Annotated in this window: 56 protein-coding genes and 1 riboswitch (2 of these 57 running past the window's edge); of the genes, 24 read left to right on the top strand and 32 right to left on the bottom strand. The window is 70.4% G+C overall.

Annotation, left to right across the window (positions count from 1 at the left end; all coding sequences use genetic code 11):
• The 3 genes in view from ACZ7M2_RS10765 to ACZ7M2_RS10755 are tightly spaced (at most 30 nt apart) and all read right to left on the bottom strand, a layout consistent with a single transcriptional unit that may run on beyond the window.
• Positions 1-184, bottom strand: the beginning of a protein-coding gene (locus ACZ7M2_RS10765; RefSeq protein ID WP_471595225.1) for an AMP-binding protein. Its footprint begins 1,382 nt before the window's first position; 184 of the gene's 1,566 nt are visible here — the first part of the coding sequence; the start codon lies at positions 182-184; its stop codon lies beyond the left edge, outside the window.
• A 2-nt stretch (positions 185-186) separates the two neighbouring features.
• The gene (pabB, locus tag ACZ7M2_RS10760) at positions 187-2,385 is read right to left on the bottom strand and encodes an aminodeoxychorismate synthase component I (RefSeq protein ID WP_471594959.1); all 2,199 of its coding nucleotides are present in this window, start codon (positions 2,383-2,385) and stop codon (positions 187-189) included.
• Positions 2,386-2,415: 30 nt separating this feature from the next.
• Positions 2,416-3,003 (bottom strand): hypothetical protein, encoded by a 588-nt coding sequence (locus ACZ7M2_RS10755; protein WP_471595224.1) that lies wholly within the window; start codon positions 3,001-3,003, stop codon positions 2,416-2,418.
• Between the two features lie 233 nt (positions 3,004-3,236).
• On the opposite strand from ACZ7M2_RS10755, the gene ACZ7M2_RS10750 reads away from it, so the two are divergent.
• Positions 3,237-4,016, top strand: coding sequence for a DUF3050 domain-containing protein (locus ACZ7M2_RS10750; RefSeq protein ID WP_471594958.1), 780 nt, complete (start codon positions 3,237-3,239; stop codon positions 4,014-4,016).
• 84 nt (positions 4,017-4,100) lie between these two features.
• On the opposite strand, the gene ACZ7M2_RS10745 is transcribed toward ACZ7M2_RS10750, so the two are convergent.
• Complete coding sequence (locus ACZ7M2_RS10745; RefSeq protein ID WP_471594957.1) at positions 4,101-4,811, bottom strand: hypothetical protein; 711 nt, start codon at positions 4,809-4,811, stop codon at positions 4,101-4,103.
• Between the two features lie 11 nt (positions 4,812-4,822).
• A complete protein-coding gene (locus ACZ7M2_RS10740; protein ID WP_471594956.1) occupies positions 4,823-5,629 on the bottom strand; it encodes a hypothetical protein in 807 nt (268 codons plus the stop codon).
• A gap of 351 nt (positions 5,630-5,980) precedes the next feature.
• Between ACZ7M2_RS10740 and ACZ7M2_RS10735 the strand changes: the two genes are divergently transcribed.
• Positions 5,981-6,154: a hypothetical protein gene (locus ACZ7M2_RS10735; RefSeq protein ID WP_471594955.1), complete on the top strand. Its 174-nt coding sequence runs from the start codon at positions 5,981-5,983 to the stop codon at positions 6,152-6,154.
• 78 nt (positions 6,155-6,232) lie between these two features.
• Complete coding sequence (locus ACZ7M2_RS10730; RefSeq protein ID WP_471594954.1) at positions 6,233-7,378, top strand: winged helix DNA-binding domain-containing protein; 1,146 nt, start codon at positions 6,233-6,235, stop codon at positions 7,376-7,378.
• A gap of 92 nt (positions 7,379-7,470) precedes the next feature.
• Here ACZ7M2_RS10730 and ACZ7M2_RS10725 read toward each other — a convergent pair whose 3' ends face one another.
• Positions 7,471-7,671 carry a DUF397 domain-containing protein gene (locus ACZ7M2_RS10725; protein ID WP_471594953.1) on the bottom strand — a complete coding sequence of 67 codons (201 nt, stop codon included), beginning with the start codon at positions 7,669-7,671 and terminating at the stop codon, positions 7,471-7,473.
• 8 nt (positions 7,672-7,679) lie between these two features.
• Positions 7,680-8,525, bottom strand: a complete 846-nt coding sequence (locus ACZ7M2_RS10720; protein ID WP_471594952.1) for a helix-turn-helix domain-containing protein — start codon at positions 8,523-8,525, stop codon at positions 7,680-7,682.
• Positions 8,526-8,702: 177 nt separating this feature from the next.
• Here ACZ7M2_RS10720 and ACZ7M2_RS10715 point away from each other — a divergent pair, with 177 nt between their 5' ends.
• Complete coding sequence (locus ACZ7M2_RS10715; protein WP_471594951.1) at positions 8,703-9,128, top strand: ATP-binding protein; 426 nt, start codon at positions 8,703-8,705, stop codon at positions 9,126-9,128.
• Positions 9,129-9,184: 56 nt separating this feature from the next.
• On the opposite strand, the gene ACZ7M2_RS10710 is transcribed toward ACZ7M2_RS10715, so the two are convergent.
• Positions 9,185-10,015, bottom strand: a complete 831-nt coding sequence (locus tag ACZ7M2_RS10710) for a DMT family transporter (RefSeq protein ID WP_471595223.1) — start codon at positions 10,013-10,015, stop codon at positions 9,185-9,187.
• 135 nt (positions 10,016-10,150) lie between these two features.
• Between ACZ7M2_RS10710 and ACZ7M2_RS10705 the strand changes: the two genes are divergently transcribed.
• Positions 10,151-10,534, top strand: a complete 384-nt coding sequence (locus ACZ7M2_RS10705) for a hypothetical protein (protein ID WP_471594950.1) — start codon at positions 10,151-10,153, stop codon at positions 10,532-10,534.
• A 67-nt stretch (positions 10,535-10,601) separates the two neighbouring features.
• Positions 10,602-11,813: a glutathionylspermidine synthase family protein gene (locus ACZ7M2_RS10700; RefSeq protein ID WP_471594949.1), complete on the top strand. Its 1,212-nt coding sequence runs from the start codon at positions 10,602-10,604 to the stop codon at positions 11,811-11,813.
• A gap of 12 nt (positions 11,814-11,825) precedes the next feature.
• On the opposite strand, the gene rocD is transcribed toward ACZ7M2_RS10700, so the two are convergent.
• Positions 11,826-13,034: an ornithine--oxo-acid transaminase gene (gene rocD / locus ACZ7M2_RS10695; protein ID WP_471594948.1), complete on the bottom strand. Its 1,209-nt coding sequence runs from the start codon at positions 13,032-13,034 to the stop codon at positions 11,826-11,828.
• Between the two features lie 152 nt (positions 13,035-13,186).
• Positions 13,187-13,274: riboswitch (ZMP/ZTP riboswitch) on the top strand.
• Here rocD and ACZ7M2_RS10690 point away from each other — a divergent pair.
• Positions 13,256-14,752: a glycine hydroxymethyltransferase gene (locus ACZ7M2_RS10690; protein ID WP_471594947.1), complete on the top strand. Its 1,497-nt coding sequence runs from the start codon at positions 13,256-13,258 to the stop codon at positions 14,750-14,752. Its footprint overlaps the riboswitch before it by 19 nt.
• A gap of 13 nt (positions 14,753-14,765) precedes the next feature.
• Here ACZ7M2_RS10690 and ACZ7M2_RS10685 read toward each other — a convergent pair whose 3' ends face one another.
• Positions 14,766-15,455, bottom strand: a complete 690-nt coding sequence (locus ACZ7M2_RS10685) for a hypothetical protein (protein WP_471594946.1) — start codon at positions 15,453-15,455, stop codon at positions 14,766-14,768.
• A 119-nt stretch (positions 15,456-15,574) separates the two neighbouring features.
• Here ACZ7M2_RS10685 and trpS point away from each other — a divergent pair, with 119 nt between their 5' ends.
• Both trpS and ACZ7M2_RS10675 read left to right on the top strand, forming a co-directional pair.
• Complete coding sequence (gene trpS, locus ACZ7M2_RS10680) at positions 15,575-16,588, top strand: tryptophan--tRNA ligase (protein WP_471594945.1); 1,014 nt, start codon at positions 15,575-15,577, stop codon at positions 16,586-16,588.
• Between the two features lie 197 nt (positions 16,589-16,785).
• Positions 16,786-17,370 (top strand): 2'-5' RNA ligase family protein, encoded by a 585-nt coding sequence (locus ACZ7M2_RS10675; RefSeq protein ID WP_471594944.1) that lies wholly within the window; start codon positions 16,786-16,788, stop codon positions 17,368-17,370.
• Positions 17,371-17,495: 125 nt separating this feature from the next.
• Here ACZ7M2_RS10675 and ACZ7M2_RS10670 read toward each other — a convergent pair whose 3' ends face one another.
• Together ACZ7M2_RS10670 and ACZ7M2_RS10665 are read right to left on the bottom strand one after the other, a co-directional pair.
• Positions 17,496-18,251, bottom strand: a complete 756-nt coding sequence (locus tag ACZ7M2_RS10670; RefSeq protein ID WP_471594943.1) for a decaprenylphospho-beta-D-erythro-pentofuranosid-2-ulose 2-reductase — start codon at positions 18,249-18,251, stop codon at positions 17,496-17,498.
• A gap of 43 nt (positions 18,252-18,294) precedes the next feature.
• Positions 18,295-19,686: an FAD-binding protein gene (locus ACZ7M2_RS10665; RefSeq protein ID WP_471594942.1), complete on the bottom strand. Its 1,392-nt coding sequence runs from the start codon at positions 19,684-19,686 to the stop codon at positions 18,295-18,297.
• Between the two features lie 142 nt (positions 19,687-19,828).
• On the opposite strand from ACZ7M2_RS10665, the gene ACZ7M2_RS10660 reads away from it, so the two are divergent.
• Genes ACZ7M2_RS10660 through ACZ7M2_RS10645 form a run of 4 tightly spaced genes read left to right on the top strand, consistent with a single transcriptional unit; the run spans position 19,829 to position 22,686 of the window.
• Positions 19,829-20,359: a phosphatase PAP2 family protein gene (locus tag ACZ7M2_RS10660; protein WP_471594941.1), complete on the top strand. Its 531-nt coding sequence runs from the start codon at positions 19,829-19,831 to the stop codon at positions 20,357-20,359.
• Positions 20,352-21,296: a decaprenyl-phosphate phosphoribosyltransferase gene (locus ACZ7M2_RS10655; RefSeq protein WP_471594940.1), complete on the top strand. Its 945-nt coding sequence runs from the start codon at positions 20,352-20,354 to the stop codon at positions 21,294-21,296. Before ACZ7M2_RS10660 ends, ACZ7M2_RS10655 begins: the two co-directional genes overlap by 8 nt.
• Positions 21,293-21,739 (top strand): GtrA family protein, encoded by a 447-nt coding sequence (locus ACZ7M2_RS10650; RefSeq protein ID WP_352049081.1) that lies wholly within the window; start codon positions 21,293-21,295, stop codon positions 21,737-21,739. Before ACZ7M2_RS10655 ends, ACZ7M2_RS10650 begins: the two co-directional genes overlap by 4 nt.
• The gene (locus ACZ7M2_RS10645) at positions 21,727-22,686 is read left to right on the top strand and encodes a YihY/virulence factor BrkB family protein (RefSeq protein ID WP_471594939.1); all 960 of its coding nucleotides are present in this window, start codon (positions 21,727-21,729) and stop codon (positions 22,684-22,686) included. The genes ACZ7M2_RS10650 and ACZ7M2_RS10645 overlap by 13 nt, the downstream gene beginning before the upstream one ends.
• Here the strand turns inward: ACZ7M2_RS10645 and ACZ7M2_RS10640 are convergent.
• The gene (locus ACZ7M2_RS10640; protein ID WP_471594938.1) at positions 22,640-23,950 is read right to left on the bottom strand and encodes a D-alanyl-D-alanine carboxypeptidase family protein; all 1,311 of its coding nucleotides are present in this window, start codon (positions 23,948-23,950) and stop codon (positions 22,640-22,642) included. The two genes, ACZ7M2_RS10645 and ACZ7M2_RS10640, sit on opposite strands and share 47 nt — an antisense overlap.
• Positions 23,951-24,152: 202 nt before the next feature.
• On the opposite strand from ACZ7M2_RS10640, the gene ACZ7M2_RS10635 reads away from it, so the two are divergent.
• The 4 genes from ACZ7M2_RS10635 (at position 24,153) to ACZ7M2_RS10620 (ending at position 28,017) form a co-directional block, all read left to right on the top strand.
• On the top strand, positions 24,153-24,395 hold the full coding sequence (locus ACZ7M2_RS10635) for an SCO4848 family membrane protein (RefSeq protein WP_054233715.1): 243 nt from the start codon (positions 24,153-24,155) through the stop codon (positions 24,393-24,395).
• 61 nt (positions 24,396-24,456) lie between these two features.
• On the top strand, positions 24,457-25,776 hold the full coding sequence (locus ACZ7M2_RS10630) for a metallophosphoesterase (RefSeq protein ID WP_471594937.1): 1,320 nt from the start codon (positions 24,457-24,459) through the stop codon (positions 25,774-25,776).
• 147 nt (positions 25,777-25,923) lie between these two features.
• Complete coding sequence (locus ACZ7M2_RS10625; protein ID WP_471594936.1) at positions 25,924-27,480, top strand: ABC transporter substrate-binding protein; 1,557 nt, start codon at positions 25,924-25,926, stop codon at positions 27,478-27,480.
• 114 nt (positions 27,481-27,594) lie between these two features.
• On the top strand, positions 27,595-28,017 hold the full coding sequence (locus tag ACZ7M2_RS10620; RefSeq protein WP_471594935.1) for an ATP-binding protein: 423 nt from the start codon (positions 27,595-27,597) through the stop codon (positions 28,015-28,017).
• 1 nt (position 28,018) lies between these two features.
• Here ACZ7M2_RS10620 and ACZ7M2_RS10615 read toward each other — a convergent pair whose 3' ends face one another.
• The 3 genes from ACZ7M2_RS10615 to ACZ7M2_RS10605 form a co-directional block, all read right to left on the bottom strand.
• The gene (locus ACZ7M2_RS10615) at positions 28,019-30,070 is read right to left on the bottom strand and encodes a sulfatase-like hydrolase/transferase (RefSeq protein ID WP_471594934.1); all 2,052 of its coding nucleotides are present in this window, start codon (positions 30,068-30,070) and stop codon (positions 28,019-28,021) included.
• Between the two features lie 178 nt (positions 30,071-30,248).
• Positions 30,249-31,817: a sensor histidine kinase gene (locus tag ACZ7M2_RS10610; RefSeq protein WP_471594933.1), complete on the bottom strand. Its 1,569-nt coding sequence runs from the start codon at positions 31,815-31,817 to the stop codon at positions 30,249-30,251.
• Complete coding sequence (locus tag ACZ7M2_RS10605; protein ID WP_471594932.1) at positions 31,814-32,503, bottom strand: response regulator transcription factor; 690 nt, start codon at positions 32,501-32,503, stop codon at positions 31,814-31,816. Before ACZ7M2_RS10605 ends, ACZ7M2_RS10610 begins: the two co-directional genes overlap by 4 nt.
• A 187-nt stretch (positions 32,504-32,690) precedes the next feature.
• On the opposite strand from ACZ7M2_RS10605, the gene ACZ7M2_RS10600 reads away from it, so the two are divergent.
• Positions 32,691-35,099: an MMPL family transporter gene (locus ACZ7M2_RS10600; RefSeq protein WP_471595222.1), complete on the top strand. Its 2,409-nt coding sequence runs from the start codon at positions 32,691-32,693 to the stop codon at positions 35,097-35,099.
• Here ACZ7M2_RS10600 and ACZ7M2_RS10595 read toward each other — a convergent pair.
• The 16 genes from ACZ7M2_RS10595 to ACZ7M2_RS10520 all read right to left on the bottom strand — a co-directional run bounded on the left by ACZ7M2_RS10595 (position 35,092) and on the right by ACZ7M2_RS10520 (position 49,892).
• Positions 35,092-35,700, bottom strand: coding sequence for a Uma2 family endonuclease (locus tag ACZ7M2_RS10595; RefSeq protein ID WP_471594931.1), 609 nt, complete (start codon positions 35,698-35,700; stop codon positions 35,092-35,094). The two genes, ACZ7M2_RS10600 and ACZ7M2_RS10595, sit on opposite strands and share 8 nt — an antisense overlap.
• 76 nt (positions 35,701-35,776) lie before the next feature.
• Positions 35,777-36,547 (bottom strand): TetR/AcrR family transcriptional regulator, encoded by a 771-nt coding sequence (locus tag ACZ7M2_RS10590; protein WP_471594930.1) that lies wholly within the window; start codon positions 36,545-36,547, stop codon positions 35,777-35,779.
• A gap of 11 nt (positions 36,548-36,558) precedes the next feature.
• Entirely contained in the window at positions 36,559-37,065 is a 507-nt protein-coding gene (locus ACZ7M2_RS10585; RefSeq protein WP_352049175.1) for a thiol-disulfide oxidoreductase DCC family protein, read from the bottom strand.
• Between the two features lie 5 nt (positions 37,066-37,070).
• Positions 37,071-37,481 (bottom strand): hypothetical protein, encoded by a 411-nt coding sequence (locus ACZ7M2_RS10580; protein ID WP_352049091.1) that lies wholly within the window; start codon positions 37,479-37,481, stop codon positions 37,071-37,073.
• A gap of 109 nt (positions 37,482-37,590) precedes the next feature.
• A complete protein-coding gene (locus ACZ7M2_RS10575) occupies positions 37,591-38,004 on the bottom strand; it encodes a VOC family protein (RefSeq protein WP_471594929.1) in 414 nt (137 codons plus the stop codon).
• A gap of 4 nt (positions 38,005-38,008) precedes the next feature.
• A complete protein-coding gene (locus tag ACZ7M2_RS10570) occupies positions 38,009-39,472 on the bottom strand; it encodes a phytoene desaturase family protein (protein ID WP_471594928.1) in 1,464 nt (487 codons plus the stop codon).
• The gene (locus ACZ7M2_RS10565) at positions 39,469-41,550 is read right to left on the bottom strand and encodes a S53 family peptidase (RefSeq protein WP_471594927.1); all 2,082 of its coding nucleotides are present in this window, start codon (positions 41,548-41,550) and stop codon (positions 39,469-39,471) included. Before ACZ7M2_RS10565 ends, ACZ7M2_RS10570 begins: the two co-directional genes overlap by 4 nt.
• A 169-nt stretch (positions 41,551-41,719) precedes the next feature.
• Positions 41,720-42,898, bottom strand: coding sequence for a M23 family metallopeptidase (locus tag ACZ7M2_RS10560; RefSeq protein WP_471594926.1), 1,179 nt, complete (start codon positions 42,896-42,898; stop codon positions 41,720-41,722).
• Positions 42,891-43,931 carry a hypothetical protein gene (locus ACZ7M2_RS10555; RefSeq protein WP_471594925.1) on the bottom strand — a complete coding sequence of 347 codons (1,041 nt, stop codon included), beginning with the start codon at positions 43,929-43,931 and terminating at the stop codon, positions 42,891-42,893. Before ACZ7M2_RS10555 ends, ACZ7M2_RS10560 begins: the two co-directional genes overlap by 8 nt.
• Positions 43,931-44,671 (bottom strand): DUF5819 family protein, encoded by a 741-nt coding sequence (locus tag ACZ7M2_RS10550; protein ID WP_471594924.1) that lies wholly within the window; start codon positions 44,669-44,671, stop codon positions 43,931-43,933. Before ACZ7M2_RS10550 ends, ACZ7M2_RS10555 begins: the two co-directional genes overlap by 1 nt.
• Before the next feature lie 125 nt (positions 44,672-44,796).
• The gene (locus tag ACZ7M2_RS10545) at positions 44,797-45,162 is read right to left on the bottom strand and encodes a hypothetical protein (RefSeq protein ID WP_471594923.1); all 366 of its coding nucleotides are present in this window, start codon (positions 45,160-45,162) and stop codon (positions 44,797-44,799) included.
• Between the two features lie 635 nt (positions 45,163-45,797).
• Complete coding sequence (locus ACZ7M2_RS10540) at positions 45,798-46,577, bottom strand: succinate dehydrogenase iron-sulfur subunit (protein ID WP_075028383.1); 780 nt, start codon at positions 46,575-46,577, stop codon at positions 45,798-45,800.
• Positions 46,577-48,331, bottom strand: coding sequence for a succinate dehydrogenase flavoprotein subunit (sdhA, locus tag ACZ7M2_RS10535; RefSeq protein ID WP_352049098.1), 1,755 nt, complete (start codon positions 48,329-48,331; stop codon positions 46,577-46,579). The genes ACZ7M2_RS10540 and sdhA overlap by 1 nt, the downstream gene beginning before the upstream one ends.
• Before the next feature lie 24 nt (positions 48,332-48,355).
• Positions 48,356-48,847 (bottom strand): succinate dehydrogenase hydrophobic membrane anchor subunit, encoded by a 492-nt coding sequence (locus ACZ7M2_RS10530; protein WP_054233701.1) that lies wholly within the window; start codon positions 48,845-48,847, stop codon positions 48,356-48,358.
• 5 nt (positions 48,848-48,852) lie between these two features.
• The gene (gene sdhC / locus ACZ7M2_RS10525) at positions 48,853-49,233 is read right to left on the bottom strand and encodes a succinate dehydrogenase, cytochrome b556 subunit (protein ID WP_079064942.1); all 381 of its coding nucleotides are present in this window, start codon (positions 49,231-49,233) and stop codon (positions 48,853-48,855) included.
• Between the two features lie 146 nt (positions 49,234-49,379).
• A complete protein-coding gene (locus ACZ7M2_RS10520) occupies positions 49,380-49,892 on the bottom strand; it encodes a 2-oxo-4-hydroxy-4-carboxy-5-ureidoimidazoline decarboxylase (RefSeq protein WP_352049099.1) in 513 nt (170 codons plus the stop codon).
• 357 nt (positions 49,893-50,249) lie between these two features.
• On the opposite strand from ACZ7M2_RS10520, the gene ACZ7M2_RS10515 reads away from it, so the two are divergent.
• From ACZ7M2_RS10515 to ACZ7M2_RS10490, 6 genes are all read left to right on the top strand, one after another.
• Positions 50,250-51,902, top strand: coding sequence for a beta-N-acetylhexosaminidase (locus ACZ7M2_RS10515; protein WP_471594922.1), 1,653 nt, complete (start codon positions 50,250-50,252; stop codon positions 51,900-51,902).
• Positions 51,903-51,991: 89 nt separating this feature from the next.
• A complete protein-coding gene (locus ACZ7M2_RS10510; protein ID WP_471594921.1) occupies positions 51,992-52,798 on the top strand; it encodes a DUF4328 domain-containing protein in 807 nt (268 codons plus the stop codon).
• A 123-nt stretch (positions 52,799-52,921) separates the two neighbouring features.
• Complete coding sequence (locus ACZ7M2_RS10505) at positions 52,922-53,425, top strand: hypothetical protein (RefSeq protein WP_352049102.1); 504 nt, start codon at positions 52,922-52,924, stop codon at positions 53,423-53,425.
• 75 nt (positions 53,426-53,500) lie between these two features.
• A complete protein-coding gene (locus tag ACZ7M2_RS10500; protein ID WP_471594920.1) occupies positions 53,501-54,070 on the top strand; it encodes a hypothetical protein in 570 nt (189 codons plus the stop codon).
• A 135-nt stretch (positions 54,071-54,205) separates the two neighbouring features.
• Positions 54,206-54,601: a hypothetical protein gene (locus ACZ7M2_RS10495; protein WP_471594919.1), complete on the top strand. Its 396-nt coding sequence runs from the start codon at positions 54,206-54,208 to the stop codon at positions 54,599-54,601.
• Positions 54,602-54,713: 112 nt separating this feature from the next.
• Positions 54,714-55,608 carry the 5' portion of a DHA2 family efflux MFS transporter permease subunit gene (locus tag ACZ7M2_RS10490; RefSeq protein ID WP_471594918.1) on the top strand. Its footprint extends 578 nt past the window's final position, so only the first 895 of its 1,473 coding nucleotides appear in the window; its start codon is at positions 54,714-54,716; its stop codon lies off the right edge, out of view.

The following is a 55,608-nucleotide window of genomic DNA, read 5'->3' as shown; positions in this document are numbered from 1 at the left end:
CGCGGCCCGCGAGCTCGTGCACCTCGCCGTGCGTCCAGGCCCGGTGGCCCTGGTGGAAGGCGATCCGCTCGCCCCAGCCGCGCCGCTCGGCGAGCGCGGCGAGATGGGTGGCGAGGTTGCCGGGGGCGTCGGCGTCGGCGTGGGTGCCGGTCGGCGACTGCGGAGTCGGCGTGGACGTGGGGATCGTCACCGGGCGGGCTCCTCTACGGCGGCTCGGCGGGGGGTGTCCGCCCGACGGGCGCTCACCCCTGCCGGGGTGGTTTCCTGGTGCTCCCGCAGGGCCCGCATCTGTGCCGCCGTCTTCAGCAGCATCTCGTCGTACTCCGCGGCCGGATCGGAGTCGAGGACGATCGCGCCGCCCGCGCCCAGGTGCGTCAGCCCGTCCGCGAGTACGGCGGTGCGGATGACGATGCTGAGGTCGGCGCCGCCGCTGCACCCCAGGTAGCCGAGGGCACCGGAGTACACCCCGCGCGCCTCGGTCTCCAGCGTGTCGATGATCTCCATGGTGCGCAGCTTCGGCGCGCCGGTCATAGAGCCGCCGGGGAAGCAGGCGCGGACGCAGTCCACCGCGTCCGTCTCCGGGCGCAGCCGGCCCTCGACGGTGGAGACGAGCTGGTGCACGGTGGCGTAGGTCTCGGTGGCCATGAGCCGGGAGACGCGTACCGTCCCGGTCCGGCAGACCCGGCCCAGGTCGTTGCGGAGCAGGTCGACGATCATCAGGTTCTCGGCGCGGGTCTTGGCGTCGGCGGCGAGCGCGTCCCGCAGGCGTGTGTCCTCCTCGGGGGTGCCGCCCCGGGGCGCGGTGCCCTTGATGGGCCGGGCCTCGGCGACGCCGCCGCGGGTGATCCGCAGGAAACGCTCGGGGGAGGCGCTCGCCACGTCGAGGTCACCGAACCGCAGGAAGGCCGCGTACGGCGCCGGGTTGACGCGGCGCAGCACCCGGTAGAAGTCGTACGCGTCGGGTGGCGCGGGCAGCCGGGCGGCGTTGGTCAGACAGATCTCGTAGCTGGTGCCCGCGCGGAGTTCGCGCACGCAGGCCTCGATGTCCGCGAGGTAGGTGGCCCGGTCGCGGACGAGCCACGGTTCGGCGGCGCCGAGGTCCGGCTCGGCCGACACGGGAGCGGGCGGTAAGGGCTGCGGGTCGGGGCCGACGAAGGTGAGCTGGGCGAGTGCGCCGTCGAGCCAGTCGGTGGCCTCCCGGGTGGCCTGGGGAGTGTCCTCGGCCACACAGACGGCGTAGGTGAAGCCCTCCTGGTGGTCCACCGCGATCAGCCGGTCGGCGAACAGCCAGCAGGCGTCGGGGGTTTCGGCCCGGTGGCGGTTGGGGGAGCCGCAGTCGGCCTTGGTCTCGTACCCGAAGTAGCCGACGTATCCGCCGGTGAAGTCGAAGGGCAGCCCGGTGGCGTCCACGTGACGGTTCGCCAACTGCCGCTTGAGGTAGTCGAAGACGCTCGCCCGGACCTTGCGCGGCGGCCGGCCGGCCCGCTCGATCTCGCAGCGGCCGCTCGTGACGTCGTACCGGACGAACTCCGACAGCGGCCCGGAGCCGTCACCGAAGAACGAGAACCGTGACTGCCCTTCCTCGACGCGTGCGCTGTCCAGCCAGAACGCTCGCGGAGAGGCGGCGTACATGCGGGTGAAGGCGGCCTCCGCGTCGACGGCGGTGGCGATGCGGCGGGTGTGCAACCGGTGGGCGGGGCGGACGGTCCGCGTGGGCCGGGAGGGCGCGACGGGGGCGGGGATGGCCGCCGCGGACGGGGTGACCGCGGTGTTCTTCGTACGGGTCTTGCGGGCGCGTTGCGCCGTGAGGTTGCGGAAGTTCACGAGCATCCGGTGGCCGTACTCGCTCAGGACGGACTCCGGGTGGAACTGCACCCCCCACAGCGGGCGGGTGCGGTGCCGCAGCCCCATCAGGACGCCGTCCTCGGACCAGGCCGTGGCTTCCAGGGTCTCGGGCAGCGGCTCGCGCACGGACAGCGAGTGGTAGCGGACCGCGGTGAAGTGCTGCGGCAGCCCCTGGAACAGGTCCCGCTCGTCGTGCCGGATTCTCGACAGATGCCCGTGCCGGGGCTCCGGGGCGGGCAGCACCCGGCCCCGCTCCCCGAGCGCGATGCCCTGGTGACCCAGACAGACACCGAGCACCGGGATCGTGGACTCCGCGAGCACTCTGGCGCTGATCCCGAAGTCACGGGTTTCGGCCGGGTGTCCCGGGCCCGGCGACACCACCACGTTGTCGAATTGCGAGAGATCCGGAGTTCTTCCGGCTGTTCCGTCGTCGGCGGCGTCGTTGAGCACCACCACCGGCTCCTCGCCGTTGACCTCGGCGATCAGCTGGAACAGGTTGTACGTGTACGAGTCGTAATTGTCGATGAGCAGGGTCTTCACCCGCCCACCTCCCTTTGATCGTTCTCGGGCCTACGCGGTCCGTCTTTTGTGGCGTCCGCGGAGCGCCTGGAGCGGTGGGTACAGCCATTTCTTGAAGAATCGCTGAAGGCGCGGCATGAGAATCCAGGTGACGAGGGCCGTCACACACAGACACAGCAGCAGCGTTCGGATGAGCGGATTGAGACCACCGAGATAAGGAATCACGAGCAGATTGAATAAGAGCACCGGTGGGAAAACCGCGCTCATATTGATGAACCAAAGCTTCCATTTTGCGGGCGGGGGCGGCGCGGCCGGCGGTTTCGGGGTGCCGGTCTGGGCGTCGAACCAGCTCTTGGAGCCCCGGACGCTCCGCCGGCCCGTCTCCCGGGCGAACGGGTCCGCCCGGGTGGCCCACTGCGCCCGGATGATCGAATCTTCCCAGGCCAGGGCCGATCCCTCGCTGTCGAAGCGGTAGACCACATGCCACTCCGCCTCTCCGTCGGCAAGTACACCACCCCCCAGGAAGCCCGGTTCGCGCGAGCTCGCCCGCAGCACGGCCCACCCCCAGGAGTGGAAGTCGGTCTCGCGGCCCGGGATCACGTGATACGCCACGGTGACGGTTACGGGATTCCTGGTCACGCCATCGAATACGGAAAGCGCATACAGCGCGTTCAAATCTTCAACGAAGTTTCTTGAGTGTCCGGATCGTGACCATTTGTTTACCTTTCGGTTATCTTGACATCTTCTGTCGATCGATACGCCTGGTAACTCTCCCGTAATTTCAGAAAGTGCTTGCGAGGTTCCGCGATAAAGCTGCACGATCGCCATCCATCGCCGCTGTGGCCCCCATCCGGCACCAAGAAGGAGATCCCATGTCCAGGTACGACTGGAATATGAACAACGAGGGAATCGAGCAGGCGCGTTCCGCGATCGAACCCGCTCGGAAGGAGGTCACCACCCACCCGATTTACCAGCGGATAAACAGCCGGGAGGACATGGCGACGTTCATGGCGCACCATGTGTTCGCGGTATGGGACTTCATGTCGCTCCTGAAGTCCCTCCAACGGGAACTGACCTGCGTCGACGTCCCCTGGGTGCCGCGCGGCACGGAGGTGAGCCGACGCCTGATCAACGACATCGTCCTGGTCGAGGAGAGCGACGAACTGAACGGCGGTTTCACCAGCCACTTCGAGCTGTACCGCGCGGGCATGACCGAGGCGGACGCCGACGCGACCAGGATGGACACCTTCCTCGCCCTGATCACCGAGGGCCACGACGTGCCCTCGGCGCTCCGCGTCGCCCAAGTCCCCGCCCCCGCCGCGGAGTTCGTCCGCACCACCTTCGAGATCATCTCGGACCGGCCGCTGCACTGCCGGGCGGCCGCGTTCGCCTTCTCCCGGGAGGACCTCATCCCCGACATGTTCGACCAGGTCATCAAGAAGGAAGGCACCGACCGCTTCCCGCTCTTCTGCGACTACCTGGCCCGACATATCGAGGTCGACGGCGAGGAACACACCCCCATGGCCATGCAGATGGTGGCCGACCTCTGCGGCACGGACGACACGCGCTGGCAGGAGGCGGTCGAAACGGCGACGCTGGCCCTCGAGGCGAGGGTCCGGCTGTGGGACGGGATCGTGGAGGCGATGGCCTGAGGTCCCGGACAACGGTTGTGCCCCCGACCGGGGGGCGGGGGCACAGGTGATGGGGACGGGTTCCCAACTCGGTGAAGAGCTCAGTCAGCGCCCCGTAAGCCAGTCCGCCAAGTCGTAGACGGCACGACAGTAGGGATCGTGGGCGTCCTTCCGCATGCGCTCCAACTCCCCCGTTTCCAGGAGGATCGGAAGTACGGCGTGCGTTCCTGCCACGCCAACGACAACAGAGCCTTCATCGTCTCGGAGGGGAAGGTCGATACCGAACGGCGGAGTGTCCCGTGACGTGGGGGTGTCCAGGTAGAGGCGACACGTTGCCCGGTCGAGAAGCAGGAAGCCACGCAGGCGCAGCTCCGCGGCCTCGTCAGGCTCTGGTGGAACGGCGAAGGCCGCCGCTGCGGCCTGCAGTGCGTCCGAGAGGTGGAACCGCGGCCGGCCGGCGAAGTCGTGGACAGCGGCGGAGGCGTCGATCACGGGGATTCCGAAGGCGTCGCGCGACTCCTCCTCGACCTCGCGTTCGGGGCGGTCGGCCAGTACGTTTCGCAAGGCGGCCGCGAGGTCCCCTGGCGGGATGTTTGCGCCGTATGCGTCCGTGAGTGGGAGGTCGAAGGCGACGGACGTGTCCAGCTGCTGCCCGTCCCACAGAACGACCCGGCCGACGCCGCGTCGATCCGGGGCATTCACGACTCCACGTACAAGCCGAACTTCCTGCCCGATCGCGAACGCCGTGACGCGGCCCAGCATTTCATGGGCCAACTGCGCATGCAGATCGGACAGACCCGCGTCGTCCCACGTCATCGAGTGATCCGTCATACGTGGTTCAACGCGTCAGGGCACTTGTTGACACCTTGGCAGTAAGCCGTGATCACGCCGATCTTGTCGTCGTGGTCGGCGAGCTTGTACCTGTGATCACTGGTCTCCCAGTGGTACTGCGCGACGACCTTCACTCGGGCGAGAATGATTCCCAGGCGGTCGTACAGCACGGCACCGTACAACTTCCGGGTGTTCGTGCTCCCCCTTTCGGGGTGCTCGCTCACCGCTACCTTGATGACCTTGCTGTTGTGGATGTTGTGCGGTCCGGAAAAGTGGACCCAGCCGAACGTGCTGTTGCCCTGCCGGGTAGGGATGTAACGGCCGTCCGCGTCATGGCCCACGAACTTCACCACGCTCCAGTGGCTGCTCGCGGCCTCATCGGCTGCCGCCCCGGCGTCATCCGCCACGGCAGCGGAGTCTGCCGCCGCGATGGCCTTGTCCGTTTCATCCGCTACGGCAGAATCGGCCGGTGAGTCTGCCTCGGTGACCGCTGCGTATGTGAGTCCCTGCTGGGCGGCTTTGGCCGCTCCGAAGGTCTGGACGTACTGCTCATCCGTCGCAAGGAGAAGTTGACCTCCCTGCGGGTCGGCCGCTACGACACCGCTGTCAGCGGATGCCGAGGTCTGGTTGGAGACGTCGGGAGCGTCGGCGTAAGCGGGAGTCATCCCAAGAGCAACGGATCCCAACAGCGCAAACGAAGCCGCTTTGGCTTTCATTCGTTCCCCCATGTTCCTGTGCACAAATACTGCTGGCGTCGGCAATACGCCGTGGTCAGCGACGTAGCGCGTGATCAACGTACCCATGAAGGAGCGGGTCGTCCACATGTTCGAGTAACTCGTTATTAGTCATGACAACTGACAGTTGGTCGCCTAGATGCGGCGCGAAGGCGCGGACGGCAATCACAGGGAACTCCCTGTAGCACGAGGTGAGTCGCGGGATGTTCCCGCTGCTTCTGGCGTGCAGTGACGCACCCGAAGGACTGAGTGGAGAGGTCCTGTACGGCGTGCGGCATCGGCGCCGATGCCCAGTCTTCGGTCGCGACTGGCCGCGGCGGCGTGGGTGCGTATGCCTGCCGGGGGGCGAGCAGGATCAGGGTCGAGGTGCCGATGCCGGGCATCGCGGTAATGCGGAAGTCGATCCGCCCGTAGACGTGCTTGCTGAGCGCCGACGCATTGCGGGGCCACCACCCGCTCCCGGCTGTGCGGGCGGATCTGCTGCGCGGACTCGGTCGCACCCCCGAGGCGGCTGCGGCGTACCAGGCGGCGCTCGAACCCGTCGACAACGAGCGGGAGCGGGCCTTCCTACGTGGGAGACTGACCGACCTCTGATCACCGACAAGAGCAGGCTGATGATCCCCAGCGCCGGTGCTGGCGGGCGCGGGACGGAGCGCGGCAGAATCCTGCGTCGTGGAGATCACCGCGCGCGAACTCAACCGGGCCACCCTCGGTCGCCAACTGCTGCTGGAGCGGGAGCCGTTGTCCGTCCCCGACGGAGTGCGGCGCATAGTCGCGCTTCAGGCGCAGCACCCGGCCTCGCCGTATCTCGCACTCTGGAATCGTCTCTCCGGCTTTGCCCCGACCGAGCTGGATGCCGCCTTCACCCGGCGCTCGGTGGTCAAGGCGACCTTGATGCGGATCACCCTGCATGCTGTGCACGCCGAGGACTACCAGGTGTTCCGTACGGCGATGCAGCCGGTCCTGTACGGCTCTCGCCTCGGGTCTCGCTTCGCCGCAGGGAGGCGTACGCCGGCGGACGCGGAGGCGGTGATGGCGGAGCTGCTGGCCTTCGCCGCCCGCCCGCGGACCGCGGTCGAAATGAAGGCATGGGTCGAGGAACGACTCGGCTCCGAGGAGAAGGACGGGGCGTGGTGGGGGTTGAAGGCGTACGCGCCGCTGCACCATGCCCCGACGGGCGCGCCGTGGTCGTTCGGTGTCAAAGCGTCCTTCGTCGCGGCCGGGACCGGGCCCGTGCCCACGGGGCGGCAGGTGGACCCGGAGGCGCTGCGGACCCTGATCCTGCGCTACCTCGCGGGGCTCGGGCCCGCGTCGGTGGCGGACGTCGGGCAGTTCGCCATGGTGCAGCGGGCACCTGTCCGCGCGGCCCTCCGAGCTCTGGACGGCGCCGTCGAGCAGCTCCAAGGGCCGGACGGCGTCACGCTGTACGACCTGCCAGGAGCCCCCCGGCCGCCCGCGGACACCCCCGCTCCGCCCCGGCTCATGGCGATGTGGGACAGCATTCTGCTGGCCTACGCCGACCGCAGCCGGGTGATACCCCCCGCCTACCGCTCCGTGGTGATCCGGAACAACGGCGACGTACTGCCCACCCTGTTGGTGGACGGCCATGTCGCCGGCGTGTGGCGGCCGGTGGACGACGGTATCGAGGCCACGGCATTCCACCCCCTTTCGCCCGCTGTCTGGGACGGACTCGCCGCGGAGGCCCAGTCCCTGACGACGCTGCTCACAGACCGCGAAGCCGCGGTCTACAGCCGCTATCACCACTGGTGGGCCAAGCTCCCCGAGGCCGAGGTACGGCTGCTGCCAACGCTGCCGTGATCAGCGGTTTTGCCGCTCAAACTTCCCTGTGTTGCTCTGCGGGACGTGGTGAGCCCTTCGTATGGTTCTGCACCCAGGAGCGTTGTCTTAGATCACGACTGGCCGGGGATGACGTGGGTGCGTATGCCTGCCAGGAGGTGGGCGAAGGTGGTGCGGGTGGTGGTGAGGATCGTGGTGGGGGTGTCGCTCTCGCGGAGGTGGAGGGTGGTGGGGGAGGAGCTGATTTCGAGGCAGGCGTTGCCGTCTCCACTGCCGGAGAAGGATGACTTTTGCCAGTTGTCGGGACTGGGCATGGGGTGCCTCACACTTCCTTCGCCAGTGTGTGGATGAAGTCACGTGAACGTTCCGGGGTGAGCGACGCGGCTTCCATCCTATGAAAGAGCGTTCGAAAGCGACCGAGTTGGGCTTCCGAGTCGATGAAGGCCGTTCCGTGTGGTCCGTCGCGTACGACCGTGTCCAGTTGGGGGACCGCCCCGCCCACGTGCACCATGGTGCTGTCGGCGCCGGCGAAACCGTCCAGGTCGAAGGGGATGACGCGCACGGTGATGTGGTCCCTCTCCGAGAGTTCCAGGATGCCGGCAAGCTGAACGCGTGCCGCTGCTCGATCTGCAACCCTGATGCGCAGCGCCGCCTCGTGGATTACGACCTTGTACGGAGTCGGCTGCTCCAGGATGACGCGCCGCGCCAACCGGTGCTGGACGCGCAGGCCCAGCTCGGTCGGAGGCAGTTCGGGTACTCGATGGCCAAGGACCCGACGGGCGTAGTCCTCGGTCTGCAGAAGTCCGGGAATGTGCAGGAAGCTCACCTCCCAGTGGTGGGTTGCGTGATGCTCCAGTTCGGACAGATCCAGGAACGCGGTGGGCAGCGAGCCCCGGTACTCCTCCCACCAGCCATGTGTCCGCTCGGTCGCCATGGCCGTCAACGCGCTGGTCAACTCTGTGTCCGTACAGGCGTAGTGGGCGACGAGGCGTCGTACGGTCTCCTCGCTCACGCCTGCGACGCCGGACTCGATCTGGCTCAGCCGTCCTGCGTCGGTTCCCAACAGCGAGGCTGCCTCGCGCCCCTTGAGTCCTGCCGCCTCACGGAGTTTCCGCAGCTCGGTACCCAACCGTTCCTGGCGAACGGTCACCTGCGTTCTGCGGGCCACGACTTCCTCCTCGACTCGTTCTGGGTCAGATTAGGGCAATGAGTTGCGACGGACCAAGATTGGACCCTACTGTCGGTGATGTGACGCACACGCTGCGGAAGCGCACCGATCCGTCCTGCCATGACGGCTGCGGCATGCCACCGCCCGAAAATACTCGCCCTTGCCTGGAGCTGGCCCATGCCCGAAACCGACTTCACCCCTGACCCCGACTCCTGGGAGTACTCCCTCTACATCCCGCAGGACCCCCGTGCCGTCACGGTCTGTCGCCGCACGCTCCGGCTGATCCTCACCCTCCACGGCCTGATCCGCCTCGTCGACACCGCCGAGCTCCTCGCCTCGGAGCTGGTCTCCAACGCGGTGCTGCACACCAAGGGCCCAGCCTGTCTTCGCGTCCGCTGTCGGGGTGGCCTCGTGCAGATCGGTGTCTGGGACGCCGACCCCGAACCGCCCGAGCCGCCGGGCCGGTTGGAGGAGCTGACCGAGGCCGAAAGTGGGCGCGGCTTCGCGCTCGTACGGGCGTGCTCGGATCTGTGGGGCTGGCAGCCGCTCTCCCGGCTCGGGCATCGGGGCAAGCTGGTCTGGTGCGAACTGGGGGCCGCGTAGATCCGCGCGCCCCTGAAAGCAGCCCCGTCGCCCCGTGACCCCTCCTTCACCGGCTCCTACGCCGGTTCTTCCACCGGCGCCTCCCCGAACCGTGCCAGTGCCAACGCGCCCGCCACCGCCACCGCGAACCCCAGCACCGCCAGCCAGGCCAGGCCCTCGCGGGTGCGGTCGCCCAGCCAGATCACGCCCACCAGGGCCGGTCCGATGGTCTCGCCGATGACCAGACCGGCCGTGGCCGTCGTCACCGAGCCGCGCTGCAGCGCCGAGGTCAGCAGGATGAACGCGGCGCCTCCGCCGATGAGCAGCGCGTACGTCGCCGGGTTGGTCAGCAGCGTGGCGGGCGCGAGATCGTCGATCAGTCGTACCGAGACCTCGACGACCCCGAATCCGAACCCGGCCCCGAGGCCGAGGACCAACGCCCGGCCCCGCCCGGACATCCGCCCGCCCACCAGGCCGAGCAGCAGCACCACGACCGCGGTCCCCAGCATCCAGTACTTCAGCGTCATGGACCCGGCCTCGCTGCCCTCCGTCCCGGACGCCAGCCCGAGCATCGCCAGCCCCGCGCACACCACCCCCACCGCGGCCCACTCCACCCCGCTCAACCGCACATGCAGCAGCCGTGCGGCGACCACCGCCGTCACCGCGAGGCTCGCCGCCAGCGCCGCCCCGACCGCGTAGATGGGGAGGGAGCGAAGCGCCGCGATCTGCAACAGGAAGCCGAGCCCGTCCAGCGCGAGGCCCGCGAGATACCGCCACTGCCGCAGCGCCCGCAGCAGCAGAGCCGCGTCCCCGCCCGAGCCGCCGCTGTCGGCCGCCGCCCGCGCGGCGATCGCCTGCAACACCGTCGCCGTACCGAAGCAGACCGACGCACCGAGTGCGCACACCATTCCAAAGAGCACGAAGTGACTGTAGGGGACGCCGAATCGGAGGGGTCCCTCGCCTGCCTTGTGCAAAGCACCTCTAATCTGATCGCCTGCGCCGGGCAAAGCGCGCGCACTGTCCTGACAAACGGGGGATCGAAGATGGCGGACACACGACGGCAACTGCGCTCGGGCACAGTCGTACTCGGCGGCATGGGACTCCTCGCGGCAGCCCTCACCGCCTGCTCCTCGGAGCCGGACAAGCGCTGTGTCGACCGCGACAGCTACACCTCGCTCAAGGGCTACAAGGTCATCGCCGACAAGAACTGCAAGACCACCAAGTCCGTCAAGACCACCAAGACCAAGACCACCAGGACCTCGGTCAGCAGCGGCTGGTACTACGGCGGCAAGAAGAAGGGCGGCTGGGTCGACGGCGGCTCCTTCACCAAGGCGAGCAAGGGATCCGGCAGCAGCACCAGCGGCGGCAGCCACCACTCCGTCGACCGCGGCGGCTTCGGCAGCGGCAAGGGCAGCTCCGGCGGCTGAGCGACACCACGTCACCGCACCCGTAGCCGCGGGCCGCGCGCCCAGCACCGATCGGATCCGTACGCGCATGGAACGCCGCACCATCGAGCCCCGCGCCGGCTGGCAGCAGACCGTCGAGCAACAGGGCCTCATCTACCCGCTGACCCGCTACCCGGACGACTCCCTGCGCCCCTACTGGGACGAGAGCGCGTACTACGCCTTCTCGCTCCCGGAGGTGGAGGCGCTGGAGGAGGCCGTCGAGGAACTGCACCGCATGTGCCTGGCGGCGGCCGAGCACATCGTCACGGAGAACCGTTTCGCCGACCTCGGCATCACCGACCCGCGCGTCGTGCGGGCGGTCGCCGAGGCCTGGCAGCGCCGCGGCGAACTCCCCTCCGTCTACGGCCGTTTCGACCTGCGCTACGACGGCACGGGCCCCGCCAAGATGCTGGAGTACAACGCGGACACCCCGACGTCCCTGGTCGAGGCGGCGAGCCCCCAGTGGTTCTGGATGGAGGACCGTTTCCCCGGCGCCGACCAGTGGAACTCCCTGCACGAACGCCTCGTCGCCGCCTGGAAGAAGCAGGCCGCCCTCCTCCCGCCCGGCAGCCCCCTCTACTTCGCGCACTCCTCCGCCGACGAACTCGGCGAGGACCTGATGACCGTCGCGTACCTGAAGGAGACGGCGCAGCAGGCGGGCCTCGACACCGACTGGATCTCGGTGGAGGAGATCGGCTGGGACCCCCTCTCCGGCCGCTTCGTCGACAACCAGCTCCGTTTCATCCGCAGCTGCTTCAAGCTCTACCCCTGGGAGTGGCTCACCACCGACCGCTTCGCCGACCACGTCCTGGACACCCTCGACAACGGCGGCGGTACGGGCACGACCCTGTGGATCGAGCCCGCCTGGAAGATGCTCCTCAGCAACAAGGCCCTCCTCGCCGTGCTCTGGGAGCTGTACCCGGGCCACCCCAACCTCCTCCCCGCCTACCTCGACGGACCCCGGGAGCTGGCCACCACCCAGGGGTACGTCGCCAAGCCGCTCCTCGGCCGCGAGGGCGCCGGGGTGACGGTGCACGCGCCGGGCGCCGCCCCCGTCGTACGCGAGGACGAGCCCTGCTGCTACCAGGAGCTGGCCCCCCTTCCCTCCTTCGACGGCAACCATGTCGTCCTCGGTGCCTGGGTCGTGGACGGCGAGTCGGCGGGGCTCGGCATCCGCGAGTCGTCCGGGCTGGTCACGGACGAGTACGCCCGCTTCCTGCCCCACGTGATCTTCCCGGGACAGGTCTCCCACCCCACGTGATCCTCCAGGCGTTCAATCGACACCCAGCACCGCACGCAGCTGAGCCAACCCCCAGTCCAGGTCCTCCTTGCTGATGACCAGCGGCGGGGCGATCCGGACCGTGACCCCGTGGGTGTCCTTGACCAGGACACCCCGGTCCATCAGCCGCTCGGAGATCTCGCGTCCCGTGCCGTACGCGGGGGCGATGTCGACGCCCGCCCACAGCCCCCGCCCGCGCACCGCCGTGACATGCCCCGAGCCCGTCAGCAGCCCCAGCTCCCGGTGCAGATGGTCACCCAGTTCCGCGGCGCGCCGCTGGTACTCGCCCGACCGCAGCATCGCGATCACCTCGAGCGCCACCGCGCAGGCCAGCGGGTTCCCGCCGAACGTCGACCCGTGCTCACCGGGCCGGAACACCCCGAGCACCTCCCTGCTCGACACCACCGCCGACACCGGTACGACCCCGCCCCCGAGCGCCTTGCCCAGGACGTACATGTCCGGCACCACGCCCTCGTGCTCGCACGCGAAGGTGCGGCCCGTGCGACCCAGCCCGGACTGGATCTCGTCCGCGACGAAGAGGACGTTCCGCTCACGCGTCAGGTCCCGCACCCCGGCGAGGTAGCCGGGCGGCGGCACCAGCACGCCCGCCTCGCCCTGGATCGGCTCCAGCAGCACCGCGACCGTCTCCTCGGTGACCGCCGCCCGCAGCGCGGCCAGGTCCCCGTACGGCACGATGTCGAAGCCCGGCGTGAACGGCCCGAAGTCCGCCCGCGCCTCCGCGTCCGTGGAGAAGCTGATGAGCGTCGTCGTACGGCCGTGGAAGTTGTCGCTCGCCACCACGATCCTCGCCCGGCCGTCGGGGACGCCCTTGACGCGGTACCCCCACTTCCTGGCCGTCTTCACGGCGGTCTCCACCGCCTCCGCACCCGTGTTCATCGGCAGCACCATCTCCATGCCGCACAACTGCGCGAGCTGCGCGCAGAAGTCGGCGAACCGGTCGTGGTGGAAGGCCCGCGAGGTCAGCGTCACCCGCTCCAGCTGCGCCTTCGCCGCGTCGAGCAGCCGCCGGTTGCCGTGGCCGAAGTTCAGCGCCGAGTAGCCGGCCAGCAGGTCGAGGAAACGGCGCCCCTCGACGTCCGTCATCCAGGCCCCGTCCGCCGTCGCCACGACGACCGGCAGCGGGTGGTAGTTGTGCGCGCCATGCGCGTCGGCCGAGGCGATGAGTCGTTCGGTGGTGGTCACGGGATCTCCGTTTCCTGCAGCGCGGGGACCGCTGCCGCACGGGGGGTCGGGCTCGTGGCTCCCTTCCTATCGTCGCTCGCACGGTGGACGCGGCGGGACACTCTGCGGCTACCGCCGCGTGGCCGGTGATCCGGCGCGCCCGGTAGGCTGGCCGACGGGGCCGTGACTGGCGCGCTGGGATGGGATCGACCATCGGGGAGCGGTCCCGTGAACTGTGTGCCGTGCGCCTGGGCCGACCCGTGAACGCTGAACGCCACGTCCGGAGGCCGTCAATGCCCGAGCCCCTTTCCACCGAGTCCACCGCCTTCCGCAGCGCCCTCGACGTGATCCGGGCCGTTGAGCCCCGCGTCGCCGACGCCATCGGCCAGGAGATCGCCGACCAGCGCGACATGCTCAAGCTGATCGCGTCGGAGAACTACGCCTCCCCGGCCACCCTGCTGGCCATGGGCAACTGGTTCAGCGACAAGTACGCCGAGGGCACCGTCGGCCGCCGCTTCTACGCCGGCTGCCGCAACGTCGACACCGTCGAGGCCCTCGCCGCCGAGCACGCCCGCGAGCTCTTCGGCGCCGAGCACGCCTACGCCCAGCCGCACTCCGGCATCGACGCCAACCTGGTCGCCTTCTGGGCCGTCCTCGCCGCCCGCGTCGAGGCCCCGGCCCTCGCGGAGGCCGGGGTCCGCAACGTCAACGACCTCTCCGAGGCCGACTGGGCCGAGCTGCGCCAGGCCTTCGGCAACCAGCGCATGCTCGGCATGTCCCTGGACGCGGGCGGCCACCTCACCCACGGCTTCCGCCCGAACATCTCAGGAAAGATGTTCGACCAGCGTTCCTACGGCACCGACCCGGCCACCGGTCTCATCGACTACGAGGCGCTGCGGACGTCGGCCCGTGAGTTCAAGCCGCTGATCATCGTCGCCGGCTACTCCGCCTACCCCCGCCTGGTGAACTTCCGGATCATGCGGGAGATCGCCGACGAGGTCGGCGCGACCCTGATGGTCGACATGGCGCACTTCGCCGGTCTGGTCGCGGGCAAGGTCCTCACCGGCGACTTCGACCCCGTCCCGCACGCCCAGATCGTCACCACCACCACGCACAAGTCGCTGCGCGGCCCGCGCGGCGGCATGGTCCTGTGCGACGAGAGCCTCGCCGAGCAGGTCGACCGCGGCTGCCCGATGGTCCTCGGTGGCCCCCTCCCGCACGTCATGGCCGCCAAGGCCGTCGCGCTCGCCGAGGCCCGCCGCCCCGAGTTCCGCGACTACGCCCAGGCCGTCGTCGACAACGCCCGCGCCCTCGCCGAGGGCCTGATGCGGCGCGGCGCCACCCTGGTCACCGGCGGCACGGACAACCACCTCAACCTGATCGACGTCGCCTCCTCCTACGGCCTCACCGGCCGCCAGGCCGAGTCCGCGCTGCTCGACTCGGGCATCGTCACCAACCGCAACGCCATCCCCGCCGACCCGAACGGCGCCTGGTACACCTCCGGCATCCGTATCGGCACGCCCGCGCTGACCACCCGTGGTCTGGGCACCACCGAGATGGACGAGATCGCCGGTCTCATCGACCGCGTCCTCACCGCGGCCGAGCCCGGCACCACGGCCAAGGGCGCCCCGTCCAAGGCTCAGCACGTCCTGGACCCGAAGATCTCCGACGAGATCTCCCACCGCGCCACCGACCTGCTGGCCCCGTTCCCGCTCTACCCGGAGATCGACCTCGGCTGACCCACCTCCTGGTTCAGAGGTCGATCAGCTCCTGCCGTGGTTCCCGCGGCGGTCCGGCGCCCTCGCGCCGGGCCGCCGCGCGGCGTACCAGGAGGGTGCCGCCGACCCCGAGGAGCAGACCCGCTCCCAGCCCGGGCAGCACCCACCGCGCACGCTCCTCGACACCCCGTTTCGAGGCCGGCGCGCCCGCGGCGTCCTCGATGAACCTCCCGCGCCCCACCATCCGCTCGAACACCGAGCGCGACGCGCGGTGCCAGCGGATGTCGTCGTCCACCACGTCGGGCGAGGGGTCCGTGCGTACCCAGGGCGTGCCGTCCGCGGCCAGGAACAGCTGGTCCTGGCGCCCCATGGCGACATCGCCCCCCGGCGCGCTGTCGGTCTGCGGCCAGCCCCCGACCCCGCTCAGCCCCCACATCACGGTGGCCCGTACCGGCGGGAAGTCGCCCGCCGTCCACGCGTCCGGCACCCGCTCCGTCCCCATGTAGGTGGGAGTCAGCAGGTCCCACAGCCGCGTGAAGTCCTGCTCTCCGGAGTGCAGCGCGGTCGTGCGCCCCGTGCCGCCCTCGATGACCACGGCCATGTCCGGCCCTCTGCGCCCCGCGGCCGGTGCGAGAGCCCCCGCCGGGTGCGCCGCCAGCACGGCGAGCACCACACCCGAGAACACCGCGATCCCCGCTCTCACCCGTCTGCCTCGGCCCGTCATGCGTGTCCCCCGTCCGCCCCCAGCACGTGCCTCGAGTATCCGCCCGGGTCCTCTCTCCGGGGAGAGCTCTGTTCCCACCTGTTCCCGAGCTCCCGGGTGCACCTGAGAGAATGGTGAACATGGCCTCTGAACGTCCCCGCGTGCTCTCCGGAATCCAGCCCACAGCAGGCTCGTTCCACCTCGGCAACTACCTCGGCGCCGTCCGCCAGTGGGTGGCCCTGCAGGAGTCCCACGACGCCTTCTACATGGTCGTCGACCTGCACGCGATCACCGTTCCGCAGGACCCGGCGGATCTGCGCGCGAACACCCGGCTCGCCACCGCGCAGCTGCTCGCCGCCGGTCTCGACGCGGACCGCTGCACGCTTTTCGTGCAGAGCCATGTCCCCGAGCACGCCCAGCTCGCCTGGATCATGAACTGCCTCACCGGCTTCGGCGAGGCCTCCCGCATGACCCAGTTCAAGGACAAGTCCGCCAGGCAGGGTTCGGACCGCGCGTCCGTCGGCCTGTTCACGTACCCGATCCTCCAGGTCGCCGACATCCTGCTGTACCAGGCGAACGAGGTCCCGGTCGGCGAGGACCAGCGCCAGCACGTCGAGCTCACCCGCGACCTCGCCGAGCGCTTCAACGGCCGCTTCGGCGAGACCTTCACGATCCCGAAGCCGTACATCCTCAAAGAGACGGCGAAGATCTACGACCTCCAGGACCCGTCGATCAAGATGAGCAAGTCGGCGTCCACGCCGAAGGGCCTCATCAACCTGCTCGACGAGCCGAAGACCACCGCCAAGAAGGTCAAGAGCGCGGTCACCGACACGGACACCGTCATCAGGTATGACAGCGAGCACAAACCGGGTATCAGCAATCTGCTGACCATCTACTCGACCCTCACCGGTACCGGTATCGCGGAACTGGAGGAGAACTACGCGGGCAAGGGCTACGGTGCGCTCAAGACGGACCTCGCCGAGGTCATGGTCGACTTCGTGACCCCGTTCCGGGAGCGCACCCAGCAGTACCTGGACGACCCGGAGACGCTCGACTCGATCCTGGCCAAGGGAGCCGAGAAGGCGCGCGCCGTCGCCGCGGAGACGCTCGCGCAGGTGTACGACCGGGTGGGCTTCCTGCCCGCCAAGCACTGAGGCGTACGACCGCACACACGTACCACGGGGCAGAGCGCTGCACATCACTACGGCTGCGCCTGCCCACAACACAGCCGTGGCCTTACAGTCGAAGCCGGACGGCTGAGTACGAACCAGACAACGCGCCCGGCGACGCGAAGGACAACGCAACCGGTGACGCGACCGACGACGCACCGGACACGACGACAGGAGACGACGTGGGGACCGTAACGATCGGCGTGTCGATCGCGGTCCCGGAGCCTTACGGCAGCCTGCTCCAGGAGCGGCGCGCGGGCTTCGGCGACCCCGCGGCTTGTGGCATCCCCACGCACGTCACCCTGCTGCCGCCGACGGAGGTCCACGCCGCCGACCTGCCGGCCGTCGAGGCGCACCTGACCGAGGTCGCCGTGGCCGGCCGGCCCTTCCCGATGCGGCTGTCGGGCACCGGCACCTTCCGGCCCCTGTCGCCGGTGGTGTTCGTGAAGGTCGTCCAGGGCGCCGAGGCCTGCGCCTGGCTCCAGCAGCGGGTCCGTGACGCCTCCGGTCCCATGGCGCGCGAACTGCAGTTCCCGTACCACCCGCACGTCACGGTGGCGCACGGCATCGACGACGCGGCGATGGACCGCGCGTTCCAAGAACTCGCCGACTACGACGCCGAGTGGCCCTGCACGGGGTTCGCGCTCTACGAACAGGGCTCCGACAGTGTGTGGCGCAAGCTCCGGGAGTTCGCCTTCGGCGGATCCGTGGTGCCACCGCAGGCGGGCCACGTGGACGTGGAGCGCGGGACCATCGCCAGCCGCTGAGCCGGGCCTGCGGTTCGGCAGCGCCCCGAAGGGGCGCGGGGAACCGCGCGACCAGCCACGAGGGCGCCGCAGACGATCGACGGCGCATCCCGGCACTTCCGGCGGAGCGCTCAGCCGCCGTCGAGCTAGATCGGCAGGCGGCGGAACACCGCTCGCGGTACGTGCCGCAGCGCCGCCATCACCAGCCGCAGCACCCCCGGCACCCACACCGTCTCCGAGCGCCGTCGCAGCCCCACCTCGACGGCCGTCGCGACCGCCTCCGGTGTGGTGGCCATGGGTCCTTCCGCGCGCCCCGCGGTCATCTTCGTACGGACGAACCCCGGGCGTACGACCATCACGTGGACGCCGGTGCCGTGCAGCGCGTCGCCCAGACCCTGGGTGAAGGCGTCCAGGCCCGCCTTGCTCGACCCGTAGATGAAGTTGGAGCGGCGGGCACGCTCGCCCGCGACCGAGGAGAGCACCACCAGGGAGCCGTGCCCCTGCGTCTGGAGGGCCCGCGCGCACACCAGCAGAGCCGACACCGCGCCCGTGTAGTTGGTCTGCGCGATCCGGGCGGCGGCCGCCGGCTCCCGCTCGTCCCGGGCCTGGTCGCCGAGGACCCCGAAGGCGAGCAGCACCATGTCGAGGTCGCCCTCGGCGAAGACCTTGCCGAGGACCGTCTCGTGGGACTCGGGGTCGAGCGCGTCGAAGGCGAGGGTACGGACGTCCGCGCCCAGTGCGCGCAAGTGCTCGGCGTCCCGCTCCAGGGCCGGCGAGGGCCGTCCGGCGAGCCACACCGTGCGGGTGCGCCGGGCGATCAGACGGCGCGCCGTGGCCAGCGCGATCTCGGACGTGCCGCCGAGGATCAGCAGGGACTGGGGGGCTCCGAAGGCGTCCTTCATGACAACTCCTAGAGGGGTGGGGAGGCGGGACGGTCGACCGGTTCTAGAGGCCGAGGCGGCGGGACAGGTCGGAGGTGAACACCCCACCCGGGTCCAACTCGGCCCGCAGTTCCCGGAATTCGGTCAGCCGTGGATACATGTCGGCCAGCAGTTCCGGCCGCAGCCGCGCGTCCTTCGCCAGGTACACGCGTCCGCCCGCCCCGGCCACCTCCTCGTCCAGCTCGTCGAGGAAGGAGCCGAGGCCCGGCAGGTTCGCGGGGATGTCCAGGGCGAGGGTCCAGCCCGGCATCGGGAAGGAGAGCCAGCCCGGATCGCCCTCGCCGAAACGCTTCAGGACGGCGAGGAAGGACGGGCACCGGCGTTCGGCGATGCGCCGCACGATGCGCCGCAGGGCCTCCTCGCGCCCGTGTCCGACGACGAACTGGTACTGCACGAAGCCACCGCGCCCGTAGATCCGGTTCCAGTGCGGCACCCCGTCGAGCGGGTGGAAGAAGGCCGGGATCCGCTGTAGCTCACCGACTCGCGCACGGGGTGCCTTCCGGTACCAGAGCGCGTTGAAGAGGCCCACCGTTCCGCGGCCGAGCAGTCCCTCCGGCACGAAAGCGGGCGCGGACGGGAACCGCGGCGGTCGGAACGCCAGCGGGCGCCGGCGCGCGCGTGGGGGGAGCGCGTCCAGGGGGGCGTGTTCCCCGCGGGTGAGCACCGAGCGTCCCGTCGAGCGGCCGCGCGCGAGCAGGTCGATCCAGGCGACCGAGTACCGGTAGCGGTGGTCCGTGGCGGTGAGACGGGCCATCAAGTCGTCCAGGTCCGCCGCGCGTTCGGTGTCGACGGACATCAGCGAGGTCTCGACGTGCTGGAGCCGGACGGTCGCCGTGAGGATCACCCCGGTCAGGCCCATGCCGCCCGCGGTGGCGTCGAAGAGGGGGGTGCCCCGGCCCACCGTGCGGATCGCGCCGTCCGCGGTCAGCAGCTCGAAGGAGAGGACATGGCGGGCGAACGCGCCGGACACGTGGTGGTTCTTGCCGTGGATGTCCGCGCCGATCGCGCCGCCGACGGTCACCTGGCGGGTCCCGGGCGTGACCGGTACGAACCAGCCGAGCGGGAGCAGGACTTCCATCAGCCGGTGCAGGCTCACGCCCGCGTCGCAGAGCACGGTCCCGCCGTCGACGTCAATCGCGTGGACGCGGTCGAGGCCGGTCATGTCGAGCACGGCCCCGCCCGCGTTCTGCGCCGCGTCCCCGTACGCCCGCCCCAGGCCCCGGGCGATGCCTCCGCGGACCCCGCAGGCGCGGACGGCGGCCACCGCTTCCTCGTAGGTGCGCGGGCGGACCACACGGGCGGTGGTCGGGGCGGTGCGGCCCCAGCCCGTGACGGAGACGGGTTCGGCCGGGCCGGAGGCGGATCCGGCCGGGTCGGAGGCGGTGTCGGCAGCCATGACCGTGACCGTATCGGCGAAAAAGGTGCGTAAAGCCCTCACCTCTCCCGTCTTCGCGGCTCCTCACCGAAATGGGTGATTAATGGGATGTCATACGAGATTGCCGTAATTCTGCGGCCACTCTCTAGAAGAGTGAGATCACATGGACGACCTTGACGACATGGACCGCCGACGGTGGGACGGCATGGACCGTCGGCTGCTGTCGGCCCTCCACGAGCGCGGCACGGATCCACGCGTGGCGACCGTCGCACGCGCCCTGTCCTGGAGCGGGGAGCACGGCGTGCTGTGGCTCGCGGCCGGCCTCACGGGCGCGGTGGTCGACCGCGGGCGGTGCGGCGCGTGGCTGCGCGGCACGGCGCTCACCGCCACCGCGCACCTCGCCAGCATGGGCGTGAAGCGGATCGTGCGCCGTCCACGCCCCGCGCACATCGTCCCGCTGGTGCGCACGGCCGGACGGCACTCGTTCCCCAGCTCCCACGCGGCCTCCGCGACGGCCGCGGCGGTCGCCTTCGGCGCGCTCGGTGTCCGCCCGCTGCTGCCGCTCGCCGCCGCGATGTGCCTCTCCCGGCTGGTGGCCGGCGTGCACTACCCCTCGGACGTGCTCGCGGGTGCCGCCCTGGGCGCCCTGACGGCCCGTCTGGGCGCCCGCTGGATCGAGGCCGGCCATGGCTGAACGCACGGTGCTCCTGAACCCCACGCCGACCGCCCCGGTTCCCGTACGGACCCTCACCGGCCTCGCCCGGGGTCTCCTCAGGACCACCCGCCCCCGCCAGTGGGTGAAGAACCTGCTCGTCGTGGCGGCCCCGGCGGCGGCGGGCCAGCTCTTCTCCCGGCACGCGGTGATCCAACTCGCGCTCGTCTTCGTCCTGTTCACGGCCTGCGCCGCCGCCGTCTACCTGATCAACGACGCCCGGGACGCCGAAGCCGACCGCGCCCACCCCGTGAAGCGCCACCGCCCGGTCGCCACGGGCCAGGTCCCCGTCCCCCTCGCGTACGCCGCGGGAGGCGTGCTCGCCGTCCTCGCCCCGACCGCCGCCGCCCTGCTGTCCTCCCCGGTCACCGCGGCGCTGCTGACCGCCTACCTCGGCATGCAACTCGCGTACTGCGTCAGCCTCAAGCACGTCCTGGTCGTCGACCTCGCCGTCGTCACGACCGGGTTCCTGATGCGGGCGATGATCGGCGGGCTCGCCCTCGGCATCCCGCTCTCCCGCTGGTTCCTGATCACCACGGGCTTCGGCGCGCTCTTCATGGTGGCGGCGAAACGGTACTCCGAGGCCGTCCAGCTGGCCGGGAACGCCGGTGCCACCCGCGCGCTGCTCACCGAGTACACCACCGGCTATCTGCGCTTCGTCTGGCAGCTGGCCGCCGGGGTCGCCGTGCTCGGCTACTGCCTGTGGGCCCTGGAGGACGGCGGCGTGCCCGGCGCCGGGGTGCTGCCCTGGCGCCAGCTGTCCATGGTCGCCTTCATCCTGGCCGTCCTGCGGTACGCCGTCTTCGCCGACCGGGGCGCGGCGGGCGAGCCCGAGGACGTCGTCCTGCGCGACCGCGCGCTCGCCCTGATCGGGCTGGTGTGGCTCGCGATGTACGGGCTCGCGGTCGTGAACTGGTGAGCCTCGCCCGGCGGCCGCTGACCCAGGAGCTCCTGGGCTTCGCCACCGTCGGCGTCCTCGCCTACGCCGCCGACCTCGGCCTCTTCCTCTGGCTGCGCGGCCCGGTGGGCCTCGACCCGCTCACCGCCAAGGCGCTGTCGTTCGTGGCGGGCTGCTCGGTCGCGTACACCGGCAACGCGCTGGGCACCTACCGGCACCACGCCGTGCGGGGACCCCGGCGGTACGCCGACTTCCTCGTGTTCCTCGCCGTGAACCTCGCGGGCGCCCTCGTCCAGCTCCTGTGCGTCGCCGTCAGCCACTATGGCCTCGGGCTCACCTCGCGACGCGCCGACACGGTCTCCGGTGCGGGGATCGGTATGGCACTCGCCACGGTCCTGCGTTTTTGGGGTACCCGGACATGGGTTTTCCGAGGTGAGGGCAGAGTCGGATCATGGACTGGCTGAAAAAGCTCCCCGGCGTGGGGCCGTTGGTCACCCGCCTGACGGCCACGCACGGGTGGCGGTCGTACGAGCGTCTGGACCGGGTGAAGTGGACGCGGCTCGCCGCCGCGATGACCTTCATCAGCTTCGTGGCGCTCTTCCCGCTGCTGACCGTCGGTGCCGCGATCGCCGCCGCCACCCTCACCAGCCAGCGGCAGAAGGAGCTTCAGGACAAGATCGTCGAGCAGGTGCCGGGCATCTCCGACCAGCTCGACATCAACGCGCTGGTGCAGAACGCCGGCACCATCGGGCTCATCGCGGGCGCCGTGCTGCTGTTCACCGGCATCGGCTGGGTCGGCTCCATGCGGGATTGTCTGCGCGCGGTGTGGGAGCTGCCCGACCGCGAGGAGAACCCCCTCCTGCGCAAGCTCCTGGACGCCGTGATCCTCGTCGGACTCGGCGGCGCCGTACTCGTCACCATCGCCGTCTCCACCATCGCGTCCTCGCTGGTCGGCTTGACGGCCCGGCAGCTCGGTATCGGCGAACACGACTGGGGGAGCGTGCTGCTGCAGTCCGCCGCGTTCGCCGTCGCCGTACTCACCGACTTCCTGGTGCTCCTGTACGTCCTGACCCTGCTGCCGGGCGTCGAGCCGCCGCGCCACCGGCTCGTCGTCGCCGCGCTGATGGGCGCCGTCGGCTTCGAACTGCTCAAGCTGCTGCTCAGCAGCTATATGCGGGGCGTGGCGTCGAAGAGCATGTACGGCGCCTTCGGTGTGCCCGTCGCGCTGCTGCTGTGGATCAACTTCACCTCGAAGCTGGTCCTGTTCTGCGCCGCCTGGACGGCCACGGGACATGCCGACTCCGGCCCGAAGCAACGCGACTACGACCCCGACGAGCCCGCGGAGCCCGAGTACTTCGGGGAGGTCAGCGACGGCGGCGCATCAGGTCGGGGAGGGGCCAGCGGCGGTTGACGAGGAAGACGGCCCCGGCGACCAGGGCGAGCAGACCGCCCGTGATGGCCAGGGCGGTCCCGATCCCGCTGGAACCGGCCTTCGCCGCCGCGGAGGCGGCCACCGGCGACGACGAGGCCTTGGCCCCCCGGTCTCCGGACGACACCGGCGTGTTGGACCCGGCGGACGCGGTCGCACCCGCCTGCGCGCCGGTGTCGACGCCCTTCGGCGGCACGAGCTGACCCACCGGTGTGACCTTGCCGGCCGCGCTGAAGCCCCAGTCGAGCAGTCGCGCGGCCTCCTTGTAGACCTCGTTGTGCTCGTCCTTCTCCGGGTTCATCACGGTGACCAGCAGCACCTTGCCGTTCCGCTCGGCGACACCGGTGAAGGTGGCGCCCGCGTTGGTGGTGTTGCCGTTCTTCACCCCCGCGATGCCCTGGTACGTGGAGACGTCGGTGTCACCGGTCAGCAGCCGGTTGGTGTTCTGGATCTCGAAGGACTCGCGGGTCTTCTTCCCCTTGTCGTTCTTCTTCGTCTCGCCCGGGAACTTCGCCCGCACGGTCGAGCAGTACTCCCGGAAGTCCTTCTTCTGCAGCCCGGAGCGGGCGAACAGCGTCAGGTCGTACGCCGACGACACCTGGCCCGGCTGGTCGTAGCCGTCGGGGCTGACCACATGCGTGTCGAGGGCCTGCAGGTCCTCGGCGTGCGCCTGCATGTCCTTGACCGTCTGATCCACGCCGCCGTTCATCGCCGACAGCACGTGCACGGCGTCGTTGCCGGAGCGCAGGAAGACGCCGAGCCACAGATCGTGGACGCTGTACGTCTCCTCCTCCTTTATCCCCACCATGCTGGAGCCCGCGCCGATGCCCGAGAGGTCGGTGACGGCGACCTTGTGCTGCTCGGTCTTCGGGAACTTCGGCAGCACGGTGTCGGCGAAGAGCATCTTCAGCGTGCTCGCCGGGGGCAGCCGCCAGTGCGGGTTGTGAGCGGCCAGCACGTCGCCCGACTCGGCGTCGGTGACGATCCAGGAGCGCGCGGTCACCTCCTTGGGCAGCACCGGGGCGCCCGTGCCGAGATTCACCTGGGTACCGGCCTCTCCCAGCCGCGCTCCGCCCACCGTCGACATGTTCGCCGGGGGAGTCGCGCTCGGGCTCGCCGTCGGTGACGGTGACGACGACGGCTTGTCGGCCGCGAAGACGGGGACCGTCGTCGTCAGCGAAAGGGACAACAGGGTGGCGGAAGTGACCAGCATCGATCGCCGGATGGTCTTCTTGGTGGCGGGCACGGTCGAGAAATTACAGGGCGCGGGCCGGGAAGTCCCATCACCCGATGCTGGAGTCCCCTGGTCCCGGCCACCCCGGCGGCCGGTCCCGGCCGGCGACGGCGATACTGGAGCCATGCTGTGCCCACCCGGGGGACAACCCCCGGACCCCCGGCCGGTTGGGTCGGCTTCGGGTGCCCGGCATAGTGATGAAAGGTCCCTTCCCGTGAAACTCAGCCGCCCCGTCTCCTGGTTCCTGCTCGCCTTCGGAGTGTGGAGCTGGATCATCTGGGTCACTTTCGTCAAGAATTTGTGGAAGGACGGCAGCGGGCTCGCGTTCAACGACGCGGGGGATCCGACGGCGTACTTCTGGGTGCACCTGACGCTCGCCGTCGTCTCCTTTGTCTTGGGGACGGTCGTCGGCGGCATCGGGTTCCGCGGACTGCGCGCATTGCGCCAGACGTCATAACAACAGGGGACAAACGGGGGGCAACGGAACACAACGGCGGACAACGGGGGGATACGGCGTCTTGGTCATCGTCTTCGTACTGGTGGGACTGCTCGCCCTCGCCGCGGTCGCGGGGCTGTACTGGTACGTGTGGCGCCGCCTGGTGCGCGACACGACGTCCGGTCCGGGTCTCGCCCGGCGCGCGGGCACGGTGGTCTTTGTCGCCGGGCCGGTGCTGATGATCGCCGCGGTCGCCGCGGAGCGCGCCGGCGCGCCCTTCTGGCTCCAGCGGGTGCTGGCCTGGCCCGGGTTCCTGTGGATGGCGCTGTCGATCTACCTGCTGCTGGGGGTGGTGGCGGGGGAGGTCGTACGACCGCTGCTGCGCCGGGTCATGGAGCGGCGCGCGGCCCCCGCCGCGGCCGTACCGCAACCGGCACCCGTACGGAACCCGGCACCCGTACCGCACACGGAGCCGGTGCCGCACACGGAGTCGGTGCCGCACACGGAGTCGGTGCCGACGGGAGCGGCGGCCCCCCAGGAGCCCTCACCCGCCGCACCGCCACGGCCCGTCACCACCCCCTCGCGGCGGCTCTTCGTCTCGCGGGCCGTCGGCGGGGCCGCCGCGGCCGTCGCCCTGGGGACCGTGGGGTACGGGACGTACGGGGTGCTGCGCGGGCCCCGGGTGAAGCGGGTCACCGTGCCGCTGGCCAAACTGCCCCGGTCCGCGCACGGTTACCGGATCGCCGTCGTCAGTGACATCCACCTCGGGCCCACCCTCGGCCGGGACTTCTGCCGGCGGGTCGTCGACACGATCAACGAGACGCAGCCCGACCTGATCGCGGTGGTCGGGGACCTCGTCGACGGGAGTGTGAAGGACCTCGGACCCGCCGCGGCGCCCCTCGCGCGGCTGCGGGCACGGCACGGCTCGTACTTCGTCACGGGCAACCACGAGTACTACTCCGGCGCCGCGCAATGGGTCCGGGAAGTACGGGAACTGGGTCTGCACCCGCTCGAGAACGCCCGGACGGAAATGGCCGGATTCGATCTCGCGGGCGTCAATGACGTCGCGGGGGAGAGCGAGGGGCACGGGCCCGACTTCGGGAGGGCGCTGGGGGACCGGGACACCGCGCGGGCCGTGGTGCTGCTCGCCCACCAGCCGGTCCAGATCCACGACGCCGTCAAGCACGGCGTCGACCTCCAGCTCTCCGGGCACACCCACGGCGGACAGCTCTGGCCGGGCAACTACATCGCGGAACTGGCCAATCCCACGGTCGCGGGCCTGGAGCGGTACGGCGACACGCAGTTGTACGTCAGCCGGGGCGCGGGTGCCTGGGGGCCGCCGACCCGGGTGGGTGCGCCGTCGGACATCACCGTCGTGGAGCTGGCGTCCCTGCAAGCCTGAGAACCAGCTGTGAAACAGGGGCGAAACGGTCTTTCCCAATACCCCGTCTGATTCTTCGGACACCTCTTCCCTCAGACGAAACACCTGTGGTTGGGTGATCCGCGTCACTGGGGAGTGGCACGGGGCGTGGCCTGGGGAGGGGCGCCGATGCGATCGGTTCGCATACGGATTCTCGCGGTGCTGGTGGTACTGGCGGCCGTGGGTGTGGGCGGCTGGCAGTTACTGCCGTCGAAGAAGAACGACAACAGGACCATCACGGTCGGGACGACGGACGCCGTCACGTCACTCGACCCGGCGGGCGCGTACGACGCCGGCTCCTGGGCCCTGTTCAGCAACGTGTTCCAGTCACTGCTGACGTTCGAGCCCGGTGGCGCCGCCCCCGTGCCGGACGCGGCGAAGAGCTGCGGGTTCGTGGGCGCGGGACTGCGGACCTATGTCTGCACCCTGCGCGACGACCTGACGTTCCCGAGCGGGAGCAAGGTGACCGCCGAGGACGTGAAGTTCTCCTTCGACCGGGTCAAGGCCATCAACTCCGAGGTGGGGCCCGCGTCCCTGCTCTCCACCCTCGGCTCGGTGGACGCCCAGGGCCTCAAGGTCACCTTCCACCTGTCCTCGCCGGACGCCACCTTCCCGTTCAAGGTGGCCACCGGAGCCGGGTCGATCGTCGACCACACCCGCTACCCGAAGCACGCCTTGCGGGGGGACGCGGGCGTCGACGGCACCGGAGTGTACGTACTGAAGTCGTATACGAAGGACAAGCGGGCCGTCCTCGCGCCCAACAAGTACTACAAGGGCTCCGTCGAGGGGAGTGGCACGCCCACCGTGCTGCGCTACTACGCCACCCCCAAGGCGCTGGAGAACGCCTGGAAGGCGAAACAGGTCGACGTCGCGACGCGTCAGCTGCCGCCCGCGACGCTCGCCACCCTCTCGCCGAGCGACCCGAACCAGCACGTCACCGAGTCCGACAGCGCCGAGACCCGCAACCTCGTCCTCAGCGTCCGCGCGAACTCGCCGCTGCACAACCGCCTCGTGCGGCAGGCCGTCGCCCTGCTGATCAACCGCGAGCAACTGGTCAGCCAGACCTACAAGGGGACGACCGATCCGCTGTACGGACTGATCCCCGCGGGCATCACAGGGCACTCGACGTCGTTCTTCGACTCCTACCCCAAGCCCGACGTGAAGAAGGCGAAGGCCCTGCTGACCGAGGCCGGGGTGTCGACGCCGGTGCGCTTCACCTACGGGTATGCCGAGGGGCGGGGCGCCGCCGGTGAGGAGGCCACCGAGATCAAGCGGCAGCTGGAGGCGAGCGGCCTGTTCAAGGTGGACATCAAGGGCTACGAGTGGACCGACTTCCAGAAGCGGTACGCCGAGGGCCGGTTGGACGCCTGGGCGGTCGGCTGGGTCGCCGACTTCCCCGACCCGGACACCTTCAGCACCGCGCTCGTCGGCACCGGCAACAGCATGAAGAACGGGTACAGCGACAAGGACGTGGACCGGCTGATTCAGGACAGTCAGCAGTACGAGGACCGCAGCCGCACGTCCGACGACTTCCAGACACTGCAGGAAATCGTGGCCCGCGATGTTCCCCTGATTCCCCTGTGGCAGCGCAAGGAGTATGTACTCAGCAGTGAGGACGTCGGAGGCGGCCAGTATCTGTCGGACGGGACCGGTGTCTTCCGTCTCTGGCGGCTGAGCTGGATATGACACGTGACGTGATCTCGCGGGGTGGCCCCCCACCCCGGTGACATCGCGCTCTCGCCCAGCGCGGCACCATGTGCGCACTATGTGCCGGAGGTGTGTGCGCGGTGAGGAGCTGAGGTGGTGAGACGCAACGCGTTCCGGCTGCCCCGGCATCCGGCGTCCGTCGGACTCGCCCGGCGCCGGGTACGCGACCATCTGCGGGACTGGGGCCACAGCACCGACGACCCGGCCCTCGCGGACGTCGTTCTGATCGTCTCCGAACTCGTGACCAACGCCGTACGCCACGGACCCCTTCATGAAGGTCGCGAAGGTGACGAAGGGGAGTTCGAGGTCGCGGTGACCGCCCTCGCCGACGGCTCCTGCTTCGTCGAGGTCTCCGACGAGGGCCTCGGCGCACCACGGCCGCGGCCGGTCTCCGTGGGGGAGGAGACCGGCCGCGGCCTGCACCTCGTGGAGGGCGTCGCCGTGGCGTGGGGGGTGTGGAGCCGGGGCCGCTACGGCAAGACCGTGTGGGCGCTCGTGGCGTCCGCGGCCCCGTGAATCATGGCGCCGGGGTCGAGCCGTACGCCGTCAGGAAGCGGTCGCGGAAGGCGTTCATCTTCCAGACCGGGGTGTCCTGCTTCGGCTGCAGGCCGTCCGCCCAGTTCCAGTCGGCGATCTTGTCCAGGACCTTCGGGTCCTTGGCGACGATCGAGACCGGCACGTCACGGCTGGCGTGGTTGCCGCTGACCCGGGCGATGGGCTGGTGGTCGCCGAGGAAGATCAGCACGGTGTTCTTGTTGCCGTACTTCACCAGGTAGTTGATGAGGCTGGACACCGAGTACTGGATGGACTTGCCGTACTCCTGCTTCGACTTGGTGGAGTCGGTGATGATGTCCGCGGGCTTCTTGCCGGCCTTCTCGATCGCGTTGTAGATCGAGCCGTCGCCGACCTGGTCCTGCGGGACCAGCTTGGGGATCGGCGCCCAGGGCTGGTGGCTGGAGGTCAGGATGATCGTCGACATCAGCGGCTTGTCGTGCTTCTTGCTGTGCACCAGGCGCTCGAACGCGGTCAGCGCGTACTGGTCGGGCATGGTCGACCAGCTGAACTTCGGGCCCTTGTAGCCGAGTTTGTGGGCGTCGTAGAGCTTGTCGATGCCGTAGAAATTCTGCTCGGGCCAGGTCTTCTGGACGCCCGGCATGACGCCGACCGTGTCCCAGGCGCCCGTCTTCTTGAACGCGCCGGGGAGGGTCAGGCGGTCGCCCGCGGTGACGGTGCGGTAGCGCTGCTGGTTGCTGATCCACAGGCCCGACAGGAAGGTGGAGTGGCCCAGCCAGCTGCTTCCGCCGTACGTCGCCGAGGTCAGCCAGCCGCTCTTGGCCGCGAACCCGGCGTCGGTCAGCTTCTTGTTCTCGGCGGTGAGCGTCGCGTCGACCCCGGGCGCCATGACCGGGTCCTCGATCGCGCTACGGCCGTAGCTCTCGATGAAGGTGATCATCATGTCCTTGCCGCGCAGCCCGGTGAGCAGCTGGTCGGGCGGCGTGTTGGCGAAGTCGTCCTTCTTCGCGATCTTGCGGAACGCGGCCTCGTCCCGCAGCGTCTGCCGCACCTGCTCCGACTTGAACTGGAGGGCCTGCATGGTGTGCTCCGAAGCGATGGGTATCCCCGCGGCGTACTGCACGCCCAGCGCCGCGCAGGTGACCCAGGCGATGGCCAGCACCAGCGTCGTGCGGGTCGCCGTCTCGGTGTGCCGGGCCGCCAGGTTGCCCAGTCGGATCACCGACATCGTCGTGAGGGCGAGTACGGCGATCGCGAGCGTCACGGCCAGGGCCGCGATGCCGAGCGCGCCGCCCCTGCCGAACGTGTCCTGGAGGTATCCCTGCGCATCACTGAAGAGCGACCAGTCGAGGACGACGTTGAAGCCTCGCCCGAGGTATTCGTTGAAACCGATGTCGAGGAAGTTCACGACGGTCAGGGCGCCCAGGCCGAGCCCGGCCAACGCCGCCACGGCGATCCGCGGCTTGCGGGGCAGGACGATCAGCAGGGCGGCGCCGAAGATCGCCTCCACCGGGAGACGCACGAAAGCGGCCAGCCGGAACTTGTCCGACTGGGTCGGCATGAGCAGCGCGACGACCACGACAGCGAGGGCCACGGCGGTGGTGGTCCACGCGAGAACGCGGGCCGCGACCGGGTACTTCTCCCGCCACCCGCCCCAGACTCGCCGCCACCGGCGCGGGCGGGGGGTGACCTCGCCCTCGGGAGCGTCGACGTCCGAGGCTTCCGCCCCGGGGCTTTCCGCCTCAGAAGCCCCGGACTCCGATGTCTGTGCCTCGGACGTCCGGTCCTCGGGAGTCTCCGTCTCCGCAGCCTCCGCTTCCGGGACCTCCGAGACTTCCGGGACCTCCGGGACCTCCGGGACTTCCGGCTCGGGGTCGGCCTCGGCCTCCGGGGTCTCGGTCTCCGGAGCGTCCGCCTCCGCGGTCTCGGCCTCCGCGGTCTCGGCCTCCGGGGTCTCGGTCTCCGGGGAGTCCAGGGGCGTGACCTCCTGCGAGGGCACGTCCTCCGGCGCCTCGTCCGTTTTCGACAGCTGTCGAGAGCTCGTGTTGAACGACAACCCGGCGGTCCTTCCGTGCGAAGCCCGGTGGTGGCGCGGCGGACCAGGCTGAGGTCGGGGCCGCCTTCATCTGTTGGGTACGAGGTCGTACCGGCCGGTGTTCAATCATCCGGGTTTGCTTATGTTCAAGCGAGTCACTGAGCTTGTTCAAGCACCTCACTGTGCTTGTTAAAGCAGTTCACCGCGCCGGAAGCGTCACCGTGACCTCGAGCCCCGCTCCCGGCGCCGTCCGTACCGCCACGTCACCCCCATGCGCGGCCACCACTCCCTGCACGATCGCCATCCCCAGCCCGCTGCCCGCGCCACCGCCCGCCCGGAAGAACCGGTCGAAGATGCGCGCCGCGTCCTCCTCCGCCAGCCCGGGCCCCTGGTCCGCGACGCACAGCCGTACGGTCCCGTCCTCCCGTTCGAGACCGAGCCGCACCGGCACGTCGGCGGGCGTGTGGGTGCGTACGTTGGCCACCAGGTTGCCCAGCACCTGCCGCAGCCCCGACTCGTCGGCGAGCACCAGCAGTGTCCCGTCGGCGCTCACGGTCACCGGACGTCCGGGCTGCTGGGCCCGCAGATCCTCGGCCGCGTCCCGTACGAGACGGCTCAGGTCGACGTTCTTGAAACGCAGCTCGGGGCTCTGGTCGAGGCGGGCCAGGATGAGCAGTTCGTCCACGAGGCGTCCCATGCGGTCGGCCTCGGCGTTCACCCGGTCCCAGGCCCGCCGGCGCTCACCGGGCTCGCGCAGCATCCCCTTCTCGTACAGCTGGAGGTAGCCGCGGATCGCCGACAGCGGGGTGCGCAGCTCGTGCGAGGCGTCCGCGACGAACCGGCGCAGCTGCGCCGCGCTGCGCTCGCGGGTCCGGTACGCCGATTCCACCTGGTGGAGCATGGAGTTGAGGGCGAGCCGCAGCTGTTCGACCTCCTGGGTCGGATGGTGGCTGGAGGGCACGCGCCGGGTGAGGTCTCCCTCGGCGATGGCGGACGAGGTCTCCACCATGTCCTCCAGTGGCCGCATCCGGCGGCTCACGCTGATCATGGTCAGCACCGCGAGCAGCGACAACAGCAGGGTGCCGACGCCCAGATCGAGCTTGAGGGCCTTGGCGATGCCCTTGTGCAGGGCGTCGGTGGAGGCGGCGAGCAGCACGTACGTGCCGTCGTCGAGCCGGGCCCCGGTGACCCGGTAGGAGGCGCCGTGCACGGTGGTGTCGTGCAGGGCGGGGTCGTGCGCGAGGGCGCTCGGGTCGTCCACCGAGGCGGCCAGCGCGCGCTGGATGTCGGTGGGCTTGAAACCGCCGACGCTGAGGGGGGTCCCGTGGCCGTCCACCGCCGCGAAGATCGAGTCGGGCTTGTCGGACCGGTCCATGCCGGGGACCATCCGCTCGCGTACGAAGGCGAGCGCGGTGAGCGAGTCGATCTGGTGGAGGGTGAGCCGCGAACCGGTCAGCGACTCCCGCGTCTTGGACAGATCCGTGTCGACCTGGTCGAGCAGGTAGTGCCGCATGCCCATCAGGCTGACGGCGGTCGCCACGATGATGCCCAGCGCCAGCAACGCCACGTTCGCGAGCGTCAGCTTGCCGCGCAAGGAGTGGACCCCGTGGTGACGCCGGGGGCGCCGCGCACCCACGTACGCGGGAACCCCCGCACAGAGGGCGAGCTCGGTCCGGGAGACGAGCTCGGTCCGGGACGCGGGCTCCGCGCGGGGGGAGGACTCCGCATGCGCCGCAGCGACGACCGGGTCCGGGGACGCCGCGGTCATGCGAGGCCGTATCCGACGCCCCGGCGGGTCTGGATCACCGGTGGGCCGAGGGGTTCGAGTTTGCGGCGCAGATAGCTGATGTACGTCTCGACGACGGTCGACTCGGCGGAGTGTTCGTACTGCCAGACATGCCGAAGGAGTTGTTCCTTGGGCACGATCCGGCCGCCGTTGCGGACGAGGAAGCGCAGCAGGGCGTACTCGGTGGGGGTGAGCTCCACCGTGCGGTCCCCACGGTGCACGGAGTACGTCGTCTCGTCCAGTTCGAGTTCGCCGTAGCGAAGGGGCGGGCGCTGGGGAAGGACGTCGTCGGGGCGTGTGCGGCGCAGTACGGCCGTGATCCGGGCGACGACCTCGTCGATGTTGAACGGCTTGGTGATGTAGTCGTCGCCGAACCCGAGCGCGCCGACGATCTCGGCGGGCGCGTCCCGCGCGGTGAGGAAGACGATCGCCAGGTCGGATCGGCGCAGGCGCAGTTCACGGCCGAGCGCCCGGCCGTCGCCGTCCGGCAGCATCACGTCGAGCAGCGCGGCGTCGGGCCGGGTGCGCTCGGCGAGCGTGAGCGCCTGACGGACGGTGCCCGCGGTCATCACCTCGAAGCGGTGGTAGCGCAGCGCGATGGCGAGGACGTCCGCGATGCTCGGCTCGTCCTCGACGACGAGAACGGTGGCCCCCTCGTGAGCGGTCATGCCCCCAGTATCCGCACGCGGGTCGCGCCAGGGGGCGGCTCCCCCTTTGGAGTTCCTTGAGAGTCATGGGCGGTCTGTGTCGTCGCTCGAGCGTGCCGGTCGATGGTTGGTCCCAGGACCTGGGGGACCAACCGACAACCGAACGACCGGATGACCGGTCGACTAAGGAGCGTTGAGCGTGGCGACATTGGCACGGTGGTGCTATCGGCACCGGCTGGTGGTCCTGTTGCTGTGGGTGGGGGCACTGCTCGGGCTCGGGGCCGCGGCCTCGACCGCGGGCACGGATTACGCGAACGTCTTCTCCCTTCCGAACACGGACTCCAAGCGCGCGTACGACCAGATGGAGAAGGCCTTCCCGGAGCGCGCGGGCGACACCGACACGGTGGTGTGGAAGGTCGACACGGGAACCGTCCGGGACCAGTCCGTACAGTCCCGGATCCAGCCGGCGCTGGAGAAGATCGGCAAGATGGCGGGAGTCGGCGGCGTCACCGGCCCGTACACGGGCGACCGGGGCGCGGCGCAGATCAGCGCCAACGGCAAGATCGCCTACGCCCAGATCACCTTCGCCGAGCAGGCGAACGCGGTGCCCAAGCAGCTGGTGCAGGACGTGGTCGACACCGCACAGGGCGCCCGAAGCGGCGGTCTGCACGTCGAGCTGGGTGGTCAGGCGATCCAGCGCGTCCAGGAACCGCCCACCGGACTCGCCGAGATGATCGGCATCCTGGCCGCGGCGGTCGTCCTCTTCCTCGCCTTCGGCTCGCTCTTCGCGATGCTGCTCCCGATCGGCATCGCGATCTTCGGGGTGGGCACGGGCCTGTTCTCCACCCAGCTGCTCAGCCATGTGACGTCGGTGCCCGACCTGGCTCCGCTGCTCGCCACGCTGATCGGCCTCGGTGTCGGCATCGACTACGCGCTGTTCATCGTCACCCGGCACCGGCGCGGCATCCTGCGCGGCATGGACCCGGAGGAGTCGGCGGTCACCGCCCTCAACACCTCGGGCCGCGCGGTGCTGTTCGCGGGCGGCACGGTGTGCATCGCGCTCGCCGGGATGCTCGTGACGAACCTGCGCTTCCTGGACGGCGTGGTCATCGGCACCTCGCTCACCGTCGTGTTCAGCGTGCTCGCGGCGGTCACGCTGCTGCCCGCGCTGCTCGGTTTCCTCGGCTCCCGGGTGCTCAGCCGCCGCCAGCGGCGCAAGCTGGCCGCCGATGGCCCCGAGCCGGAGCGGTCCAGCGGTCTCGCGGCGCGCTGGTCGGCGAGCGTCCAGAAGCGGCCGCGCTCGGTCGCCGTGATGGCCCTCGTCGTCATGGCGATCCTCGCGATCCCGGTGCTGTCACTGCGGCTCGGCGCGACCGACCAGGGCAACGACGACGCGTCGACGACGACCCGGAAGGCGTACGACCTCCTCGCGGAGGGCTTCGGACCCGGCTTCAACGGCCCGCTCCAGGTGGTCTCCACCAGCGGCGACACGAACAAGCTGGTGCAGGGCATCCGCGCGACCGACGGCGTCGCCCAGGTCGCGGCGCTGCCGCCCGCGCAGGGCGTCACGGTGATCCAGGTCGTACCGACCACGTCACCGCAGTCCGAGAAGACGGACCAGCTCATCGACACCCTGCGGGACAAGGTGATCCCGGAGGCGGGGGCGCAGGCGCACGTCGGCGGTGTGACGGCGATCTCCAAGGACTTCTCGACCGTCACGGGTGACCGGCTGCCGCTGTTCATCGCCACCATCATCGGCCTGGGCTTCCTGCTGCTGATGGTCGCCTTCCGCTCCCTGGTGGTGCCCCTGACCGCCGCCCTGATGAACCTGATCGCGGCCGCCGCATCCTTCGGCGTCCTCGTCGCAATCTTCCAGTGGGGCTGGGGTCTGAGCCTGCTGGGCCTCGGCAAGGAGGGCCCGATCAACGCCTTCCTGCCCGTCATCATGCTCTCCCTGCTCTTCGGCCTCTCGATGGACTACCAGGTGTTCCTGGTGAGCCGGATGCACGAGGAGTGGGTGCACACGAAGGACAACGCGCGGGCGGTCCGGGTCGGCCTCGCGGAGACCAGCCGTGTCATCAACTCCGCCGCCCTGATCATGGTCTGTGTCTTCCTCGCCTTCGTCCTCAGCGGCGACTCCGGGGCGGCGATGGCGGGCGTGGGCCTCGCGGCGGCGGTCGCGCTCGACGCGTTCATCCTCCGTACGGCGCTGGTGCCGGCCGCGATGCATCTGCTGGGCAAGTCCAACTGGTGGCTGCCGGCGGGTCTGGAGAAGCGGTTGCCGCACCTGGCGGTGGAGCCGGCCGAGGAGGCGGAGCCGCTGCCGCGGGCCTCGGCGGGGGGACCGACGGTCGTGCACGGCTTCGTCCGCGACGCGGAGGGCGCACCGGTCGACGGGGCGGTCCTCACCCTGCTCACCAAGGGCGGGCGTCAACTGGACCGGGTGACCTCACTGGCGGACGGCTCGTACATCGTCTCGGTACCGGCGCCCGGCACCTACCTGCTGTCGGCGACGGCTTCGTCGTACGGCGCCCGCGCCCGGCACGTCATCGTGGCCGACGAACCACTGGTGCACGACCTGGAGTTGACGGAGGGGGAGGTGGACGCCGTCAACTAGCCTTCGGCTGCCCGGCCTTGAGGATTTCGTCGACGTCGAGGGTGACCTTGGCGCCGATGGAATCCGGGAGGGTGACGATCTCGCCGGGGGCGTGCGGGCGGTGGTTCTCGTACCTGCCCCCGGTCGGGTCGGTGAGGACGTGCAGGCGCTGGTGCTTGCGGTCGACGATCACGTAGACGGGGATTTTGGCCTGGGCGTAGGCGGTGACCTTGGTCTTCAGGTCGTTCTTCCAGTTTCCGGAGGTGACCTCCAGGACGAGGCGGAAGCAGACCGGTTCGTAGGAGTTGTTCTCTACGAGGTGGTCCTCGACATCGGCGTCCACGATCGCGAGGTCGGGGATGGCGTAGTCCTCGGTGTCGGTGGGCAGCCAGAGCCCGATGCCTTGGAGTACCTCCGTCTCGCCGTCGTCCAGTCCTGCCGCGATGAACGGGCGCATGAGTTTGGTCAGGGCGCGAGCGTGGGGGACATCCGGGGCGGGGGACACGAGGAGATGGCCTCCGATGATCTCGACGCGGTAGCCCGGATGGCGTTCCATGATCTCGTCGGCAATGGCCGTGAGTGGCCGAGAGTTGAAAGGCTGCTCGGCGGATGCAGCGGACATCGCGTGCCTCCCATGGGCTGGTGTCGAGAACATCATCGTAGGCCGCATCCCTCCCCCATGCCCCGTATCACCGGCTTCACCCGGTCGTGGAGCCCCGCCCCGGATCCGGCAGCATCTTCGTCATCCCCGGCAGGAAGTCCGTGAACAGTTCGTGCACCTCGTGGACGAGCGGGCGCAGGACGCGGAAGCGGGCCAGTGAGACGCCCCGGGTGGTGAGGCGGGCGCCGCGCTCGGCGAGCCGGTAGCTGCGTTCGCGCCCCTCCGTGCGGTCGAAGACCCAGTACAGGACGAGCCCCATCTGCGACAGCCACATCAGCTCGGGCAGGACGTCCCTCAGCTCCTCGGGAACCTTCGCCTTCGAACCGGCGAGCACCTCGCGGTGTATGGCGATGGCCTCCTCGCGCGGGCCCGCCGACTCGAGGGAGAAGGGGCTGAGCGGGCTCTCCGGATCGGCGGCGTTCTTGAAGAACTGCGCCGCGAACTCGTGGTACGGCTCCGCCACGTCCAGCCACGCCTTCAGCACCCCCGCGATCCGCGCCTCCAGATCCTTCTCGCGCTCCAGGACCGGCCGGATCGCCGCCTGGTGCTCGGCGCCGATCCGGTCGTAGAAGCCCTGGATGAGGTGCTCCTTGCCGGCGAAGTAGTAGTACGCGTTGCCGACGGAGACCCCGGCCTCCTGGGCGATCGCCCGCATGGTCGTCTTGTCGTACCCCCGCTCCTGGAACAGCCGCAGCGCGGTCTCCAGGATCAGCGCGCGGGTCTGCTCGCTCTTGGCGGGACCCTTTTCCTGGGCCTTTCCGGGCACGTTCGGGTCGTCCGGGCCGGGGCTGTCTGTCGGTGCTGGCACGGGAACAGAGCCTAACGAGTCGAACAGGAGTCGCTGTCACAGCCGGGAGGCTGGTACGTCCACCCGATGCTCGGCTCGTACACCCACCCGTCGCCCCGCCGGTACGCGCCCCCGCCCCACCCCTGCTGGGCGTGCGCGGAGCGCCACTTCGCGGCGGCGAGCATCGCGCCCTTGGCGAGCCGGGCCCCGGCGGGGGTGCTCAGCCGGTGGGCGAGCGGCCGGTGCTCGCGCAGCGCCCACAGGCAGACGACCCAGGCGGCGGCCCCGCGATAGACCTGACCGCCGTCCCCGACGACGGTGATCTCGTCGAGGGTGGCCCGGTGGTCGAGGGCGGGGAAGAGCGCCCCGGCCTGCTCGGAACCGGCCGGCACGAGCCGCAGCGGCACCAGTTGGGGCTGCTTGACCAGCCAGTCGCGCAGAAAGGTGCACAGCGAGCACGAGGCGTCGTAGAGGACGGTGAGCCCGAGGACCGGGACGCGTGCGGCGTCCCGGTCACGGGTGGCCTTGAGGCCGGTCATGGTGCTCACGCCCCGGCCGCCGGCGCGACCCAGTCCGTCGGCGCGACGGGCGGCAGCTGCTCCCGCTCCATGACGCCCCGCCGCCGGATCTTGTTGAGCACGTACACGTTGCCGAGGTGCATGACCCCGAGGACGAGCAGGACGACGCCGAGCTTGGTCGACAGGGCCTCGAAGATCCCGCGGGTGTCGGTGATCTCGCCGTCGTCGCTGTTCAGATAGAGCGCGACGAAGCCCAGGTTGACGAGGTAGAAGCCCACCACCAGGAGGTGGTTGACGGCGTCGGCGAGCTTCTCGTTCCCGTGCAGCACGTCGGCGAGGAAGATCCGCCCGTTGTGGCTCAGCGTGCGTGCCACCCAGACCGTCAGCGCGATGCTGACCAGCAGATAGATGACGTACGCGACGACCGTGAGGTCCATGTCCCCACCCCTTCTTGAACGCGTTCAAAACGCTGTCGAGAAGGAATGTAGACCTGCTTTTGAACATGTTCAAGTCAGGGTGCGGTGAGGCCGGGCGGAGTGAGGGGGGTCACGCCTGATGGCGGCCCAGCTCGGGCCGCTTGCCGTAGTCCGTGAAGCCGATGACGTTGCCCCAGGGGTCGGCGATCTCGACGGTCCAGCCGGTGGCGACCGGGAAGGCGGGGGCGAGCGGCCGGATGCCCGCCGAGGCCAGCGCGTCGGCCGTGGCCCGCGCGTCCCGGACCTCCAGCCACACCCGTGCCGAGGCCCACAGCGGCGGCCGGAGGCCGAGCTCCTCCTCCAGCCGCAGCAGCAGTCCCGGTGTCTCCTTGCCCACCTTCAGCAGCGCGATCCCGGCCTCGTCCAGCCGGAACGCCACCGGAATGCCCGCCCGCCCGTAGAACTCCACCGCGGCGCCGAGGTTCCCCACGGGCAGCAGTACGTTGTCGAAGCCGAGCAGCTCGTACGACACGTCATCTGACATGCCATCAGATTAGGTACGGGCCGCGCCGGGAACCCGGTGGCTGACCGTGCGGGTCCCCCAGGTGGTGCAAGGCCGAGCGCGCCGCGTGGTAGCCGCACATGCCGTGCACGCCGGGGCCGGGCGGGGTCGCCGCCGAGCACAGGAAGACGCCGGGGATGCCGGTGTCGTAGGGATCGAGGGCCGCGCGGGGGCGCAGGACCAGCTGGCGCGGGGTGTTGGCGCCGGTGAGGATGTCACCGCCCACGTAGTTGGCGTTGTACGCCTCCAGCCGGGACGCGGACATCGACGCACGGGCGACCACGCGTTCCCGCAGGCCCGGTGCGAAGCGCTCGATCCGGTCGAGTACGGCTTCGGTGGCGTCGCCGTCGTACCCGTGCGGGACGTGCGCGTACGCCCAGACGGGGTGCACGTCTCCCGCCGAGCGGACCGGGTCGGCGAGGTACTGCTGGGACACCAGCACGAAGGGACGCTCCGGCATCCGCCCGCGCGTCACGGCCCGTTCGGCGTCCACGACCTCTGCCAGCGTGCCGCCCAGGTGGACGGTCCCGGCCCGGCGGCAGGCCTCGTCGCGCCAGGGCACACCGCCTTCGACGGCCAGGTCGACCTTGAAGGCGGCGGGCCCGTGCCGCCAGCGGGCGTACGCGCGGCGGGTGCGGGCGGGCAGCCGGTCGCCGCACAGCGCCGCGGCGGCACGCGGCGCGACGTCCAGCAAGGTGACGCGGGCGGGCGGCAGTTCGGCCAGCGACCGCACCCGGACGCCCGTCTCCACGGTGCCGCCGAGTTCGGCCAGGCACGCCGCCAGGGCACGGGTGACGGCCCCTGAGCCGCCGTGCGCCACGGGCCAGCCGTGCCGGTGCGCCGCCGCGGTCAGCATGAGGCCGATGGCGGCGCTGCCCGGCGCGGTCAGGGGCGCCATCGCGTGCGCGGCGACGCCGGCGAACAGGGCGCGGGCGCCCGGCGTGCGCCAGCGTCGCGCGACGGCGGTGGCGCCGAGCGCCGCGTGCAGTGCGAACCGGGCCAGGGGGAGGGGATGCCGGGGCAGCCGCAGCGGTGGGCGCAGCAACTCCGCCGCGAGGGAGTCGTACTGGTCCGTCAGCGGCCCGAACAGCCGCTCCCACGCGGCTCCGTCCGGGCCGAGGGAGCGTGCCGTGGCCTTCAGCGACCGGTGCAGGACGGCCGCGGGGCCATGGTCGAGCGGATGGGCGAGGTCGATCTCGGGCCGCCGCCACTCCAGGCCGTGCCGCTCCAGGCCGAGGGACCGCAGGAAGGGCGAGGCGAGCGCCATCGGGTGGACGGCCGCGCAGTGGTCGTGGAGCAGCCCGGGCAGGGTCAGTTCGCTGGTCCGGGTGCCGCCGCCGAGCGTGTCGGCCGCCTCCAGGACGGTCACGGCGAGCCCGCGCCGGGCCAGGACGACGGCGGCCGCGAGACCGTTGGGCCCCGATCCCACCACGATGGCGTCCGGTGTCACCGCGGGATGCCGCCGGTACGCCGCATCGACCGCAGATAGGCGGGGGAGGGGGAACCGAGGCCGGTGGCGTCGTCGTAGCCGGGGACGGCGTGCAGGCCGTAGTCGCGGCCCAGGGCGTAGAGGACGTAGCGCTGCTGGTCGTCGGACGGGGCCTGGGCCGCCGGCGAGGGGCCGTAGTCGCGGACGACGGTGAGCGGGCCACTGCCCGCGGCGGCGGGGTGGTCGGTGACGTCGCGGAAGACCGGACTGCCGCCGAGCGCGTACAGCAGCGGGTTGGCGAAGCCCAGCGGACGACCGGTCTCCTGCTGGGCGTCGGCCTGGAGCGCGGCGAAGGCGGGGGTGGCGGCGGAGGTGCCGCCGAAGCCCACGAGCTGGAAGGTGCCGCCGTCGGTGAGCCCCACCAGGACGGGCAGCGCGCCGTCGCCCTCCATGGCCACGTCGGGGGTGGTGCGCCGCGCCGGGGTGCCGTTGCTGGGGGCGGGTGTGCGTCCGCGCTGGTACCAGGGCTGCGGGAAGTCGCCGGGGCCGCCTCCGCCGCCGAACGCGAACACTCCGGGGAGGGGGCCCCAGGCCTTGCCGGATGCCCCGGAGACGGGTGCCCCTGAGGCGGATGAACGGGCGGCGGAGGTGCTGTCGGTGAGGACCGACAACTCGTCGCCCATGCTGGTCTCCCAGGCGTAGTTCCCGTGCCGGTCGAGGGCCAGGGTGGTGCCTCCGACGGAGGTGACCCAGGGAGAGCCGCTGGGGAAGTCCGCCTGGGCGGCGGTGGTCTTCGGGTCGCAGTTGACGCCCGTCTCGGCGGCGCCGGGCGAGGAATCGCCGCAGTCCCCGGCGGCGAAGTACACCCCGATGCCCTCCGCGGCGGCCTGCTCGAACAGCAGGTTCCAGGCGTTCACGAGGTCCGGGGTCAGATGTCCCGGGTCGGAGTGGATGATCTCGGCCCACGAGTTGGAGATGGAGTCGGCCAGGCGGTGGTCGATGACGGTGGCCTCGGCGTCCATGAGGTCGGCGTCGAGACAGGAGTCGGCGCCCATGTAGAGGACGTGCGCGTCGGGGGCCAGACCGTGGGCCATGTCGACGTCCAGGGCCTCCTCGCCGGCCCAGGACGCGGGAGGCGCACACGCGGAGCCCACGTTCCAGTCCTTCGGGGTGACCCGCTGGCGGTACTGGCCCGGACGGAAGGGGCGGTCACCGGTGGCGCGGGCGTACCGGTCGGCGTCGGCGGGCATGGTGGGGGAGCCGTAGGCGTCGACGATGGCGATGGTGGCGCCCTTGCCGGTCGCGTGGGCACCGCCCGCTCCATAGGCGTGACGCAGCTGAGCGGGGACGTACGGGCAGGGCGCGTACGTGGGTGTCGCGCCGTAGGCGGTCGGCAGCCCGGTGGCCGGGGTCCCGCCGAAGGAGGGGGAACAGACGGCGCCGGCGTCGTCGGTGACGGTGGCGCCGGAGGGCCGCGGGCGCGGTGGGTGCAGTGGGGTGGTGGTGCGGTGGGACTGCGGGTGGGCGGCGGCGGGCGCGGACAGCCCGGAGACGGCCACCACCTCGGTGCCGAGGGAGCTCGGGACGCTGAGGTCGCCGGACGGCGCGCTGACCGTCCCGCGGGCCGTGCGGTAGTGGTGGATGGGGCTCCCGAGCGCCTGCCGTACGGCTCTTTCGGGGCCGGAGACGTCCACGTAGTGCGCGGAGTCCCGGGTGACGGTGAGGCCGGCCCGGGTCAGCCAGTCGGCCACGGCCCGGTGTTCGGCCGGTCCGAGGGCGAAGCGCCGCTGGTAGGCGGCGGGGGTGAGGAAGTGCCGGTAGTGCGGGCTGTGCGGGTCGGTCACCTGCCGGAGGAACGCGGCCAGGCCACCCGGGTCGCGGGAGCCGAGGTAGAGGCGGGCGGTCAGGCGCTGGTCGGCAGGCACCGCGCCCGCGTCGGCGCCGGCGGTGGCGTACCCGGGACGCGAGCCGGACAGGGTGTGCCGGTGCGGGGAGGGGTCCGCGGCGTGCGCGGCGGGCGAGGCCAGCACCGTACCCAGGAGTGCGGTGCAGACGGCGGCGGTGAGCACGCCGGGGCGTATGCGCGGGTGTGCGGACATGGTGAGCCCTTCTGGGGAGCCGAGAGGGCGTCCGGGCCGGACGTACGGAGGTCACGGGCGGACGTACGGAGGTCACGGGCGGACGTGAAGAGTTGCGGGCGGACGTGACGAGGGGAGGCGCAAGGGTCGTGCGGGGTGGTCATCGGGGTGAGGGGCGTTCAGGGGCCCTTCAGATGCGCAGCGTGCGTCCCCGGTGCAGCGGTCCGGTGATGCCGGTGAAGCGGAGGTCGAGGCCGAGTCCGTCGCGCTCGGCGTGCAGGTGCAGATGGGGCTCGGTGGTGTTGCCCGAGTTGCCGACCTCGCCGAGGAGTTGGCCCGCGCGTACCCGGTCGCCGGTGGCCACGGTCACGGTGCCGGGCCGCAGATGCGCGAGTTTGACCAGCTCACTGCCGGTGTCGATGAACACGTGGTTGCCGTAGGGGGGTTCGTAGCGGATGGTGCCGGGGACCTGGTCCGCGTAGTCGTCGGCGGCGGAGACCACGTCCCCGTCGCACGGGGCGTACAGCTTCGCGCCGTAGATCACGTAGGCGTCCGGCGACGCACCGGAGCGCAGCCGGGCGCCGCGCGCCCCGACGCCGATGACGTCGATCGCCCCGCGCTGTTCGGGGTGGGGCGTGTGGTGGTTCAGGCCGGGGCCGCCGCCCTGGGCGATGAGCCAGGTGCCGTCGCGCAGCGGGAAGCGCAGGGGCGCGGACAGCTCCGCCCCCCAGCGGTGGCGTCGCGCCCACACCAGGTACCCGGCGACACCGACCAGCAGCACACCACCGGTCACGAGCTCCGTGCCGGGGCGACCGGCGGGCAGCGAGGGCAGCCGCCAGGCGGAGGCGAGTGCCACGGGGCCGCCCGCTTCCATGGCCCGGCGCAGCCACCAGGGCAGCCGGGCGGGCGTGAGACGCCCCTCCATGAGGAGATACGCGGCGGCCACGATCAGCACGTCGCCGCACCAGCCGGTCACCGACGAGGCGGTCCAGCAGGCCGCGACGCGCACGGCCAGCAGTACGCACCACAGGGCCCAGCCCACGGCGATGCGTGCCCCGGCCGGGACGCGCAGCCGGGGCGGCCGGTAGGGGCCGGGGGCGAGACGGAGGTTGGTGAGGCGTCCGCCGGCGTCCGCGGCGGCGAAGGCCAGGGTCCGCCCCGCCGTTCCCTGGACCACCAGCCCGTCCGGGCCGTCCGTGACCGAGCGCAGGTCTCCCACGTGGGCGAGTGTCGCCCCGACCACTTCGTGCAGCCGCCGGTCGCCCACGGCGTCGACGACGCGCGGCGCCAGCTCGCCCCACTGCCCGGGGTCGGCCAGGAGGAAGCGCTCCAGGGCGCGGGCGGCTTCAGCGCTGTCGTGCCTAGACATCGGCCGCCCCGTCCCGGGGCGCGAGGGCGGCGAACGCGGAGACCGCAGCGGGTCCGGCGCCGACGGCCCCGGCGGGGCGCAGCCGCTGGGCGAGGCGCGAAGTGACACCGGCCGCACGCTTTTTGAGGGACCGGTAGTCCTCGTCCCGCAGACAGGTGCAGTCCGCGCCGATCATCAGCAGGCCGAAGCACACCAGTCCCATGCAGGCCATGATGCCCAGGTGCATGCCCTCCAGCGCCAGGGTGTTGGCCTTCCGCACCCAGGCGCGGGCGGACAGGATCGCGAACGGGAGCGCCAGTTCGGCGAAGATGGTGAAGTAGCTGACCGCGGTGCCGACATAGGCGTTGCCCATCATGTGCGCGTACGCCGACGACATCTGGAAACCGGTGATGCGGCTGATGTAGTACATGGCGACGCCGTCCTGCCACATCTTCCCGGTGATCTTCCAGTAGCCCGCGGCGAAGTACAGGACCGCGGTCTGGAAGACGATCAGATACGCCGCCAGGTTGTGCACGACCGTGCCGGCCGACGGGGCGCTACGGGCCCGCAGTGCGGTGCGCCTGGCCTTGGCCCCCGGCGCGAAGTAGGCGTTGGAGACGGTGAAGACCATGAAGATGACGAGGATCTGAGCGAGGTTGTCACCGCCCTCCAGCACGTCCTGGTTGCGGTTGTGCAGCGACCACATCAGCACGGCCTGGGCCACGGTCAGTACCCTGCCGCCGCACACCATGAAGGCGGCGGAGACCAGGATCGTGGCGTGGAAGACGATCTCGAACCAGACCGTGGAGTGGCTGAAGAGATAGAGGGAGAAGGCGCCGTGGGTCAGCGCCGCCTTCGCGGTGTGGATCGAGTTGTAGGAATCGGGGCCCCACAGGAACCGCCGGTTTCCGTAGTCGGCGAGGCAGTACATGACCGTCGCCAGCCCGATCACGATCCGCAGCAGCGCGATGCCGATCAGCCGGTGTTCACGGCTCGCCATCCGTAGCAGCCCGGCATCGATCCGCGCCAGCCCGTACTTGGCCCATCCGCGCATCAGCGGGCCACCCCCGGAACGTAGTCCATCCACGACGTCTCCAGAATTCCCTTGCTTTTCTCTTCGGGTTTCGGAGTCACATAGCGCTCCGAGAAAGGAATGATGGCCCTGGTCTTGAAAGCGGCTTTGACAGACACGATGTCCGCCCCCGGGTACATCGTGGCGGCCCGTGCGGAAAGGAAGCGCTGGATTTCCTGGAACTCCGGTACGTACTGCTTGTCCAGATCGGACTGAGCCGCCTTGCGCTGCGCCGCGGGAAGCTTTCTGAAATCCGTCACCATACGTGCGTACCGATTGGCGGCGGCGTCGAATGCCAGCGGGATGCCCGGAAGCTTCGTCGGATTCAGCGGGAATGCGCGCGGGGCGCGGTCGATGGCCTGCTCGATTTCCACCGGGCTGGTCTGCACGACCTGGTCGGAACCGGCGGTCCGCAGGCGCACCGTCAGGTAGATGAGGTCGTCGTTGCTGCCCGGGGTGGGGCCGAAGAGCTGCCAGTCCTGCCAGAAATACGGCTGCATGACATGGGCGACCGCTCCCTGGATGCGGGACTTGGCCGGAGAATCGGGCGCGTTGTAGACCAGGCAGGCGGCCGTGTACAGGGCCACGGGCAGCAGGGCCAGGAAGGTGCAGATCCGCAGCCGCGCCGTGACCGCGTGAGCGTGCGCGCGAGGGCCGTTGCCGGCGTCCGCGCGAGCCGGGTCGTCGGCGGCGTCCGCGGGGACTCGCCCGAAGACTCTCATCGTGCGACATCTCCCTTTCGCTGAGGTGAAGGGGTGCGCCCGGCGGCCGGGAGGACCGCCGGGCGCGTGTGCGAGTGGTACGTCACCGGATGCCGGGGCCGGTCAGGGACGCGGCCCCGGCGCGGTCAGTTGGCGTCGTACTGGACGTCCCCGGGGATGACCCCGCGCAGGCCGTTCGCGCTGACGGCGGGGCCACCGCTGGACGACGAGGAGGACTCGCTCGAGGACGAGGACCGGAGCTTCGTCGAGACCTTGACCGCCGCCTCGGTGACCTTGACCGCGGTGGCGGCGACCACGCTCTGGGCGACGGCGTGCCAGAACTGCGGCTGGACTCCGTCGTTGACGACGGTGGCGGTGGCGACCGAGTGGTGGGCGGCGGTCCGCTGCTGCGGCAACGACGTTGCCGAGGCATTGGCGGCGCCGAGCCCCGCGGCCCCCGTTGCGGCGACCGCGGTGATGACGGTCGCCGCTATGACACGCTTGGCGTTCACGATGCTGAGCCTTCCTGTATGGAATTTGATGGTCTTCCGGGAATTTCCGGCATGGCGAAGCCGCACCGGAAACGTGAGGGATCCCTGGAATCGATTCGCTAGCGAGATGGTGCTCATGACGCGGCAGATCTCTGGCTGCCGCAGGAAGCAGTGAGGCCTCATCCGGGAGAGTGGTCAGCTCGGCCGGAGAGAAGAAGTTGCACCTGTCCCCCGTCGGGGCGCGCCGCCGAGCATCCGGGAATCTGCAGAATTCCCTACCGCGTACGCCGGCCGTCCCGATCGAAGGCCCCCGGTGGTCAGTCGGGGCGCCTTTCCCATGAGAAACCTATCAAGAGGCCAATCGCCCCTCAATGGCGAATTCGACTACGGAGAGCAAGGTCCTTCCGTACCCTCAGGGGAACCTCATATCGATGAGGTTTTCTTTACTCTTGGCCGCCTTCACCCGCCCAGGCGGGGGCGATACACAACGGAATCATTGCTTCCCATGGCAACCTTTTACCGGTGGCCCGGGCCCCGGCGCGTTCCCCACGCTGCGGGAAAGGCTGAAAAACACGGTCCGTCAACGACCGTGGGCCCCGCTCCCACAAGGGGAACGGGGCCCACGGCGCCGTACGACCGGAAGGCCGGCCGGAAGATCAGAAGCGACGCGTGATCAGCGCGCGCTTCACTTCCTGGATCGCCTTCGTGACCTCGATACCGCGCGGGCAGGCGTCCGTGCAGTTGAACGTGGTGCGGCAACGCCACACGCCGTCCTTGTCGTTGAGGATCTCCAGGCGCTGCTCGCCCGCTTCGTCACGGCTGTCGAAGATGAAGCGGTGCGCGTTGACGATGGCGGCCGGACCGAAGTACTGGCCGTCGTTCCAGAAGACCGGGCAGGACGACGTGCACGCCGCGCACAGGATGCACTTGGTGGTGTCGTCGAAACGCTCGCGGTCCTCGGCGGACTGCAGACGCTCGCGCGTCGGCTCGTTGGTGTCCTTCGTGATGAGGAAGGGCATCACATCGCGGTACGCCTGGAAGAACGGCTCCATGTCGACCACGAGGTCCTTGAGGACCGTCAGACCCTTGATGGGCTCGACCGTGATCGGCTTGTCGGGGTTGATGTCCTTGATCAGCGTCTTGCAGGCGAGGCGGTTCTTGCCGTTGATCCGCATGGCGTCCGAGCCGCAGATGCCGTGCGCGCAGGAGCGACGGAAGGTGAGGGTTCCGTCCTGGTCCCACTTGATCTTGTGGAGGGCGTCGAGGACGCGCTCCTTCGGGTCGATCTCCAGCTGGAAGTCTTCCCAGACCGCCTCCGCCGCGACCTCGGGGTTGAAGCGGCGGATGCGGAAGGTGGCGGTGATGTACGGCGAGTCGGCGAAGCCCGCCTCGGGCTGGCCGGCGCTGTCCGCCTTGTCGAGGGTCGGGGTAGCCATCAGTACTTACGCTCCATCGGCTGGTAGCGGGTCTGGACGACCGGCTTGTAGTCGAGACGGATGGACTCGGTGCCGTCGTCGCCGACCTCGCGGTACGCCATGGTGTGGCGCATGAAGTTGACGTCGTCTCGGTTCGGGTAGTCCTCGCGGTAGTGACCGCCGCGGGACTCCTTGCGGGCGAGCGCGGAGACGGCCATGACCTCGGCCAGGTCGAGCAGGTTGCCCAGCTCGATGGCCTCGAGGAGGTCGGTGTTGAACCGCTTGCCCTTGTCCTGGATCGAGACGTTCCGGTAGCGCTCGCGCAGCTCGGCGATCTTCTCGACCGCTGTCTTGATCGTCTGCTCGGTGCGGAACACCATCACGTTGGCGTCCATGCACTCCTGCAGCTCCAGGCGCAGCGTGGCGACCCGCTCCGTGCCCGTGGAGTTGCGCAGGTGCTCGACCTGCGAGACGACCTGCGAGGCCGGGTCCTCGGGCAGCTCGACATAGCCGGCCTTCGCCGAGTACTCGGCGGCGGCGATGCCCGCGCGGCGCCCGAACACGTTGATGTCCAGGAGCGAGTTGGTGCCGAGGCGGTTGGCGCCGTGCACGGACACACAGGCGACCTCGCCGGCGGCGTACAGGCCCGGCACGACGGTCGTGTTGTCGCTGAGCACCTCACCCTCGACGTTCGTCGGGATGCCGCCCATGGCGTAGTGCGCGGTGGGCTGGATCGGGATCGGGTCCGTGTAGGGCTCGATGCCGAGGTAGGTGCGCGCGAACTCCGTGATGTCCGGGAGCTTGGCGTCCAGCTGCTCCGGCGGGAGGTGCGTGAGGTCGAGGTAGACGTGGTCGCCCTCGGGACCGCAGCCGCGACCCTCACGGATCTCCGTGTAGATGGAGCGCGAGACGACGTCACGGGACGCGAGGTCCTTCATGACCGGCGCGTACTTCTCCATGAAGCGCTCGCCGTCCTTGTTGCGGAGGATGCCGCCCTCACCGCGGGCGCCCTCCGTCAGCAGGATGCCCATGCGCCAGATGCCGGTCGGGTGGAACTGGAAGAACTCCATGTCCTCCAGCGGCAGCCCGCGACGGTAGACGGCCGCCTGGCCGTCACCCGTCAGGGTGTGCGCGTTGGAGGTCACCTTGAAGAACTTGCCGGTGCCGCCGGACGCGTAGATCACGGCCTTCGCCTGGAAGACGTGGATCTCGCCGGTCGCGAGCTCGTATGCGACGACGCCGGCCGAGTGCTTGACCCCGTCCACCTCGACGATCAGCTGGTCGAGGACGTAGAACTCGTTGAAGAACTCCACGCCCTCCTTGACGCAGTTCTGATACAGCGTCTGGAGGATCATGTGACCGGTGCGGTCCGCGGCGTAGCAGGACCGGCGGACCGGGGCCTCGCCGTGGTTGCGGGAGTGACCGCCGAAGCGGCGCTGGTCGATCCGGCCCTCGGGCGTCCGGTTGAAGGGAAGGCCCATCTTCTCCAGGTCGAGGACCGAGTCGATGGCCTCCTTCGCCAGGATCTCGGCGGCGTCCTGGTCGACCAGGTAGTCACCGCCCTTGACCGTGTCGAAGGTGTGCCACTCCCAGTTGTCCTCTTCCACGTTGGCGAGCGCGGCGGCCATGCCGCCCTGCGCGGCGCCCGTGTGGGAGCGGGTGGGGTAGAGCTTCGTCAGCACGGCGGTGCGGCTGCGCTTCGTCGCCTCGATGGCGGCGCGCATGCCGGCGCCGCCGGCGCCCACGATGACGGTGTCGTACTTGTGGATCTGCATGAGTCGGTTACCTCAGCCCCGTGCCTAGCGGATGTTCGGGTCGAAGGTGAAGATCACCAGCGTGCCCAGCAGGATGGTGAACACCGTGGCGGTGTAGAGCAGGCCCTTGAGCCACAGCCGGGTGTTCGCGCGCTCCGCGTAGTCGTTGATGACCGTGCGCAGGCCGTTGGCGCCGTGCAGCATCGCGAGCCAGAGCATCGCGAGGTCCCAGGCCTGCCACCACGGGGAGGCCCAGCGGCCCGCGACGAACGCGAAGCCGATCTTGGAGACACCGCCGTCGAGGACGAGCTGGATGAGCAGGTGGCCGATGACCAGGACGACCAGCACGATGCCGGACAGGCGCATGAACAGCCAGCCGTACATCTCGAAGTTGCCACGGGTGGACTTCGGGGTCTTCTTGGTGCGCTTGCGCGGGGCCTCGATGAACGGCGCCGGGTTGTCGACGCTGTACGCGGAGAACTCACCCGCGCCCTCGACGGGGCCGATACCGGAAGCGGCGGTCTCAGTCGTGGACATCGGCGTCAGCTCCCGAATACTTCGCGGAATGCGTGACCGAGGACCGGGTACAGGGCCCCGATCATCAGCACGACCCAGATACCGACCACGGACCAGAGCATCTGCTTCTGGTAGCGCGGGCCCTTCGACCAGAAGTCGACGGCGATGATGCGCAGGCCGTTGAGCGCGTGGAAGAGGATGGCGGCGACGAGGCCGTACTCCAGCAGCGCGACGATCGGATTCTTGTACGTGGACACGACCCTGTCGTAGTCCTCGGGGGAGACACGGACGAGAGCGGTGTCCAGCACGTGTACGAACAGGAAGAAGAAGATGAGGACGCCGGTGACTCGATGAGCCACCCAGGACCACATTCCTTCCCGGCCGCGGTACAGCGTTCCAGCCGGCACGGAAGAACCCTCCGGGAGCGGGGATTGGGGCCTGCCGGCTTCTGTGTCGGTCGGCCCGGCCGGGTACGGTCCACCGGCCCTGGCCATCGTAGCGACGACTTGTCGGAACGTTTACAGCGGCCCTATCTATGTGATCAAACTGGCAATCAATCAGGCACGTTCGGGCTATTCCGGACCGTCCAGGGCCCCTCGTCCCCGAGGAGGCGCGTCAGGCGGCCCCTGGCCAGACGGCGCAGCTCCTCCGCCGTGACCAGCCGCTCCTCTTCGGGATCGTTTGTCAATCGTGATCGGATTCCGACCAGCACCTGATCCAGTGATTCCTCCGGGGAGAACTCGTCCAGACAGATGACGAACACGTGCCCGAAGCGGCTTTCGTAGGCCGCGTGGGCCGCGCTCAGGGCCGTATGGGCGGCGGAGTACGCGCCGTCCGGGAGCAGGGTGAGGGACTCGCCCGCGAGGGCCTCGGTCAGGTCGGCCGGGGTGAGGTCGTAGGCCGCCTCGTCGGCCGCGGCGAGGAAGGCGTCCAGGTCCGGGTAGGGCCGGTGATCGGCCAGCCGGTGGGCCCAGCGCAGGCTGCGGCAGCAGGTCAGGAGCGCGCGCACGACGGAGTCGGCGGGCGCTGAGTTGAACGGCTCCAGGCGCGCCGGGGACGACGGCACGCTCTTCTGCTCGGGTAGGGCGACCTGGCCGGGGAGGCGTGGAAGACGGTGCGAAGGCAGCGTGGGTCCTCGACGGTGGGATGTCGACGGGATGCCATGACGTCCTGTGGACGTCACGTGTGGTGCGGCAGGGGAAGAAGTGAGAGTTGTGCTGCCACGTTATCGACGATTGACGGGAGGTGTCCGATGGATGCCCGAATTTCACCCGGACGGGAGAGTTTCGGAACCTGCGGTGGACGGGTGACGTGGAGAGGGGGACCGTGGAACGTCCGGGGGTGTACGACGTGAGGTGTACGAGGCGCTCGATGCGTACGACAGGGCGTAGGCCTCGGTTACCGAAGCGAAGGGCGTGGTGCGGTGAGCACGGGCAGGCGACGACGGGCGCCGGTGCAGGACGGGAAGCGGCCGGTACTCATAGCGGTCGGCGTGGCGGTGGTGACGGGTGCCGTGGTGGCGACCGTGTCCCTGTGGCCGTCCGGTGATGCCGGCGCGCCGACCGGGGCGAGCGTCGATCCGAGCCGGACGGCGGTCGGGTCCGCGAACCGGACCGGGGCCGCGCCCCCACCGTCTCCCACACCGACCCGGACCTACCCCCTCTCCCAGACCCCGCGCACCATCCCCGCCGTACGCGAGCACACCCCGGCGCGCGGCCCCGGCTGGCGTCCCGCGGCGGGCGCCCGCGTGGTCGTCGACGACGCCGGTCTCGCCGACGAGGGAAAGCTGCTCGCCGACGAGCTCAAAATGTCGTACGCCGGACAGACGGCGGCCAAGGACGGTGACGTCGAACTCGGCCTGAACACCGGCGGCGCCGACCCGGAGTCGTACACCCTGACCGTCAAGAACCGCCGGGTCACCATCTCCGCGCCCGGCGAGGCGGGTGTCTTCTACGGCACCCGCACCCTCAAGCAGGAGGTGCACGGCGGCGGTACGGCGCCCGAGGGCGTCGTGCGCGACCAGCCCGCCAAGCCGCGCCGCGGGTTCATGCTCGACATCGCGCGCAAGCCCTACTCCGCGGCCTGGATAGAGGACCGGATCCGGGAACTGGGCGATCTGAAGTACAACGAGCTGGGGCTGCACTTCTCCGACGACCAGGGCTTCCGCATCCAGTCGGACACCCACCCGGAGATCGTGTCCAAGGACCACCTCAGCAAGACGGACGTCCGCGACATCGTCGCCCTCGCGGAGAGCCGCCACATCCATGTCGTCCCCGAGATCGACTCGCCGGGCCACCTCGGCGCGGTGATCGCCGCCCACCTCGACCTCCAGCTGCGCAGCGTGTCGGGGACCGCCCCGCGCGGCACCGTCGACATCTCCAAGCCCGCCGCGGCCTCCATCGTCGACGATCTGCTGAACGAGTACACCGGTCTCTTCCCCGGCCCGTACTGGCACCTCGGCGGCGACGAGTACCAGGCCCTCACCGTGGCCAGCCCGTCGACCTCCTACCCTCAGCTGGCCGCCGCCGCCAAGCAGGCCTACGGCCCCGGCGCCACCGTCGCGGACCTCACCACCGGCTGGCTCAACGCCCGCGCCCAGGTGGTGCGCGGCCACGGCCGGACCGCACGGGCGTGGAACGACGGGTTCTTCCCTGGCGGCACGGTCCAGGCGGACAAGGACCTGGAGGTCGCGTACTGGACGGGCAAGGAGCTCGGCGCGCGCCCGCCCGTCGAGTACCTGAGCGCGGGCCGCAAGCTCATCAACTACAACGACGAGTACCTCTACTACGTCCTCGGTGAGCCGCAGACCTTCGTCTACCCGACCGGACAGCGCATCTACGAGCAGTGGACCCCGCTCGTCGTCCGCGGCACCACACCGGTTCCCGCGAAGTACGACGGCCAGATCCTCGGCGGGAGCTTCGCCGTCTGGTCCGACCGCGCGAACTCCCAGACCCAGGACCAGGTGGCGGCGGGGATCAGGATGCCGCTGCGCGCCACGATCCAGAAGCTGTGGGACCCGGGCCGGCCCGCGCTGTCCTGGACGGACTTCAAGAGCCTGGCGAACCGGCTGGGCTGAGGCGTATCTTTCCCGTGATTCGTGTGCCGGGCGTGCCCCTGGGGAGGGGGCGCGCCCGGTTTCTTGTGCAGGTGAACCGGGGGGTCCCCTTGATCTGTCAGCGTTGCCAGCAGTTCGCCGCGTCGACGCCCGGCGGGCTGTGTTCCGTGTGCGCCGAGACACCCGCCCCCGCACCCGTGCCGGTGGGCACGCTGCCTCCGCCGCACGGGAACGCCTGGCTGGCCTCGCCGGTGGGCCTCGGGCGCGCGGTCGCGGTGCTGCTCGGCGTGGTCGTCGCCGTCGATCTCTTCGCGATCTGGGCAAGCGTCAAGATGTACGACGTCATGGGCGCCATCGCGGACGGCGGGATCGGTGACACCGTGCAGCGGGACGCGGACCACGCGGACTCGCTCGTCGCCGCGGCCGGGGTCGCGCAGCTGGTCGCCCTGGTCGCCACCATCGCCGTCTACCTCGTCTGGTTCCACCGGGTGCGGATCAACGCCGAGGTGTTCGACCCGTTCGGGCACGAGATGGGGCGCGCCTGGACGGGCTGGGGCTGGTTCGTGCCGGTGGTGAACCTCTGGTTCCCGCGCCGGATCATGCTGAACACCTGGGACGCGAGCCGTCCCGCCGGCACCCGCACCTCACATGGGCTCGTCAACGTCTGGTGGGCGATGTGGATCATCTCGCTGGCCGCCGACCGGACCGCGTCCACCGCGCACCGCACGGCCCACACCGCGCGGGAACTCCAGCAGGCCGCGAGCCAGCGGATCTTCTCGGACGTCACCGACATCGTGGCCGCCGTCCTCGCCGTCCTCGTCGTCCTGCGCCTGACCCGGATGCAGAACGAGAAGGCCCTGCGCGGCCCGGTCGCGCCCGGAGAGCCGGTCCCGGCGCCCGTCAGGGACCACCGCTGACGGTCGTCGTTGGGCCGTTAGGGGCAGGCGGCGCGCCGGTTCGGCCGATTCCCTGGCCAAGTCACTTGCCCCTGTGGTGTATTCGGCGCGGCCGAACCGAAACACCACCGGGGGGAAACCGGCATGGGCTACTGGGGCTACTACGTCGTGGGCAGAAGCGAGCGGCCGCTCGCGGAGCTGGACGCACTGGGCGCGGCGCACGGGATGGTGCTGCGGACCACGGCGCCCGACGGCTGGCAGGTCTGGGAGTACCCGAGCGGTGACGGCGACGTCGGGAGCATGAACACGCTCGCCCAGGAGACCGGCGCGCCCGCGCTCTTCGGGTACGTCATGAACAGCGACTGTGTGGTCGTCGAGGCGGCCGGTCCCGGGAGCGGCGCGTGGACGACCTGTCTGGCGCGCACGGCGATGGCGGCGTACCTCGGGCAGAGCGAGGAGGGGCTCACCGTCGACGACTACTTCCTGGAGCCCTCCGACGCCGCCGCACGGGCCCTCGCCTGGGCCGCGGAGGCCGGGCACACGGTGGTCGCCGAGCCCCTGCTCGCCGTGCTGAACGCGGACGCCGACCCCTTGGCCGAAAACCTGCTCTTCCGGTTCCTCGACCGGCTCGGAGTGGTGCCCCTGTGACACTCCCGCTCCGGAGCACGCAGTAAGGGAAAGTGCGGGCTCCGTAAGCGGGAGCGCCCTGTCGAGGGAGGCGTGATGAGCCTGGTGGACCTGATCGCTCAGGCCGACGAGCGTGGTCTGGCGGCGAGCGGGCTGGCTTGTTTGGATCGGTGCGTGCCGCTGCTGGGCGGCGACGACGAGGTCCTGAGGCCGCTCTGGTCGAGCCTCGCGGACGGCGGCGCGGACGGCGACGCCTGGGGCGAACGGCTCGCCAAGGCCCGGGCGGAACTGGACTCCGCCGATGCCTCCGCCTCCGTCGAGAGCGAGACCGAGGCCAAGACCGAGGCCGCGGTGAGTGACGAGTCCCGCGCCGCCGCACTCGCCCGCCGCATGCTCGCCACCGCCCCCGACGACCCCTGCGCGTCCGCCCTGCGCGTCTGGGCCGACGCCTGTTCGGCGGCGGCCTTGCAGATCCACCGGCTCCTCGATGTCGCCGCCGACGGCGACGGCCCCCTCGTAGCGGCCGAACTGCGCCGCCAGGTCGCCGTCCTGGAACTGCTCGCGGGCCGCGGCGCGGGCGGCCTGCGCCCCGCCCTGGAGGTGTCGACGGAGGGACGGCGCGTCCTGCGCGCGGTGGTGTCGCGCCGGGCGCGCGGACGGTCGTAAACCTGTTTCCCTGAGGGGTTCCTGTGACCGTCCTGGGGCCGGAGATGAGGGTCCTGGGCCGGTGTCGCGAAGGCGCCCGGGACGCGTGACGAATCCCGTCCGGAAGACGCTCTTCCGAGTGTGAACGCAACGAGTGTGAACGCAACGAGTGCGAAGCCGATCCGGGCGACCAGGCCCTCCGCCGCGACCAAGCCCGTGCGCTGGGCCGCGGACACCGTCGCGACGATGCGCGAGGGCGCACGGCTGCGCCTCGACTACTCGGCGCAGAGCCTGTGGCGCGTCGACCGGCTGATCGAGGAGATACGCCGGGAGGGGGCGCCGTACGCCGCCGTCCACACCGTGCTGCGCGGCTTCGGCGCGTACGCCGGTGAGGTCGTCGTCCGGCACGCCGGCGCCGAGTGGTGGGAGACGGGCGGCGAGCACTGGCTGCGCACCCCCGACGGGCGCCTCTGGGACCCCATCGACGAGGCCCGTCGCTGCTACGCGGGCGACGGCTCGCTGCGGCTGCTGTGCCGCGAGGCCGTGGGATAGCGGGAAGCGCGCCGAACGGCGGCGAGATTGCCGGTTCTTAAGGTACGCGACCGTTCCCAAACGGCGGTCTCCGGAGTGAACATGAGGACAACCGCCGGACCCGGGAGGCCTCGTGGCCGAGAACCGCCGTTGGTGGGCGCTCGTCGTCATCGCGCTTGCCCAGTTGATGGTCGTCCTCGACATGACCATCGTGAACATCGCCCTGCCCTCCGCCCAGAGCGACCTGCACATGTCGGACGGCAACCGGCAGTGGGTCATCACCGCGTACACCCTCGCCTTCGGCGGACTGCTGCTGCTCGGTGGCCGGATCGCCGACCTCGCGGGTCGCCGACTCACCTTCATGATCGGCCTGTTGGGCTTCGCCGCCGCGTCCGCGCTGGGCGGCGCGGCCGCGAACTCCGGGATGCTGTTCGGGGCGCGCGCCCTCCAGGGCGTGTTCGCCGCGCTGCTCGCTCCCGCCGCCCTGTCGCTGCTCACGACGACGTTCACCGACCCCGCGGAACGCGGCAAGGCCTTCGGCGTGTTCGGCGCGATCGTCGGCGCGGGCGCGGCGTTCGGGCTGCTCGCGGGCGGCTTCCTCACCCAGTACCTGGACTGGCGCTGGTGCCTGTACGTCAACGTCCCCATCGCCCTGGTCGCGTTCGTCGGCGCCCTGGCGGTACTCAGCGGCGGCGGCCGCTACGAGGACGCGCGCCTTGACGTACCGGGCGCGGTGCTCGGCTCCGCCGGAATGCTCTCCCTGGTCTACGGCTTCTCGGAGGCGGAGTCGAGGAGCTGGGGCGACGGACTGGTTCTCGGACTGCTGGCCGCCGGGGTCGTGCTGCTCGGCGTGTTCGGTCTCTGGCAGACCCGCGCCCGGGTGCCTCTGCTGCCGATGTCGGTGGTCAGGGACCGGCAGCGGGTCGGGGCGTTCCTCACCATCCTCTTCGTCACCATCGGGATGTTCGGGGTCTTCCTCTTCCTCACCTACTACATGCAGCGCGTGCTCGGGTACTCGCCGATGAAGA

It is taken from the genome of Streptomyces sp. NPDC111507, from assembly GCF_055638955.1.
This window is presented reverse-complemented; position numbering and strand designations above follow the sequence as displayed.

Bases quoted from the DNA above. Each gene is read 5' to 3' on its own strand.
- ACZ7M2_RS10750 (WP_471594958.1), top strand. From the start codon at position 3,237: ATGTCCAGGTACGACTGGAATATGAACAACGAGGGAATCGAGCAGGCG.
- ACZ7M2_RS10745 (WP_471594957.1), bottom strand. From the start codon at position 4,811: ATGACGTGGGACGACGCGGGTCTGTCCGATCTGCATGCGCAGTTGGCC.
- ACZ7M2_RS10740 (WP_471594956.1), bottom strand. From the start codon at position 5,629: ATGGGTACGTTGATCACGCGCTACGTCGCTGACCACGGCGTATTGCCG.
- ACZ7M2_RS10725 (WP_471594953.1), bottom strand. From the start codon at position 7,671: ATGCCCAGTCCCGACAACTGGCAAAAGTCATCCTTCTCCGGCAGTGGA.
- ACZ7M2_RS10715 (WP_471594951.1), top strand. From the start codon at position 8,703: ATGCCCGAAACCGACTTCACCCCTGACCCCGACTCCTGGGAGTACTCC.
- ACZ7M2_RS10710 (WP_471595223.1), bottom strand. From the start codon at position 10,015: ATGGTGTGCGCACTCGGTGCGTCGGTCTGCTTCGGTACGGCGACGGTG.
- ACZ7M2_RS10705 (WP_471594950.1), top strand. From the start codon at position 10,151: ATGGCGGACACACGACGGCAACTGCGCTCGGGCACAGTCGTACTCGGC.
- ACZ7M2_RS10700 (WP_471594949.1), top strand. From the start codon at position 10,602: ATGGAACGCCGCACCATCGAGCCCCGCGCCGGCTGGCAGCAGACCGTC.
- ACZ7M2_RS10685 (WP_471594946.1), bottom strand. From the start codon at position 15,455: ATGACGGGCCGAGGCAGACGGGTGAGAGCGGGGATCGCGGTGTTCTCG.
- trpS (WP_471594945.1), top strand. From the start codon at position 15,575: ATGGCCTCTGAACGTCCCCGCGTGCTCTCCGGAATCCAGCCCACAGCA.
- ACZ7M2_RS10670 (WP_471594943.1), bottom strand. From the start codon at position 18,251: ATGAAGGACGCCTTCGGAGCCCCCCAGTCCCTGCTGATCCTCGGCGGC.
- ACZ7M2_RS10665 (WP_471594942.1), bottom strand. From the start codon at position 19,686: ATGGCTGCCGACACCGCCTCCGACCCGGCCGGATCCGCCTCCGGCCCG.
- ACZ7M2_RS10660 (WP_471594941.1), top strand. From the start codon at position 19,829: ATGGACGACCTTGACGACATGGACCGCCGACGGTGGGACGGCATGGAC.
- ACZ7M2_RS10655 (WP_471594940.1), top strand. From the start codon at position 20,352: ATGGCTGAACGCACGGTGCTCCTGAACCCCACGCCGACCGCCCCGGTT.
- ACZ7M2_RS10645 (WP_471594939.1), top strand. From the start codon at position 21,727: ATGGACTGGCTGAAAAAGCTCCCCGGCGTGGGGCCGTTGGTCACCCGC.
- ACZ7M2_RS10625 (WP_471594936.1), top strand. From the start codon at position 25,924: ATGCGATCGGTTCGCATACGGATTCTCGCGGTGCTGGTGGTACTGGCG.
- ACZ7M2_RS10610 (WP_471594933.1), bottom strand. From the start codon at position 31,817: ATGACCGCGGCGTCCCCGGACCCGGTCGTCGCTGCGGCGCATGCGGAG.
- ACZ7M2_RS10605 (WP_471594932.1), bottom strand. From the start codon at position 32,503: ATGACCGCTCACGAGGGGGCCACCGTTCTCGTCGTCGAGGACGAGCCG.
- ACZ7M2_RS10595 (WP_471594931.1), bottom strand. From the start codon at position 35,700: ATGTCCGCTGCATCCGCCGAGCAGCCTTTCAACTCTCGGCCACTCACG.
- ACZ7M2_RS10585 (WP_352049175.1), bottom strand. From the start codon at position 37,065: ATGACCGGCCTCAAGGCCACCCGTGACCGGGACGCCGCACGCGTCCCG.
- ACZ7M2_RS10580 (WP_352049091.1), bottom strand. From the start codon at position 37,481: ATGGACCTCACGGTCGTCGCGTACGTCATCTATCTGCTGGTCAGCATC.
- ACZ7M2_RS10575 (WP_471594929.1), bottom strand. From the start codon at position 38,004: ATGTCAGATGACGTGTCGTACGAGCTGCTCGGCTTCGACAACGTACTG.
- ACZ7M2_RS10565 (WP_471594927.1), bottom strand. From the start codon at position 41,550: ATGTCCGCACACCCGCGCATACGCCCCGGCGTGCTCACCGCCGCCGTC.
- ACZ7M2_RS10560 (WP_471594926.1), bottom strand. From the start codon at position 42,898: ATGTCTAGGCACGACAGCGCTGAAGCCGCCCGCGCCCTGGAGCGCTTC.
- ACZ7M2_RS10555 (WP_471594925.1), bottom strand. From the start codon at position 43,931: ATGCGCGGATGGGCCAAGTACGGGCTGGCGCGGATCGATGCCGGGCTG.
- ACZ7M2_RS10550 (WP_471594924.1), bottom strand. From the start codon at position 44,671: ATGAGAGTCTTCGGGCGAGTCCCCGCGGACGCCGCCGACGACCCGGCT.
- ACZ7M2_RS10540 (WP_075028383.1), bottom strand. From the start codon at position 46,577: ATGGCTACCCCGACCCTCGACAAGGCGGACAGCGCCGGCCAGCCCGAG.
- sdhA (WP_352049098.1), bottom strand. From the start codon at position 48,331: ATGCAGATCCACAAGTACGACACCGTCATCGTGGGCGCCGGCGGCGCC.
- ACZ7M2_RS10530 (WP_054233701.1), bottom strand. From the start codon at position 48,847: ATGTCCACGACTGAGACCGCCGCTTCCGGTATCGGCCCCGTCGAGGGC.
- ACZ7M2_RS10505 (WP_352049102.1), top strand. From the start codon at position 52,922: ATGGGCTACTGGGGCTACTACGTCGTGGGCAGAAGCGAGCGGCCGCTC.
- ACZ7M2_RS10500 (WP_471594920.1), top strand. From the start codon at position 53,501: ATGAGCCTGGTGGACCTGATCGCTCAGGCCGACGAGCGTGGTCTGGCG.